Source organism: Microbacterium marinilacus (genome assembly GCF_019753765.1).
Classification (GTDB): domain Bacteria; phylum Actinomycetota; class Actinomycetes; order Actinomycetales; family Microbacteriaceae; genus Microbacterium; species Microbacterium marinilacus.
Genome location: NZ_JAIJZW010000009.1, coordinates 55,651 through 112,627 on the forward strand (window position 1 = coordinate 55,651; position 56,977 = coordinate 112,627).

Annotated in this window: 50 protein-coding genes and 1 pseudogene (2 of these 51 running past the window's edge); 31 read left to right on the forward strand and 20 right to left on the reverse strand. The window is 73.4% G+C overall.

Annotation, left to right across the window (positions count from 1 at the left end):
• The 3 genes from K5S26_RS14335 to K5S26_RS14345 all read right to left on the reverse strand — a co-directional run.
• A protein-coding gene (locus tag K5S26_RS14335) for an aminoglycoside 3'-phosphotransferase (RefSeq protein ID WP_221859386.1) crosses the window boundary here: on the reverse strand, positions 1-413 show its 5' portion. Its footprint begins 310 nt before the window's first position; only the first 413 of its 723 coding nucleotides appear in the window; it begins with the start codon at positions 411-413; its stop codon lies off the left edge, out of view.
• A 72-nt stretch (positions 414-485) separates the two neighbouring features.
• Positions 486-1,766 carry an Nramp family divalent metal transporter gene (locus K5S26_RS14340; protein ID WP_221859387.1) on the reverse strand — a complete coding sequence of 427 codons (1,281 nt, stop codon included), beginning with the start codon at positions 1,764-1,766 and terminating at the stop codon, positions 486-488.
• An 89-nt stretch (positions 1,767-1,855) separates the two neighbouring features.
• Positions 1,856-2,869, reverse strand: a complete 1,014-nt coding sequence (locus K5S26_RS14345) for a TIGR03617 family F420-dependent LLM class oxidoreductase (RefSeq protein ID WP_221859389.1) — start codon at positions 2,867-2,869, stop codon at positions 1,856-1,858.
• Between the two features lie 201 nt (positions 2,870-3,070).
• Here K5S26_RS14345 and K5S26_RS14350 point away from each other — a divergent pair, with 201 nt between their 5' ends.
• The 20 genes from K5S26_RS14350 (at position 3,071) to K5S26_RS14445 (ending at position 24,607) form a co-directional block, all read left to right on the forward strand.
• Complete coding sequence (locus tag K5S26_RS14350) at positions 3,071-3,955, forward strand: PhzF family phenazine biosynthesis protein (protein WP_221859391.1); 885 nt, start codon at positions 3,071-3,073, stop codon at positions 3,953-3,955.
• A gap of 55 nt (positions 3,956-4,010) precedes the next feature.
• Positions 4,011-5,276, forward strand: coding sequence for a dual-specificity RNA methyltransferase RlmN (gene rlmN, locus K5S26_RS14355; protein ID WP_221859393.1), 1,266 nt, complete (start codon positions 4,011-4,013; stop codon positions 5,274-5,276).
• A gap of 79 nt (positions 5,277-5,355) precedes the next feature.
• Positions 5,356-6,783 carry an amidase gene (locus K5S26_RS14360; protein ID WP_221859395.1) on the forward strand — a complete coding sequence of 476 codons (1,428 nt, stop codon included), beginning with the start codon at positions 5,356-5,358 and terminating at the stop codon, positions 6,781-6,783.
• A 97-nt stretch (positions 6,784-6,880) separates the two neighbouring features.
• Positions 6,881-7,981 (forward strand): ABC transporter substrate-binding protein, encoded by a 1,101-nt coding sequence (locus tag K5S26_RS14365; protein WP_221859397.1) that lies wholly within the window; start codon positions 6,881-6,883, stop codon positions 7,979-7,981.
• Positions 7,982-8,013: 32 nt separating this feature from the next.
• Positions 8,014-9,045 carry an ABC transporter ATP-binding protein gene (locus K5S26_RS14370; protein WP_308122993.1) on the forward strand — a complete coding sequence of 344 codons (1,032 nt, stop codon included), beginning with the start codon at positions 8,014-8,016 and terminating at the stop codon, positions 9,043-9,045.
• Entirely contained in the window at positions 9,045-9,941 is an 897-nt protein-coding gene (locus K5S26_RS14375; RefSeq protein ID WP_221859401.1) for an ABC transporter permease, read from the forward strand. The genes K5S26_RS14370 and K5S26_RS14375 overlap by 1 nt, the downstream gene beginning before the upstream one ends.
• The gene (locus tag K5S26_RS14380; protein ID WP_221859403.1) at positions 9,934-10,749 is read left to right on the forward strand and encodes an ABC transporter permease; all 816 of its coding nucleotides are present in this window, start codon (positions 9,934-9,936) and stop codon (positions 10,747-10,749) included. The genes K5S26_RS14375 and K5S26_RS14380 overlap by 8 nt, the downstream gene beginning before the upstream one ends.
• Positions 10,749-12,893 (forward strand): hydantoinase/oxoprolinase family protein, encoded by a 2,145-nt coding sequence (locus K5S26_RS14385; protein WP_221859405.1) that lies wholly within the window; start codon positions 10,749-10,751, stop codon positions 12,891-12,893. Before K5S26_RS14380 ends, K5S26_RS14385 begins: the two co-directional genes overlap by 1 nt.
• On the forward strand, positions 12,887-14,875 hold the full coding sequence (locus K5S26_RS14390; RefSeq protein ID WP_221859407.1) for a hydantoinase B/oxoprolinase family protein: 1,989 nt from the start codon (positions 12,887-12,889) through the stop codon (positions 14,873-14,875). Before K5S26_RS14385 ends, K5S26_RS14390 begins: the two co-directional genes overlap by 7 nt.
• Before the next feature lie 43 nt (positions 14,876-14,918).
• Positions 14,919-15,932 carry an aldo/keto reductase family protein gene (locus K5S26_RS14395; protein ID WP_221859409.1) on the forward strand — a complete coding sequence of 338 codons (1,014 nt, stop codon included), beginning with the start codon at positions 14,919-14,921 and terminating at the stop codon, positions 15,930-15,932.
• A 117-nt stretch (positions 15,933-16,049) separates the two neighbouring features.
• The gene (locus K5S26_RS14400) at positions 16,050-16,979 is read left to right on the forward strand and encodes a cytochrome b/b6 domain-containing protein (protein ID WP_308122995.1); all 930 of its coding nucleotides are present in this window, start codon (positions 16,050-16,052) and stop codon (positions 16,977-16,979) included.
• 236 nt (positions 16,980-17,215) lie between these two features.
• Positions 17,216-18,571 (forward strand): MFS transporter, encoded by a 1,356-nt coding sequence (locus tag K5S26_RS14405; protein WP_221859410.1) that lies wholly within the window; start codon positions 17,216-17,218, stop codon positions 18,569-18,571.
• Positions 18,568-19,359: an N-acyl homoserine lactonase family protein gene (locus K5S26_RS14410; RefSeq protein WP_221859412.1), complete on the forward strand. Its 792-nt coding sequence runs from the start codon at positions 18,568-18,570 to the stop codon at positions 19,357-19,359. Before K5S26_RS14405 ends, K5S26_RS14410 begins: the two co-directional genes overlap by 4 nt.
• A 39-nt stretch (positions 19,360-19,398) precedes the next feature.
• On the forward strand, positions 19,399-20,256 hold the full coding sequence (locus K5S26_RS14415) for an SDR family NAD(P)-dependent oxidoreductase (protein WP_221859414.1): 858 nt from the start codon (positions 19,399-19,401) through the stop codon (positions 20,254-20,256).
• The gene (locus K5S26_RS14420; protein WP_221859416.1) at positions 20,253-21,173 is read left to right on the forward strand and encodes an NAD(P)-dependent oxidoreductase; all 921 of its coding nucleotides are present in this window, start codon (positions 20,253-20,255) and stop codon (positions 21,171-21,173) included. The genes K5S26_RS14415 and K5S26_RS14420 overlap by 4 nt, the downstream gene beginning before the upstream one ends.
• Positions 21,170-21,592: a cupin domain-containing protein gene (locus K5S26_RS14425; protein ID WP_221859418.1), complete on the forward strand. Its 423-nt coding sequence runs from the start codon at positions 21,170-21,172 to the stop codon at positions 21,590-21,592. The genes K5S26_RS14420 and K5S26_RS14425 overlap by 4 nt, the downstream gene beginning before the upstream one ends.
• Positions 21,582-22,031 (forward strand): carboxymuconolactone decarboxylase family protein, encoded by a 450-nt coding sequence (locus tag K5S26_RS14430; RefSeq protein ID WP_221859420.1) that lies wholly within the window; start codon positions 21,582-21,584, stop codon positions 22,029-22,031. The genes K5S26_RS14425 and K5S26_RS14430 overlap by 11 nt, the downstream gene beginning before the upstream one ends.
• Entirely contained in the window at positions 22,028-22,918 is an 891-nt protein-coding gene (locus K5S26_RS14435; protein WP_221859422.1) for an NAD(P)-dependent oxidoreductase, read from the forward strand. Before K5S26_RS14430 ends, K5S26_RS14435 begins: the two co-directional genes overlap by 4 nt.
• A gap of 48 nt (positions 22,919-22,966) precedes the next feature.
• Complete coding sequence (locus K5S26_RS14440) at positions 22,967-23,773, forward strand: N-acyl homoserine lactonase family protein (RefSeq protein WP_221859424.1); 807 nt, start codon at positions 22,967-22,969, stop codon at positions 23,771-23,773.
• Positions 23,774-23,839: 66 nt separating this feature from the next.
• Positions 23,840-24,607, forward strand: coding sequence for a carboxymuconolactone decarboxylase family protein (locus K5S26_RS14445; protein ID WP_221859426.1), 768 nt, complete (start codon positions 23,840-23,842; stop codon positions 24,605-24,607).
• 52 nt (positions 24,608-24,659) lie between these two features.
• Here K5S26_RS14445 and K5S26_RS14450 read toward each other — a convergent pair whose 3' ends face one another.
• Positions 24,660-25,352, reverse strand: a complete 693-nt coding sequence (locus K5S26_RS14450) for a GntR family transcriptional regulator (protein ID WP_221859428.1) — start codon at positions 25,350-25,352, stop codon at positions 24,660-24,662.
• Between the two features lie 183 nt (positions 25,353-25,535).
• Positions 25,536-29,270, reverse strand: a complete 3,735-nt coding sequence (locus K5S26_RS14455) for a choice-of-anchor I family protein (protein ID WP_221859430.1) — start codon at positions 29,268-29,270, stop codon at positions 25,536-25,538.
• 147 nt (positions 29,271-29,417) lie between these two features.
• Between K5S26_RS14455 and K5S26_RS14460 the strand changes: the two genes are divergently transcribed.
• Positions 29,418-30,200 carry an enoyl-CoA hydratase-related protein gene (locus K5S26_RS14460; protein ID WP_221859432.1) on the forward strand — a complete coding sequence of 261 codons (783 nt, stop codon included), beginning with the start codon at positions 29,418-29,420 and terminating at the stop codon, positions 30,198-30,200.
• Between the two features lie 84 nt (positions 30,201-30,284).
• Here the strand turns inward: K5S26_RS14460 and cofE are convergent, their stop codons facing one another.
• Positions 30,285-31,073 carry a coenzyme F420-0:L-glutamate ligase gene (cofE, locus tag K5S26_RS14465; RefSeq protein ID WP_221859434.1) on the reverse strand — a complete coding sequence of 263 codons (789 nt, stop codon included), beginning with the start codon at positions 31,071-31,073 and terminating at the stop codon, positions 30,285-30,287.
• A 7-nt stretch (positions 31,074-31,080) separates the two neighbouring features.
• Positions 31,081-31,650: a GNAT family N-acetyltransferase gene (locus K5S26_RS14470; RefSeq protein ID WP_221859436.1), complete on the reverse strand. Its 570-nt coding sequence runs from the start codon at positions 31,648-31,650 to the stop codon at positions 31,081-31,083.
• Positions 31,651-31,826: 176 nt separating this feature from the next.
• Between K5S26_RS14470 and K5S26_RS14475 the strand changes: the two genes are divergently transcribed.
• Both K5S26_RS14475 and K5S26_RS14480 read left to right on the forward strand, forming a co-directional pair.
• The gene (locus K5S26_RS14475; protein WP_221859438.1) at positions 31,827-32,387 is read left to right on the forward strand and encodes a thioesterase family protein; all 561 of its coding nucleotides are present in this window, start codon (positions 31,827-31,829) and stop codon (positions 32,385-32,387) included.
• Between the two features lie 85 nt (positions 32,388-32,472).
• Positions 32,473-33,738 carry a hypothetical protein gene (locus tag K5S26_RS14480; RefSeq protein WP_221859440.1) on the forward strand — a complete coding sequence of 422 codons (1,266 nt, stop codon included), beginning with the start codon at positions 32,473-32,475 and terminating at the stop codon, positions 33,736-33,738.
• Here K5S26_RS14480 and K5S26_RS14485 read toward each other — a convergent pair.
• Genes K5S26_RS14485 through K5S26_RS14500 form a run of 4 tightly spaced genes read right to left on the reverse strand, consistent with a single transcriptional unit; the run spans position 33,625 to position 35,913 of the window.
• Positions 33,625-34,158: a hypothetical protein gene (locus K5S26_RS14485; protein WP_221859442.1), complete on the reverse strand. Its 534-nt coding sequence runs from the start codon at positions 34,156-34,158 to the stop codon at positions 33,625-33,627. The genes K5S26_RS14480 and K5S26_RS14485 overlap by 114 nt on opposite strands.
• Entirely contained in the window at positions 34,155-34,715 is a 561-nt protein-coding gene (locus tag K5S26_RS14490; RefSeq protein ID WP_221859444.1) for a DUF4352 domain-containing protein, read from the reverse strand. Before K5S26_RS14490 ends, K5S26_RS14485 begins: the two co-directional genes overlap by 4 nt.
• Positions 34,712-35,386: a hypothetical protein gene (locus tag K5S26_RS14495; protein ID WP_221859446.1), complete on the reverse strand. Its 675-nt coding sequence runs from the start codon at positions 35,384-35,386 to the stop codon at positions 34,712-34,714. Before K5S26_RS14495 ends, K5S26_RS14490 begins: the two co-directional genes overlap by 4 nt.
• Positions 35,383-35,913, reverse strand: a complete 531-nt coding sequence (locus tag K5S26_RS14500; RefSeq protein ID WP_221859448.1) for a DUF1990 domain-containing protein — start codon at positions 35,911-35,913, stop codon at positions 35,383-35,385. Before K5S26_RS14500 ends, K5S26_RS14495 begins: the two co-directional genes overlap by 4 nt.
• A 92-nt stretch (positions 35,914-36,005) precedes the next feature.
• Here K5S26_RS14500 and K5S26_RS14505 point away from each other — a divergent pair, with 92 nt between their 5' ends.
• Complete coding sequence (locus K5S26_RS14505) at positions 36,006-39,875, forward strand: proline dehydrogenase family protein (protein ID WP_221859449.1); 3,870 nt, start codon at positions 36,006-36,008, stop codon at positions 39,873-39,875.
• Positions 39,876-40,109: 234 nt separating this feature from the next.
• On the opposite strand, the gene K5S26_RS14510 is transcribed toward K5S26_RS14505, so the two are convergent.
• Positions 40,110-40,559, reverse strand: coding sequence for an ImmA/IrrE family metallo-endopeptidase (locus K5S26_RS14510; protein WP_221859451.1), 450 nt, complete (start codon positions 40,557-40,559; stop codon positions 40,110-40,112).
• Between the two features lie 6 nt (positions 40,560-40,565).
• On the reverse strand, positions 40,566-40,967 hold the full coding sequence (locus K5S26_RS14515) for a hypothetical protein (RefSeq protein WP_221859453.1): 402 nt from the start codon (positions 40,965-40,967) through the stop codon (positions 40,566-40,568).
• 93 nt (positions 40,968-41,060) lie between these two features.
• On the opposite strand from K5S26_RS14515, the gene K5S26_RS14520 reads away from it, so the two are divergent.
• From K5S26_RS14520 to rocD, 3 genes and pseudogenes are all read left to right on the forward strand, one after another.
• Positions 41,061-41,303, forward strand: coding sequence for a helix-turn-helix domain-containing protein (locus tag K5S26_RS14520; protein ID WP_221859455.1), 243 nt, complete (start codon positions 41,061-41,063; stop codon positions 41,301-41,303).
• A 226-nt stretch (positions 41,304-41,529) separates the two neighbouring features.
• Positions 41,530-42,399, forward strand: coding sequence for a dimethylargininase (ddaH, locus tag K5S26_RS14525; RefSeq protein WP_246604055.1), 870 nt, complete (start codon positions 41,530-41,532; stop codon positions 42,397-42,399).
• Positions 42,348-43,573, forward strand: a pseudogene (rocD, locus tag K5S26_RS14530) (ornithine--oxo-acid transaminase). The gene ddaH and the pseudogene rocD overlap by 52 nt, the downstream one beginning before the upstream one ends.
• 148 nt (positions 43,574-43,721) lie before the next feature.
• Here the strand turns inward: rocD and K5S26_RS14535 are convergent.
• Positions 43,722-45,257, reverse strand: coding sequence for a molybdopterin-dependent oxidoreductase (locus K5S26_RS14535; protein ID WP_221859459.1), 1,536 nt, complete (start codon positions 45,255-45,257; stop codon positions 43,722-43,724).
• Between the two features lie 158 nt (positions 45,258-45,415).
• Entirely contained in the window at positions 45,416-46,333 is a 918-nt protein-coding gene (locus K5S26_RS14540; protein WP_221859461.1) for an alpha/beta fold hydrolase, read from the reverse strand.
• Between the two features lie 143 nt (positions 46,334-46,476).
• On the opposite strand from K5S26_RS14540, the gene K5S26_RS14545 reads away from it, so the two are divergent.
• From K5S26_RS14545 to K5S26_RS14560, 4 genes are all read left to right on the forward strand, one after another.
• Positions 46,477-46,899 carry a MarR family winged helix-turn-helix transcriptional regulator gene (locus K5S26_RS14545; RefSeq protein ID WP_221859463.1) on the forward strand — a complete coding sequence of 141 codons (423 nt, stop codon included), beginning with the start codon at positions 46,477-46,479 and terminating at the stop codon, positions 46,897-46,899.
• A 5-nt stretch (positions 46,900-46,904) separates the two neighbouring features.
• Positions 46,905-48,281 (forward strand): MFS transporter, encoded by a 1,377-nt coding sequence (locus K5S26_RS14550; RefSeq protein ID WP_221859553.1) that lies wholly within the window; start codon positions 46,905-46,907, stop codon positions 48,279-48,281.
• Between the two features lie 113 nt (positions 48,282-48,394).
• Complete coding sequence (locus tag K5S26_RS14555) at positions 48,395-50,134, forward strand: dihydroxy-acid dehydratase (protein WP_221859464.1); 1,740 nt, start codon at positions 48,395-48,397, stop codon at positions 50,132-50,134.
• 95 nt (positions 50,135-50,229) lie between these two features.
• Complete coding sequence (locus K5S26_RS14560) at positions 50,230-51,603, forward strand: FAD-dependent oxidoreductase (protein ID WP_221859466.1); 1,374 nt, start codon at positions 50,230-50,232, stop codon at positions 51,601-51,603.
• A gap of 48 nt (positions 51,604-51,651) precedes the next feature.
• Here the strand turns inward: K5S26_RS14560 and K5S26_RS14565 are convergent, their stop codons facing one another.
• From K5S26_RS14565 to K5S26_RS14585, 5 genes are all read right to left on the reverse strand, one after another.
• Positions 51,652-53,379, reverse strand: coding sequence for a thiamine pyrophosphate-requiring protein (locus tag K5S26_RS14565; protein WP_221859468.1), 1,728 nt, complete (start codon positions 53,377-53,379; stop codon positions 51,652-51,654).
• Between the two features lie 15 nt (positions 53,380-53,394).
• Positions 53,395-54,804 (reverse strand): aldehyde dehydrogenase family protein, encoded by a 1,410-nt coding sequence (locus tag K5S26_RS14570; protein ID WP_221859470.1) that lies wholly within the window; start codon positions 54,802-54,804, stop codon positions 53,395-53,397.
• Positions 54,797-55,597 (reverse strand): ABC transporter permease, encoded by an 801-nt coding sequence (locus K5S26_RS14575; RefSeq protein ID WP_221859473.1) that lies wholly within the window; start codon positions 55,595-55,597, stop codon positions 54,797-54,799. The genes K5S26_RS14570 and K5S26_RS14575 overlap by 8 nt, the downstream gene beginning before the upstream one ends.
• 1 nt (position 55,598) lies before the next feature.
• Complete coding sequence (locus K5S26_RS14580) at positions 55,599-56,426, reverse strand: ABC transporter ATP-binding protein (protein ID WP_221859475.1); 828 nt, start codon at positions 56,424-56,426, stop codon at positions 55,599-55,601.
• Positions 56,427-56,572: 146 nt separating this feature from the next.
• Positions 56,573-56,977: the 3' portion of an IclR family transcriptional regulator gene (locus K5S26_RS14585; RefSeq protein WP_221859477.1), read on the reverse strand. The gene runs 405 nt beyond the window's last position; the window shows 405 of its 810 coding nt (coding positions 406-810); its start codon lies beyond the right edge, outside the window; its stop codon occupies positions 56,573-56,575.

Below are 56,977 nucleotides of genomic sequence, written 5' to 3' on the forward strand. Positions count from 1 at the left end.
ATGATGCGCGTCGGCACCGACCAGTCGAAGGGACAGGCGTCGACGGGCAGCGCGTCGTGCAGGGCGCGCAGGCCCTCGGCGACCGCTCGCACGGCGGTGGCCGGACGCTCTCGCCACCGCGGCGCCACCGCCGTCTCGCCGTCCATCGCCCGGGTGACGAGCCACTCCTCGTCGTCGGTCTCGCCCTGGTCGAGCACGCTCGGCACCGAGGCCCACTGCGCCGCCCAGGCGAGCCGCTCGGCCTCCTCGGCCATGGACGCCTCGCCGTGGCGCGGTCCGTGCTTGATGAACAGGGCGCCCGCGCGGAAGGTGACGCCGCCGAGCTCGTTGCGCCACACGGGCACGATCTCGGCGCCGCCCGCCAGGGCGCGCACGCGCTCGGGGACCTCGACGTCGCCTGCGGGGATCGACATGGTCCCATCCTGGCCCCGCCGCGCGCGGAGGGCTCCCGGCAGCGCCGAGAGCCCCGGCGATCCGCGGCGGACTCAGCCGGAGAACACGCCGATGATCGCCTGCGCCGCCTGGTACACGCCGAGCACGACGAACAGCAGCGCCGTGAGGCCGAGGGCCACGTTGAGGTACCACTTGTTGCGGTACTCGGGCGGCACGCGGTCGGTGTTCAGGATCGGCAGCAGCGTCAATGCCAGGAACGGCATGAACAGGGCGCCGAGGAAGCCGTACAGCAGCACGAGGAAGATCGGCTGGTCGAGCAGCAGGAGCAGCATCGGCGGGAACGTCAGCCACAGCAGGTACACCTTGAACCACTTGCCGCCCGCCTGCGAGTCGGGGTGGTCCGATCCCTTGCCGGTCACGTTCCCCATGAAGTCGGCGAACATCAGCGAGACGCCGTTCCAGACGCCGAGCACCGACGAGAAGCCCGCGGCCCAGAAGCCGACGAGGAACCACACGCCGATGAAGTCGCCGTATCGCTCGCGCAGCACGCCGTCGAGCTGCAGCAGGCTCTGGTCGCCCGACGACAGCGAGACCCCCGCGGCGCGCACGACCTCGGCTCCGACGATCAGCATCGCGATGACGAAGACGCCGGTCACGACGTACGCCATCGCGTTGTCGATGCGCATGACGCGCAGGAACCGCGGCTTGTCCCAGCCCTTCTCGCGCAGCCAGTAGCCGTAGGCGGCGAGCGTGATGGTGCCGCCCACGCCGCCCGCCAGGGCGAGGGTGTTGAACACGCCGCCCTCGGGGATGAGCGGCACGAGCCCCGTGATCGTGTCGAGGAAGTTCGGCGCCGCGATCACGGCCAGGATGACGATGGTGACGAACATCAGCCCGACCAGCGCGGCGCTGATCCTCTCGAACACGCGGTACTTGCTGAACCAGATCATCAGGAACGCGATGATGCCGGTCAGGACCGCCCACGGCCACACCTGGGCGCCGAAGGAGCCCTCGGGGAAGAGCGCGGCGATCGGCAGCGCCGTCGAGCTCATCGCCGACGCGGCGTACACGAAGCCCCAGATCACGACGTACGGCGCGAAGTACCAGACGGGCCAGCGGCCGAGCGAGCGCCAGCCCTCGAAGATCGTCCGGCCCGTCGCCACCGTGTACCGCCCGGCGCCCTCGACGAGCACGATCTTCAGCAGCACGCCCAGGATGACGGCCCACAGCAGCATGTAGCCGTAGTTCGATCCGGCGACCAGCGTCGCGACCATGTCGGCCGAGCCGACTCCCGTCGCCGCCACCACCAGCCCCGGTCCGATCACCCGCCAGCGCGGCGTCTCCGTCGTCTCCGATGTCTGCGGTGCGCTCATCCAGTCCTCCTCGATCCGGAACGTGCGTAGAGCCTATTGGCAGGCGTGGCGGCGGGCCGGGCGGGATGGGCAGAACTGCTCGCGCGCGCTCAGCGGGCGAGGGCGGCGACGTCCTCCGGGGCGGCGTCCTCGGGGGCGTTGATGCAGACGGTGTCGGCGATGCCGCCGAAGCGCTCGGCCAGCCCCGCGCGCACGGCGGCCGGCGTCCCCGACAGTGCGAACGCGTCGAGCATGTCGTCGGTGACGAGGCCCGCCATCTCGCGCCATTCGCCGCGGCGCGACGCCTCGTGCAGCCGGTCCGCGGTCTCCTCCCATCCGTGCAGCTCCAGCACCGATCGGTAGGACGGGGTCGACCCGTAGAACGCGATCTGCTGCCGCACGGCGGCCTCCTGCCTCGCGAGCGACGCGGCGTCCGATCCGACGATCACGAACGGCGGGACGACCACGCGCACCGCGTCGGCGCGCTCGCCGCGGGCGCGCCCCGCCGCGAGTGCGGGCAGGGTCACCTCCTCGAGGTAGCGGCGGGTGGTGAAGGCGTGGGCGACGAATCCCTCGGCCGCCTCGCCGGCCAGGCGCGTCATGGCGGGCCCGACGCCCGCGAGCCAGATGTCGGGGTTGCCGTACGGGTTCGGCCCCGGGCTGAACATGGGCGTCATGAGCGTGTGCTGGTAGAACTCGCCGCGGAACGCGAGTCGCTCGCCCGTCTCCCAGGCGCGCCAGATCGCCCGGACGGCCGCGATGAACTCCCGCATGCGCGGCGCGGGCGCCGACCACGGCATCGAGAAGCGCTTCTCGATGTGCGCCTGCACCTGCGATCCGAGGCCCAGCGCGAAGCGCCCCGAGGCCGCGAGCTGCACGTCGTTCGCGGCGACGGCGACCGTCATGGGGCTCCGCGCGAAGGCGACCGCGATCGACGTCGACACGCGGATGCCCTCCGCCGCCCGCGCCGCGAGCGCGCACGCCAGGAACGGGTCGTGCTGCAGCTCGGTCAGCTGCAGCCCCGCGAAGCCGGAGTCCGCGGCGAAGCGCGCCGCCCGCTCGGCGCCGGCCGGGCTCGCGTCGCGGGTGCCGATGTCGATGTGGAACCTCGTCGTCTCACTCACCCGGCCATCCTGCCCGAGGCGTCCGGGACGCGCGGCAGGGCTGTCGGATCCTGCCGATCCCGGGCCCCTCCCGCCTGCACGGATTCGGAGATATCCACGGAATCGGAGCTCAGCGCGTACAGATCTCCGTGGGCGTGCAGATCTCCTGAGGCGTGGACGTCCGGTCGCGAGGACGGAGGGGCGCGGCCGGATAATGGCGGGATGAGCGATGTGTCCGAGGTCGAGATCCTGCGGCTCTCCGCGTTCCCCGCCGCACCGGGCGGCGGGAACCCCGCCGGCGTCGTGCTGGACGCGCGCGGCCTCGACGAGGCGCGGATGCAGCGGATCGCGGCCGAGGTCGGCTACTCCGAGACGGTGTTCGCCGTCGACCCCGTGGTGCACGGCGACGCACGCCACGTGCGGGTGCGGTACTTCTCGCCGACCGCGGAGGTGCCGTTCTGCGGGCACGCGACGATCGCCCTGTCCGTGGCGCTGGCGGAGCGGCTCGGCACGGGCCCCTTCCGCTTCGCCACTCCGGCCGGTGAGGTCGAGATCGCTACCGCTCCGGGATCCGTCGCCCCCGAGGCGTCGTTCACCAGCGTCGAGCCGTCGGTGCGCGAGCTGCCCGCCGACGCCGCGCGCGAGCTGCTCGACCTGCTCGGCGTCGCCCGCGACGACCTCGACCCGCGCTGGCCGCTCCTCGAGGCGTTCGCCGGCAACGCCCATCCCGTCGTCGCCCTCCGCAGCGGCGACGTCTTCGACGGGCTCGCGTTCGACCCCGGCGCGCTCCGCGCGCTGATGGACCGCGCGGGGTGGCCCGGCACGGTGACCGTCGTGCGGTTCCCCGACGGCGACTCCGATGACTCCGGCGAGGCGCGCGTCGAGGCCCGCAACCTCTTCCCGGTGGGGGAGATCACCGAGGACCCGGCCACCGGCTCGGCGGCTGCGGCGCTCGGCGCGTACGTCCGCGAGCTGCGGGGAGCGTCGGCGCCCGCCCGCCTCGTGGTCGACCAGGGCCGTCATGTCGGGCGACCGAGCGTGCTGACTGTGGACATCCCGCCGCGGGGTGGCATCACCGTGTCGGGGACCGCGCTGCCGATCGGCTGATCCGCCGCGGAGAACGCATCAGCAAGGTCGCAGGCGCCTCCCGTAGCCTGGGGCCATGCCCGACACGCCCGCGCGCCCGCGCCCCGATGCGCCCGAGAACACCCCCGTGCGCTCCACCGGCACGCGGCAGGTCCGTCCCCAGACCGAGGGCTGGCAGCAGCAGAAGGACGCCACCGGTCGACCGCTGCTGCAGTTCGCGAGCCCGAAGCGCGGCAAGCCCCCGGTGCACCTCGCCGACCTCACGGCCGAGGCGCGCGTCGAGAAGATGAAGGAGCTCGGCCTGCCCGGGTTCCGCGCCAAGCAGATCGCGAAGCACTACTTCCAGCACTGGACGAGCGACCCCGCCGACATGACGGATCTTCCCGCGGCCGGGCGCGAGGAGCTGGTGGCCGGCATGCTGCCGAACCTGCTCACCGAGGTGCGTCGCCTCGAGACCGACAAGGGCGACACGATCAAGTTCCTCTGGCGCCTGCACGACGGCGCGCTGGTCGAGTCGGTGCTGATGCGCTACCCGGGCCGGATCACGCTGTGCGTGTCGTCGCAGGCGGGGTGCGGCATGAACTGCCCGTTCTGCGCCACCGGCCAGGCGGGCCTCACCCGCAACATGTCCACGGCCGAGATCATCGAGCAGATCGTGCGGGCGAACCGCGCGATCGCGAACGGCGAGCTCGGACGCCACGAGCACGCCGACGAGCGCGTCACCAACATCGTCTTCATGGGCATGGGCGAGCCGCTGGCGAACTACGCGCGGGTGATGCAGGCGGTGCGGATCATGGTGGACAAGAAGGACGGGCTCGGGATGAGCGCGCGCGGCATCACGGTGTCGACCGTGGGCCTCGTGCCGGCGATCCGCAAGCTCGCGGCCGAGGACATCCCGGTCACGTTCGCCCTGTCGCTGCACGCGCCCGACGACGAGCTGCGCGACGAGCTCATCCCCGTCAACTCCCGGTGGAAGGTGGACGAGGCGCTCGACGCGGCCCGCGAGTACTTCGACCGGACCGGCCGTCGCGTCTCCATCGAGTACGCCCTGATCCGCGACATGAACGACCACCCGTGGCGCGCCGATCTGCTCGCCGAGAAGCTCAACGCCCGCGGTCGCGGCTGGGTGCACGTCAATCCCATCCCGCTGAACCCGACGCCGGGCTCGGTGTGGGACGCGTCCGAGCGGTCGGTGCAGCGCGAGTTCGTGCGCCGCCTCAACGACGCCGGCGTGCCGACGACGATCCGCGACACCCGCGGCAAGGAGATCGACGGCGCCTGTGGCCAGCTCGTGGCCACCGAGGAGGACAAGGCGGAGGCGGCGGCCGCCGCCGGGTCCTGAGCCGGTCCGCCGAACGGCCGTGAGGCGGTCTGTTACCGCCCGGCCAGGCGGGGCCGCCGCGCCGGGATAGCATCGGGGCGTGCCGTCAGACCCCGCCCGCCCGACGTCCGTGGTGGAGATCGCGACCGCGGTGAGGTCGGGCCGGACGAGCGCCCGCGAGGCGCTGGAAGACGCGATCGCCCGGGCCGACGCGATCGATCCGGGCATCGGCTCCCTGGTCTGGCGCGACGACGACGCGTCCCGCCAGGCGGCGGACGGCTGGGACCGGCTGCGCGCGGGCGGCACCGAGCTGCCGGCGCTCGCCGGGGTGCCGGTGACGGTCAAGGACACGTTCGCCATCGCCGGGCAGCCCTGGCGACGCGGCTCCGCCGCCGTCGACGACGCGCCCGCCGCGACGACCGACCTGCTGCCCGCGGCCGCCTTCGCCGCGGGGTGCGTGCAGCTCGGCCGGTCGGCGACGCCCGAGCTCGCGATGACGACGTCGTGCGAGAGCCCCCTGTACGGCATCACGCGCAACACCTGGGACCCCGAGCGGTCGCCGGGCGGCTCGAGCGGCGGTTCCGCGGCGGCCGTCGCCGCGGGGATCGTGCCCGCGGCCCTGGCCAGCGACGGCGGCGGGTCGCTGCGCGTGCCGGCGGCGTTCTGCGGGCTGGTGGGCCTCAAGCCGGGCCGCGGCGTGCTGCCCCAGCGGGTGCAGGGCTGGGAGGGCGGATCGACCGAGGGCGTCGTCACGCGCACCGTGCGGGACACCGCGGTCGTGGTCGAGGCGCTCAGCGCCCCCGACCCCCTCGGCTGGGCGCAGGCGAACGCCGGCCCGCTCGACCTGGTCTCCGCGCTCGAGGCGGCGCCGGGGCCCCTGCGCGTCGGGCTGCTCGTCGAGTCCTTCGACCCGCGCATCCCCGTCGATCCCGAGTGCGCGGCAGCGGTGGAGGACACCGCCGAGGCGCTACGGTCGCTGGGCCACACCGTCGTCCCCGTCTTCGCCCCCGCCGACGCGGCCGAGCTGATGGACATCTACCCGCGCACGATCATCCCGGCGTGGCTGCAGCAGATCCCGCTGGCCCGTCCCGAGCTGCTGCAGCCGTACATCCGCCGGGTGATGGCGCAGGCCGACGGCGTCGGCGCCGCCGACTACGTGCGCGAGGCGGTCCTCATGCGAACCCTCGCCCGCCGCGTGACCGAGGCGCTGTTCGGCGAGCTGGACATCATGCTGACGCCGACGGCGGCGACCAGGGTGCCCCGCATCGGCGTCGTGCTCGCCGAGCTGACGGAGCGGTCGCCGTCGCGCGACTGCGCCGTCTACGAGCAGACGCTCGCGTTCACGACCGTGCCGAGCGTCGTGGGCCTCCCCGCGCTCACGGTCCCCACCGCCCTCGACTCGGACGGCCTGCCGCTCGGCAGCCAGCTGATCGGCCCGCAGCGCAGCGAGGCGCTCCTGCTCCGGCTGGGGCGTGCGCTCGAACGTCGCTACCGTTGGGACGAGCGCCGACCCGAGCCGCGCCGCTGATTCGCCGCGGCCCCGCCGCCTCCCCTTAGTCTGGTCACCGGTCCCGCGCCGCTGATCCACCCGACCTCAGGCCCCACCGATCTCGAAAGCGAACACCATGAACCGTTCCTCGACCACGTCCCGGCGCGCCCTCGCCGTGACGACCGCCGCCGCAGCGACCCTCCTGCTCGCCTCCTGCGCGAGCACCGGCGAGGGGAACGCCGACGGCGGCGAGGGCGGCACCCTCACCGTCGCCGTGTACGCCGGCTCCTGGGGCGAGTCGTTCGACGAGGCGTTCATCCAGCCGTTCGAGGAGGCCACCGGCGCGACCGTCGAGGTCGTGCCCGGCGGGCCCGCCGACTGGCTGACCGCCCTGCGCTCGAGCCAGGGCGGCACCCCGGCGTACGACGTCGTCGCCTTCACGCCGAACGTCATCCCGAACGCGGTGGCCGCCGGCGTCGTCGCCCCGCTCGACACCGACCGCATCGACGCGTTCGACGAGCTCAACACGACGCTCGCCGAGCAGAGCAACATCGACGGCACGCAGTACGGCCTGCCGCTGACGGTCGGCGCGACCGGCATCGCCTACCGCACCGACCAGGTCGACCCCGCGCCGACCGACTGGTCCGACCTGCTCGACCCGGAGCTGTGCGGTCACGTCGCGATCTCGCCGCTGACCTTCAACACCGGCGTCGAGTTCCTCGCGGGCCTCATCAACGAGAGCGGGGGCAGCATCTCGAACCCCGACGACGTCGACGCCGCGTTCGACCAGCTCGCCGAGATCGCCGACTGCGCCTCCGCCTTCCCCTCCGACGGCACCAGCGTGGAGACCGCGCTGTCGAACGGCGACGCGTGGATCGCCGCCCACTGGGACGGCCGCGCCTTCGTGCAGGCGAACGCGGGCGAGCCGATCGGCTTCGCCTACCCGGAGTCGGGCTCGGTCGGCGCGCTGACCTCGTTGTTCGTCACCGAGGGCACCGAGAACGAGGACCTCGCATACGAGTTCCTCCAGTACGTCGCCTCGAGCGACTACCAGCCGGTCTTCTCGGAGGGCACCTGGTACGCCGCGTCCAACGACGACAACGTGTACCCCGACCAGTTCGCCGAGCAGATCACGCACGGCGAGGGCGCGTACGACGACTTCGTCTGGATCGACTACGAGACGCTCGCGCCCCAGCTCGGCGACCTGCAGGCGCGCTGGCAGCAGATCTTCGAGTGATGGGCGCGGCTGAGCAGGCGGCTGAACAGGACGTGACCGCGCAGGGCCGGGTCGAGATCCGCGACCTGAGCGTCGGCTACGGCAGCAGCCCGGTGCTGCGGCTCGACGAGCTGACGATCGAGGCCGGGGAGTTCCTCTCGGTGCTCGGCCCGTCGGGCTGCGGCAAGTCGACGCTGCTGGGAGCGCTCGCGGGCTTCGTGCCCGTCGACTCGGGGTCGATCCGCATCGACGACCGCGACGTGACCGCGCTTCCCCCCAACCGTCGTGAGACGGGGCTCGTGTTCCAGAGCTACGCCCTGTTCCCGCACATGACGGTGCGCCGCAACCTGGAGTACGGGCTGCGGGTGCGCCGCGTGCCGCGGGCGGAGCGGGACGAGCGCGTGCGCGACGCCCTGCGCCTGGTCGACCTCGAGGAGTACGCCGACCGCTCGCCCCGCCAGCTCTCGGGCGGCCAGCAGCAGCGCGTCGCGATCGCCCGCGCGCTCGTGACCCGTCCGCGCGTGCTGCTGCTCGACGAGCCGCTGTCGAACCTCGACGCCAAGCTGCGCCGGCAGATGCGGCACGAGCTGCGCGAGCTGCAGCGCGAGGTCGGCACGACCACGGTGTTCGTCACGCACGACCAGGCCGAGGCGCTGGCCCTCTCCGACCGGGTGGTGCTGCTGGCCCAGGGCGGTCTCGAGCAGCTCGGCACGCCCGAGGAGCTCTACCGCTCGCCGCGCACGCGGTTCGCCGCGGACTTCGTCGGCGCCGCCAACGTCATCCCGGTCGCGGGCGACGCCCCGCGCACCGTGCTGGGGGCGCCGCTGGCCGGCCTGGCCGACGGAGTGGACGCCGTCGCGCTGCGCCCGGAGCACCTGCGTCTCGTCGAGGAGGGCGCCGGCCGGGTGGACGCCGTCGTGCTCTCGGTCGGCTTCGCGGGCGAGCGCTACGAGTACCGGCTGCGCGCCGCGGACGGCACCGAGCTGCTCGCCTCGCCGCCGGACGCGCAGCACCGGATCGCGCCCGGCAGCGCCGTCGGCGTGGCCTGGGACGAGGACGAGCCGATCGCCATCGGCGGCCGCTGATGGCGTCGCGGATCCGCCGCGCCGCGGACGGCCTGCCCGGCCTCATCCCGGCGCTCGTGCCGACGGCGTTCATCGTCGTCGCCTTCCTGGTGCCGCTCGCCGGCCTGTTCGTGCTGAGCCTGCGCCCCACGGACGGCCTCAACAACCCGCTGCCGGGCCTCACGTTCGACCAGTACGCGGAGGTCTTCGCGACCGACTACCTCTGGGGGTCGGTGGTGGAGAGCCTCTGGCTCGCGGTGCGGGTCAGCGTCACCTGTCTGGTGCTCGCCCTGCCCGTCGCCTGGTACCTGGCGCGGTCGACGTCGCGCGTCGGCAAGAGCATCGTGTTCATCGTCACCCTGTCGCCGCTGCTCACCAGCGAGGTCGTGCGCTCGTTCGGCTGGCGCGTGGTCATGGGCGGCGAGGGCCCGGTCAACGTCGTGCTGCAGGCGATCGGGGCGATCGGCGAGCCGCTGTCGCTGCTGCGCTCGCCGTGGACGGTGTTCCTGGCGGTCGTGCACGTCATGCTGCCGTTCGCGATCATCGCGCTGTCGGCGTCGCTCGGCGCGATCGACGTCGATGTCCTGCGGGCCTCCGCCGTGCTCGGCGCCTCGAAGGCACGCACGTTCCTGTCGGTGGTCGTGCCGATGGCGGCGCCCGGCATCGTCGCGGCGCTCGTGATCGTGTTCTCGCTGTCGATGGGGGTCTACGTCACGCCCATGCTGGTCGGCGGCGCCAACCAGCCCCTCGCGGGGCTGCGGATACAGACCGCCGCCATGACCACCTTCGACCAGCCGGGCGCCGCCGCGCTGAGCTTCGTGCTGCTGGTCGTGACGCTCGTGGTGTGCGCGCTGCTGGGCGGCCTGGGGCGCCTCGCCGAGCCCGGCCGGCTCGTCGGACGGAGGACGCATGGCTGAGCGTCGCTCGACGTCCCTGCGCGCGCCGTGGTGGAGCCGCGCGGCGTCGGCCGTGCCCGTGGTGCTGGTCTGCGCGTTCCTGCTGCTGCCGCTCGTCGTCGTCGCCGTGAGCTCGTTCAACGCGTCGAGCAACTTCCGCTTCCCGCCGTCCGGGTTCTCGCTGCGCTGGTACGCGGACGTCTTCGCGTCGCAGGCGTGGCTGTCGTCGCTCGGCAACTCGCTCGTGCTCGCCCTCGTCACCGCCCCCGTCGTGGTCGTGCTCGGCACGCTCGGCGGGTACGCGATCGGGGCCGGCAGGTTCCCCGGGCGCCGGGCGCTGTCGGTGCTGTTCCTGTCGCCGCTCGCGGTGCCCGGCATCATGATCGGTCTCGCCCTGCTCTATCAGTTCCAGTCGACCGGCATGCGCGGGGCGCCGACGGGCATCTGGATCGCGCACCTCGTGGTGACCTTCCCGTTCTGCGTGCGCGTCGCGGCCGTCAGCGCCGCGGCCCTCGACCGGCGCCTGGTGCACGCCGCGCGCGTGCTCGGGGCCTCGCGCCTGCGCGCCTTCCTGACCGTCACGGTGCCGCTGATGCGTCCCGGCATCATCGCGAGCGCGTTCCTGGCCGCCGTGATCTCGCTCGGCGAGGTCGCGGTGTCCGTGTTCGTCTCGGGCACCGGCACCACGACGGTCCCTGTCCGGATCTACTCCGCCGTCCAGGTGCAGCTCGAGCCCTCCGTGGCCGCCGTGTCGACCCTGCTCCTGCTGCTGAGCGTCGTCACGATCGCCGTGCTCGACCGCACCGTCCGCATCTCGAGGTTCCTGTGATGTCCCCGCACCCTCCCGCCACCGCGTGGCGGATCGGCATCGACGTCGGCGGCACGTTCACCGACCTGGTCGCCGTGCCCGGCGCGGGCGAGGTCTGGCGCCTCGACGAGGCGGTCACCCACAAGGTCGCCAGCACGCCCCACGACCCCTCCGAGGGGGTGGAGCGGGGCCTGGTCGAGCTGCTGGGACGCGGCGTCCCGGCCGAGTCCGTCGCCGCCATCACGCACGGCACGACCATCGGCCTGAACGCCATCCTGCAGGGCCGGGTGGCCGGCGCGGCGCTGGTCACGAGCGCCGGGCACCGGGACGTGCTGCAGATCGCTCGGGCGCGCATGCCCCGCAGCTTCGACCTGCACGCCCGGCCGGCCCCGCCGCTCATCCCCCGATCGCGGGTGTTCGAGCTCGACCGGCGCTACGGATCGTCCGGAGACCCCGTGCCGGCCGCGGACGACGACCTGGAGGCCCTCGCCGCGCGGCTGGCCGAGGCGCGCGCCGAGGTCGTCGTGGTCAGCCTCATCGGCGGCTACGCGGCGCGTGCGGACGAGCAGGGCGTCGCGCGCCGCCTCGGCGAGATCCTCGGGCTGCCGGTGCGCTCCGCGGCCGCGCTGTGGCCGCAGGCGGGCGAGTACGAGCGGGTGACGCTCGCGCTGCTGGACGCGCAGATCACGCCCTTGATGACCCGCTACTTCACGTCGCTGCAGGCCAGGCTCTCCGGGCTGCGCATCGACGTGCCGCTGTACATCTCCACCTCCAACGGCGGATCGGTCTCGCTCGAGGCGGCCATGGACCAGCCGATCCAGACCGTGCTGTCCGGGCCCGCGTCCGGGGTGTCGGCGGCGGCCGCGACGTGGCCCGAGCGCGACCTCGTGACGTTCGACATGGGCGGCACGAGCAGCGACATCGGCGTGCTCCACGCGGGCGCGCCGATGCTCACCACGGCGGCGACGGTGGGCCCGCATCCGCTCATCATGCCGGTGGTCGAGGTGTCGGCGATCGGTGCGGGCGGCGGGTCCGTCGTCTGGGCCGACGACGTGGGCGCCGAGCCGGTGCTGCGCGTGGGCCCCGAGAGCGTGGGGGCCGTGCCAGGCCCCGCCAGCTACGGGGCCGGCGGCGATCGGCCCGCCCTCACCGACGCGTACGTGCACGCCGGGGTGATCGATCCCGACCGGTTCCTGGACGGCACGTTCCCCCTGCGGTCCGACCTGGCGACCGCGGCGCTGGCGCGGGTCGCCGGCGACCTCGCGCAGACCGACGCGGAGGCGGGCGCTCCCGAGCCGTCCGACGCCCGGGCCGCCGCCGACGGCGTGGTCGACGCGTCGTTCCGCATCGCGTCCGTCGGCATGGCGGCGCGGCTGCGCCGCGTGCTCGCCGCGCGCGGCGAGGTGCCCGAGCGCTACCTCCTCGTCGCGTTCGGCGGCGCGGGCGCGACGCACGCCGCCCTCCTGGCCGAGGAGGTCGGCATCGGCGGGGTCCTCGTGCCCTCCGCCGCCGGCACGTTCTGCGCCCTCGGAGCCGCGATCGCCCCCATCCGCCGCGACTGGGCGCGCACGCTGCGCGTCGCCGTGGACGAGCGCTCGAGGGGCGAGCTCGAGGACGCGTGCGCGGCCCTGCGCGAGGAGGCGGACGCCTGGCTGCGGCAGGAGCAGCCCGACGCCCGCGCCGTGCTCGTCTTCACCGCCGACCTGCACTACGACGGGCAGTTCACGTCCATCGAGATCCCGCTGGGCGAGTCCTCGGACGCCGGGGCGGCGCCGGAGGTGGACGCGGGAGACGTCGTGCGCCGCTTCGCCGACCGGCACGAGCAGCTCTACGGCTTCGCCGACGCCACCGCGGGCGTGCGCACCAGCACCGTGCGCGCGAGCATGACGGTGCAGCTCGGTGAGGCCCGCCACGGCGCCGGATCCGAGCTCTTCCGCGAGGTCGGACGCCGCTCCGTGCGCTACGACGGGCAACGGCGCGACGCCGCCGTCTACGCGCTCGCGACCGACGGCGAGGACGCCTGGATCGACGGCCCGGCGGTCATCGACAGGCCAGACACCACCGTGCTCGTCCCGCAGGGATGGCGGGCCACCGGCGAGGCCGCCGGCATCCGGCTGGACCGTGTCACGGAGGGCGCTCGCGCCGACGGGGAGGACGCATGCTGAGCACGGTCGAGAAGGACGTCGCGCACACCAGGCTGCAGGCGACGGTCGAGGAGATGTGCCTGACGCTGCAGCGCGCCAGCCGCAGCCTCTACGTGCGCGACGCCGCCGACTTCGCCTGCGCCGTCGCCGACCTGTCGGGCCGGTTCGTGGCGTATCCGCAGCACGTGGGCGTGTCGGGCTTCCTCGGCCTCGATCTCGGCCCGGCCGTCGCCGCCGCGACCGCGGGAGAGCCGCTGGCGCCCGGCGACGTGCTGCTGACCAACGACCCCTACCTGTCGCACGGGCTGTCGACGCACCTGCCCGACGTGCACGCGATCGCACCGTACTTCGAGGGCGACGAGCTGATCGGCTACGGCTGGGCGTTCGTGCACGTGTCCGATATCGGCGGCCGCGTGCCCTCCTCGGTGAGCGTCGTCAACAGCTCGATCTACGCGGAGGGGCTGCGGCTCCCGCCGCTGCGATACGTGCGCGCCGGCCGCGTGGTGCCGGAGGTCGAGGCGATCCTGGCGGCGAACTCGCGCACCCCCGAGGCCAACCGGGGCGACCTGCACGCGATGCTCGCCGCGCTGAACACGGGGCGCCGTCGCGTGGCGGAGCTGTCTGCGGGGCTCGGGGCGGACGGCTTCGCGGACGTGGGCGCGTTCGCCCGGTCGCAGGCGGCGGCGCGGGCGCGCGCCGCGCTGCGCACGCTGCGCGACGGCACCTACCGCTTCGAGGACTACCTCGACAACGACGGCGTGGGCCACACGCCGCTGCGCATCGTGGTCACGGCCACCGTCTCGGACGGGCACGTGCACCTCGACGTGACGGGCACCGCCCCGCAGGTCGAGGCCGCGCTGAACATGGTGACGTGCGGCGAGGCGCACTCCTGGGTCGTGACGCGGCTGTTCGCGCTGATCGGCACGCTCGACCCGGCCATTCCGCTCGGCGGGGGCATCATGGACGCGATCGGCTTCCACTCGCCCGAGGGGACGCTGCTGAACGCCGTGGGCTCGGCCGCGACCGGCGTGCGCCACGCCACGACCTCGCGCGTGAACGACGTCGTCTCGGGCGCCCTCATCCAGGCGGCGCCCGACATCCTGCCCGCCGCGTCCAGCGGCCTCGTCGTGCCCGTCGTCTTCGCCGCCGTCGACGGGTCCCGCATCGACGTCGTCGAGCCCATGGTGGGCGGCACCGGCGCGCGGAACGGCTCGGACGGTGCCGACGGGCGCGACTCCGGCATCTCGAACCTGTCGAACAACAGCGTCGAGGTCGTCGAGGCGGACGTCGCGGTGCGCGTGCTGCGCTACGCGTCGCGACCCGACTCCGGAGGGGCGGGCCGGTGGCGCGGCGGCGCGGGCCTCGAGCTCGAGTTCGAGGCGCTGACCGACGGCTCCCTGCTGGCGCGCGGGCTGGAGCGCCTGCGGTTCCGGCCGTGGGGCTTCGCGGGCGGGCATCCGGGAGCGGCCACCGAGCTGATCGTCAACGAGGGCACGGCGCGCGAGGAGCGCCTGTCGATCGTCGACGTGCACCCGCTGAGCGCGGGCGACCGCGTCGTGCTGCGCACGGCGGGCGCCGGCGGCTACGGCGACCCGCTGCAGCGCGACCCGCGCGCCGTGCTCGACGACGTCGAGGCGGGCTTCGTGTCCGAGAGCCGGGCGCGCGAGGCGTACGGCGTCGCGATCGTCGACGGCGAGGTCGACGCGGACGCGACGGCCGCGTTGCGCGCCGCGGGGGTGGCCTCCGACGACATCCGCCCGGAGGGGCACCGGATGGGGGCCGAGCGGGACCGCTGGGACCGCGCGCTGCCGCCCCGCGTCGCGGACGCGCTGCAGGAGCGGCTGCAGCGGCTGCCCGTGGCCGCGCGGTCGCCCCGCCGGCGTGCGCTGGTCGGCGAGGTGCTCGGCCTGCTGCCGGACGGCTTCCCCGCCGCCCCGGCCGACGAGGCCGCCCTGGCGGCGGCCGCGCGCCGCTTCGCGGAGCTGGTCGACGAGCTGGCGTGACGCACGAGCGCCGGGGGTCGTCGTCGCCGCCTAGTGTGAAGGGATGGTCAACTATCGCTATCTCGGCAACAGCGGCTTCAAGGTCTCGGAGATCACCTACGGCAACTGGGTGACGCACGCCTCGCAGGTCGAGAACGACGCCGCGATCGCCACGGTGCACGCCGCGCTCGACGCCGGCATCACCACGTTCGACACCGCCGACACGTACGCCAACACCGCCGCCGAGGAGGTGCTCGCCGAGGCCCTGAAGGGCCAGCGCCGCGAGGGCCTCGAGATCTTCACGAAGGTCTACTTCCCGATCGGCCCCATGGGCCCGAACGACCACGGGCTGTCGCGCAAGCACATCCTCGACGGGATCCACGGCTCGCTGCGCCGCCTGAACCTCGACTACGTCGACCTCTATCAGGCGCACCGCTACGACTACGAGACGCCGCTCGAGGAGACGATGCAGGCGTTCGCCGACATCGTCCGCCAGGGCAAGGCGCTCTACATCGGCGTCTCGGAGTGGACGGCCGAGCAGCTGCGCGAGGGGCACGCGCTCGCCCGGCAGCTGGGCTTCCAGTTGGTGTCGAACCAGCCGCAGTACTCGATGCTGCACCGCGTCATCGAGGGCAAGGTGGTGCCCGCGAGCGAGGAGCTCGGGATCTCGCAGATCGTCTGGTCGCCGATGGCGCAGGGCGTGCTGAGCGGCAAGTACCTGCCGGGGCAGCCCGTGCCCGAGGGCAGCCGTGCGACCGACGAGAAGAGCGGCGCCACGTTCATCCAGCGCTTCATGAAGGACGACGTGCTGACGGCCGTCCAGAGGCTCAAGCCCCTCGCCGAGCAGGCGGGGCTGACGATGCCGCAGCTCGCGATCGCCTGGGTGCTGCAGAACCCCAACGTCGCCGCCGCGCTCGTCGGCGCCTCGCGGCCCGAGCAGCTCGCCGACACCGTCAAGGCGTCGGGAGTGACGCTCGAGCCCGACCTGCTGGCAGCGATCGACGACGCCCTCGCGGGCGTCGTGAACGACGACCCGGCCGGCACGTACGAGGTCTCGCCCCAGACGCGCCTGGTCTGACCGACCCTCCTGGCACGACGCAGGATCGTTGCGCCTCCGCGCATCCGGTCCTGCGTCGTGCGCGGGTCGGGCGTGCCCGCGTACCGAGTTCTCGGAGATCCTTGGCATGATTCTCTGGTGACCCGTGCTCCGCTCCCCGCGCCGCTGCGCGCGATCTACGGGATCCTCGGAGCGGCGACGCTCGCGCTGTGCGCGTTCAGCCTGGTGTTCTTCACCCGCTGGACGATGTCGCTCGAGCCGGTCGCCGCGTTCCTCGCCGCCTACCCCGGCGCCGCCCCGATGCCCGAGGGGCGCGGCATCGGCATCCCCGCGTGGCTGTCGTGGACGCACTTCCTGAACGGCTTCTTCCTGCTGCTCATCGTGCGATCCGGCATCCGGATCCGGGGCGAGAAGACCCCGAGCGGGCTGTGGACGTCGCGCCGCGTCAAGAAGCGCCGGATGAGCCTGACGATCTGGTTCCACATCGCGGTGGACGCGCTGTGGATGCTCAACGGGCTCGTGTTCGTCGTGCTGCTGTTCGCCACCGGCCACTGGGTGCGGATCGTGCCGACGAGCTGGGAGGTCTTCCCGAACGCGCTGTCGGCGCTGATCCAGTACGTCTCGCTCGACTGGCCGACCCACAGCGGCTGGACCGGCTACAACGGCCTCCAGCAGCTGATGTACTTCGCGATCGTCTTCGTCGCGTCCCCGCTCGCGGTGCTCACCGGCGCCCGGCTCAGCGCGTTCTGGCCGCGCGACGACCGCGGTCCCTGGGCGAAGCGGATCAACGCCGCGTATCCGCTGGACGTCGCCAAGGCGCTGCACTTCCCGACGATGCTGTTCTTCGTCGGCTTCGTGATCGTGCACGTCGGCCTCGTGCTGGCCACGGGCGCCCTGCGCAACCTCAACGCGATGTACGGCGGGCAGGACGCGGTGAACTGGACCGGCTTCTGGATCTTCGTGGTCTCTCTGCTCGCGATGGCCGGCGGCTGGATCGCCGCGCGCGACCGCGTGATCGCGCCGCTGGCGAAGCTGTTCGGCGACGTGCGCCTGCGCGGCGGTCGCTGACCCGCGCCACGAGACCGCACCCGCCGGGCGAGACCGGATCCGCCGGGCGAGACCGGCGCCGACGGTGTCGGTCTCGCCCACGTTCTGCGGTCTCGCTCCCGAGGTGACGGGGCAGGTTGTCGGACAATAGCTTGGGATGGGGCATGCGGCGCGCGGCATTCTTGACAGATTGTCGTACAGTCTGCCAATCTTTCCCGGGGGTTCGACTCGTCCCAGTCGCGTACAAGGAGGTACACGTGTCCACAGCAGCACCCGCGCCGAGCAAGATGCGCGTCGCCGTGGCGGTCGCCATCGGCAACTTCATGGAGTGGTTCGACTTCGCCGTGTACGGCTTCTTCGCCGTCATCATCGGACAGCTCTTCTTCCCCGAGGACACCGACCCCTTCGTCGCGATCCTGTCGTCGCTGGCCGTGTTCGCGGTCGGGTTCTTCATGCGCCCGCTCGGCGGCTTCATCCTCGGCCCCATCGGCGACCGCTACGGCCGGCGCACCGCGCTCGCCATCTCGGTGCTGGCGATGGGCATCGCCACGACGATCATCGGACTGCTGCCGGTCTACAGCGTCGCCGGCATCCTGGCCCCGATGCTGCTCGTGCTCTGCCGCTGCGTGCAGGGCCTCTCGGCGGGCGGCGAGTGGACCGGCTCGGCCGCGTACCTCATCGAGTCGACCCCGACCCCGCACCGCGGCAAGTTCGGCAGCGTCATCTCCGCGACCGCGGCGCTCGCCACCATCGTCGGCAGCCTCTTCGCGCTGACCCTCAACAACGTCCTGTCCGAGGAGGACCTGCTCGCCTGGGGCTGGCGCGTGCCGTTCCTGCTGGCGGCGCCGCTCGCGCTCATCGGCCTGTACATCCGGATGCGCCTCGGCGAGACGCCCGTCTACCAGCAGGTCGAGGCGCAGGGCGAGGTGCAGAAGTCGCCGATCCTGCGCAGCCTCCGCCAGAACATGCGGCCGATCCTGCTCACGCTCGCGATCGCCGCGGTGCAGGGCACGGGCTTCTACTACCTGGCGACGTACGTCGTGAACTACCTCACCACGACGGTCGGCCTCGAGCGCGGCTCCGCGCTGTCGCTCAGCGCGATCGGCCTGACGGTGTACATGATCCTGTGCCCCATCGCGGGCGCCCTGAGCGACCGGTTCGGTCGCCGCCGGCTCAACATCATCGGCACGATCGGCTACATCGTGCTGCCGATCCCGGTGTTCTGGATGATGTCCAGCGGCCAGGCGATGCCCGTCGTCATCGGCATCATCCTGCTGACGATGACCCAGTCGCTCGTGAGCGTCACGACCGTGGTCATGCTGGTCGAGCTGTTCCCCGCGTCGAACCGCTCGAGCGCGAGCGCGATCGGCTTCAACATCGCGCTCGCCTTCATCGCCGGCCCCGCCGCCTACATCGGCATGTGGCTCGCGGGCACGACGGGAGACCCGGTCTCGCCGTCCTGGTACATGGTGCTGCTGGCGGTGCTCGCGCTGCCGTTCCTCTGGCGCTGGCTGCCCGAGACCGCCGGCCGCGACATCACGAGCGAGCACGAGGCCGTCCGCGGGCACGAGCCCGTGACGGCGCCCGCGACGCGTGATGGGGTGGGTGCGTGACCAACCGCATCACCATCGTCCAGTACGGCACCCGTCAGGGCACGAAGTCGGACGTCTACCTGAACTGGCCGATCTACGGCAGGCCGGACGAGCCCATCGGGATGGACTACTTCTTCTGGCTCGTCGACACGGGCGAGCAGACGATCGTCGTAGACACCGGGTTCTCGGCGGCCGGCGGGGCGAATCGCGCCCGCACGTTCCTCGTGCAGCCGCGGGAGGCGTTCGCGGCGCTCGGCGTCGACCCCGCCTCGTCGCCGGAGGTGCTCGTGACCCACGCGCACTACGACCACATCGGCAACCTCGACCTGTTCCCGTCCTCGCGGGTGACCATGGCGCGGGCCGAGTGGGAGTTCTGGGCGAGCGGCATGGCCACGCGCCGGCAGTTCCACCACTCGGTCGAGGACGCCGAGCTCGCCGAGCTGCGCCGCATCGAGGGGCAGGGGCGGCTGCGCGTGTTCGACGACGAGGCCGAGATCGCGCCCGGCGTGCGGATGGTGCGGGTCGGCGGCCACACGCCGGGCCAGTCGGTCGTGCTGGTCGACACCGCGGACGGGCGTGTGGCGCTCGCGAGCGACGCCGTGCACTACTACGAGGAGTACGAGGACGACGTGCCGTTCGCCTTCGTGGCGGACCTGCCGGCGATGTACGCGGGGTTCGACCTGCTGCACCGCTGGGAGGAGGACGGCACGGTCAGGCACGTGGTGTCGGGGCACGACCCGTCCACGCTCGACCGCTTCGGACGCATCGCCGACGGGCCCCTGCCGGGGCTGACAGCGCGCATCGGCTGAGCACGTCGCCGAGGCGATCGCAGACACGAGAGGAGCACGATGAGATTCGACGGGCAGACGGTGGTCGTCACCGGCGCCGCGAGCGGCCTGGGCCGCGCGTCGGCGGAGCGGCTGGCGGGGGAGGGCGCGAACGTGGTCGCGGTCGACCGCGACAGCGCCGTCCACGAGGTCGCCGAGGCGCTTCCCGGCGACGCCCTGGCCGTGGTCGCGGACATCTCGGCCGAGGCCGACGTCGACGCGTACATGGCGGCGGGCATCGAGAGGTTCGGCCGGATCGACCTGTTCCACCTCAACGCGGGGATCTTCGGCGCCTTCGCCGCGCTGCCCGACCTGGAGGTCGACGACTTCGAGCGCGTCATGCGGGTGAACGTCACGGGCCAGTTCCTCGGCATCCGAGCGGCCTTCCGCCACTACCGCGACCGCCGCTCCGGCGGGGCGATCGCGGTCACCGCCTCGATCGCCAGCCTCACGGCGGCCGCGGACCTGCTGCCGTACCACACGTCCAAGCACGCCGTCGTGGGCCTCGTCCGCGGCGCCGCCGTCTACGGCGGACCCATCGGGGTGCGGGTCAACGGCGTCGCCCCCGGCATCGTGCCGACGCAGCTGTTCGCCGATGCGGCGACGACGCAGGGCGGCAAGAACGACATGGTCGTGCGGGCGGGCACCACGCCGCTGCGGCGGGCGGGAGCCGCGAGCGAGATCGCCGGTGCGGTCGCCTTCCTGCTCAGCGGCGACAGCTCGTACACGACGGGACAGATCCTGGCGGCGGACGGCGGCGCGTCGATCGTGAACACGGTCCGACCCGCGGGCGGCGCCGGCGCGTGGGACGCCGAGGCGCTGGACGCCGCGACGTACACGGCGGAGGAATGGGAAGCGGCGAAGGAGGCGCGACGATGAGCGGACAGCGCATCGGTTTCATCGGGCTCGGCAACATGGGAGGGCGCATGGCCCGCCGGATCACCGGCGCGGGGGTGGCGGTGCTCGGCTTCGACCCGCGCACCGCGTCGATCGGGGAGGCGGGGGCCGACGCCGCCGGCTCCGCCGCGGAGGCGATCGCGGGCAGCGACGTCGTCCTGCTCTCGCTGCCCGACAGCAGGGTCGTCGAGGCGGTGTTCTACGGCGAGGGCCGGGCGATCGACGCGGTCCGCGACGGGCAGGTGATCGTCGACCTGTCCACGGCGAGCCCCGACTCGACCCGGCGCATCGCGGCCGACCTGGCCGAGCGCGGCGCGAGCTACCTCGACGCGGGCATCTCCGGCGGCGCGGCGGCGGCCGAGAAAGGCACGCTGACGCTCATGGTCGGCGGCCCGGCGGACGCGCTCGACGGCGTGCGGGACGTGCTGGGGCACTTCGCCACGAAGATCGCCCACTGCGGCGGCTCCGGCGCCGGGCACACGGTCAAGCTGCTCAACAACTTCCTCAACGCCATCGCCCTCTCGGCGACGGCCGAGGTGATGGTCGCGGCGAAGAAGGCCGACCTCGACCTCGAGACCGTGCTCGAGGTGCTCAACGCATCGTCGGGCGTGAACTTCGCGACGATCAACCGGTTCCCCCACATCATCAAGGGCGACTACCTCGAGGGCGGCCTCACCAACACGCTCATGCTGAAGGACGTCTCGCTCTACCTCGAGCTGCTGGCCGGCCTCGGGGTGACGAGCCTGAACTCCGCGGGCCCCGTCGCGTCGTTCGGCCTGGCCCGCCAGCTCGGCTACGCCGACAGGATCAGCAACACCGTCGTCGACGCGATCGGCGACGTCTCGGGGGGCGTCCGCCTGCACGAGCCGCGACCGGACGCGACGGAGGACGCCCGATGAGGATCCAGCGCCCCGACCGGTTCGACGGCACCGCCGGGAAGCCGGGATCGCAGTTCACGGGCAGCGTCTTCCCGTACGTCACCATGGCGCAGACCGACGGCGTGACGATCAACACGGTGAACTTCACCCCGGGCGCCCGCACCTACTGGCACCACCACGAGCAGGGGCAGATCCTGCAGGTGCTCGCCGGTCGCGGCTACGTCTTCGCCGAGGGCGAGCTGCACGTCATCCGCGCCGGCGACACGGTCTGGTGCCCGCCCGGCGAGCGGCACTGGCACGGCGCGGCGCCCGACTCGTTCATGACGCACACGGCGATCTCGCTCGGCCAGACGGTGTGGGCCGATCCCGTGACCGACCAGGAGTACAGCGCGACGCCGATCGACGGCGCGCAGGAGGAGGAGACGGACGATGTTCGCTGACGGGACCCACATGGACACCTACGAGCTCGGCCTCGGCATCCGCAAGGAGGTGCTGGGCGAGGCGCACGTCGAGCGCTCCATGGCGAACGTCAGCGGGTTCTCCCGGGCCGCGCAGGACTACACGACCGAGTTCTGCTGGGGCGGCATCTGGGGGCGGCCCGGCCTCGACCGCACCGAGCGCAGCCTGCTGAACCTCGGCATCCTCACGGCGCTCAACCGGATGCACGAGTTCGGGGTGCACGTGCGCGGAGCGATCCGCAACGGCGTCACGGTGCAGCAGATCCACGAGGCGCTGCTGCAGGCGGCGATGTACGTGGGCATCCCGGCCGCCCTCGAGTCGTTCCGCGTGGCCGAGAAGGTCATCCGCGAGGAGCTCGGCGACGCGGCCGTCGACGAGTTCGAGCCGGCGGGCGCGTCGGACAGGACGGCCGCCGAATGAGCCGCATCGCGTTCGTCGGCCTCGGCAACATGGGCTCGCCCATGTCGCGTCGCCTGATCGAGGCCGGGCACGAGGTCGTCGGATCCGATCCGGCGGAGGCCGCTCGGGACCGCCTGATCGAGGCCGGGGGAGAGGTCGCGGGATCCGCGCCGGAGGCGGCGCGCGGCGCGTCCGCCGTCGTGCTGATGCTGCCCAACTCGGCGGTCGTGGCCGCCGTCGCGGACGAGCTGCTCGCGGCCGATGCGCTCGCCGCCGGCTCGATCGTGATCGACATGTCCTCGTCCGAGCCGCTGGCCACCCGCGCCCTGCGCGACCGGCTCGCCGAGCGCGACGTGCGGCTCGCCGACGCCCCCGTCTCGGGCGGGGTGAAGGGCGCGGTCGCCGGGTCGCTGACGATCATGCTCGGCTCCGACGCCGCCGACCGAGACGAGCTGCACGCGCTGCTCGCCCCGCTCGGCCGCGTGGTGGACTGCGGCGAGGTCGGCGCTGGTCACGCGCTCAAGGCGCTGAACAACCTCATGTCGGCCACGCACCTGTGGGCCACCAGCGAGGCGATGGAGGTCGGGCGCCGCTTCGGGCTCGACCCGCAGGTCGTCCTCGACGTGGTCAACGGCTCGAGCGGACGCAGCGGGTCGACCGACAACAAGTGGCCGAACTTCATCCTGCCCGGCACGTACGACAGCGGCTTCGGGCTGCGCCTGATGCTGAAGGACATGCGGATCGCCGCCGCTCTCGCCGACGACCTCGGCGCGCCGCTCGCGCTCGGCGCCGAGGCGATCGCCCGCTGGGCCGAGGCGGCCGAGTCGCTTCCGGCCGACGCCGATCACACGCGCGTGGCCGAATGGATCGCCGCGAACGCCGACGCCGGGCGGCCGGCGGAGGGCTGACGCGGCCGCGCCGCGCGGGCCCGCGGACACCGAAGGAGAGGAGATGTCGTGACCGGGCAGCAGAACGCCTCGATCTCGATCTGGCAGGTGAAGTACGGCGAGCGCGTCGTGCGGAAGAAGGACGTGTTCCACGACTACGGGTCGTACGGGCTTCCCGACGGGCCGCTCGACATGGACTACAACTACTGGCTGCTGCGGGCCGCCGACGGGTCCGTCGTGCTGGTCGACACCGGCTACGACATCTCCGAGCACGACTGGCTGGGCGAGATCAGCGTCGTGCCGACGCCGCAGTCGCTCGCGACGATGGGCGTCGACCCGATCGACGTCGACATGGTCGTCACGTCGCACTTCCACTACGACCACATCGGCTACCTCGGCCTGTTCGAGAACGCCCGCGTGGTCGCGGCGCGCGCCGAGCGCGACCACTGGTTCGGCAAGTGGGAGCGCGGCGAGCTGGAGGGGGAGTTCACCACCGCGGCCCACCTCGAGCCCGTGCGGCGCGCCGAGCGGGAGGGCCGGCTGCTGCTCGTGGACGGCGAGGCCGAGGTGCGCCCGGGCGTCACCGTCCATCCCGTGGGCGGGCACTGCCCCGGCGAGCTGGTGGTCCGCGTGGACACGGGGGAGCGGCCGGTGATCCTCGCCTCCGACGCCGCGCACTTCTACGAGCAGCTCGAGCACCAGTGGCCGTTCTTCGCCTTCACCGACCTGCAGGAGATGCGCGACGGGCTGGCCTTCCTCCGGCGGCTCGCGGCCGACACCGGCTCGACCGTCGTGCCCGGACACGACGCGCGCACCCGGGCGCGCTTCCCGGCGGCGCCGGGCGATGCGGGCGCCTTCGCGACCGTGATCGCCTGAGCCCGTGCCGGCCCGAGCGCACACACCGACGGACGCCTCCGTCCGACCCATCGAAGGAGATCGACAGTGAACCTGAACGAACGTCAGCAGGCGGCCAAGGACGCCTTCGTCGAGCAGCGCGGGACGTGGTCTCCGCTGTGGGAGAGCATCGCGAGGCTCGACCCCGAGTTCCTCGACGCGTACCGCGAGATGTCGATGGTGCCGTGGCGCAAGAACCACCTCGACGCCAAGACCAAGGAGCTCATCTACATCGCGGTCGACGCGAACGCCACCCACATGTACCTGCCGGGCGTGCGCCAGCACATCCAGGCAGCCTTCCGGGCCGGCGCGACCCCGCAGGAGATCATGGAGGTGCTCGAGCTGTCGTCGACGCTCGGCATCCACGCGATGAACATCGGCGTCCCTCTGCTGGTCCAGGTGCTCGAGGAGCAGGGACTGCGCACGGGCCCGGCCCCGCTCGACGACGAGCAGCAGGCGCTGAAGGACGAGTTCACCGAGAACCGCGGCTACTGGCACGCATTCTGGGACGAGATCCTCGAGCTCGACCCGGAGATGTTCCGCGCGTACACCGACTTCTCGTCCGTGCCGTGGAAGACCGGCACGCTCGAGCCGAAGGTGCGCGAGCTCGTCTACTGCGCGTTCGACGCGTCCGCCACGCACCTCTACGTCAAGGGCCTCAAGCTGCACTACGAGAACGCGCTGCGACTCGGAGCGAGCGTCGGGGAGATCCTCGAGGTGCTCGAGATCGCCAGCGTGATCGGCATCCACGCGGCCACGAGCGCCGTGCCGATCCTCGTCGAGGAGGCCGAGGCGGCGGGCGTCCCGATCGACTGACGCCGCACGCGAGGACGCGCCGGGCCCTGCGGGCTCCGGCGCGTCCTCGCGTTCAGGACAGGTGCGCGAGGGCGGTCTTCGCGGCGGCGCGGATGTGCGCGGCGCAGAGGCTCGCCGCCGCCAGCGCGTCCCGCCGGCGGACGGCGGCGAAGATCGCGTTCAGCTCCTCGACGGTCTCGTCCGCGCGTCCCTCGGTCGACAGGCTCGTCGCGCGCAGCACGTGCACGCGGGTCTGCAGCCGCTCGACCAGCTCGCGGTACACCTCGCTGCCCGCGCCGTCGAGCAGCACGGTGTAGAACTCGCCCTTCGCGTTCAGCACGTCGAAGACGTCCTCGTGCCGCGACACCTGCTCGGCGAAGCGGGCGACGGCCTCGCCCAGGGCGGCCACCTGGTCATCGGTGGCGCGCTCGACGAACCGCTCGACGATCAGCGACTCCAGCGCCGCCCGCACCTCGTACAGGTCCTGGGCCTCCTCGCGCGTGGGCGCGCTGACGACCGCGCCGCGCTGCGGCACGACCGTGATCAGGCCGCGCGAGGCGAGCTCCCTCAGCGCCTCGCGGATCGTGGTGCGGGAGACGCCGAGCGACTCCATGAGCTCACGCTCGACGAGCCGCTGACCGCCGGTGAGGCGGTTGTCGAGGATCGCCCGGGTGAGGGCGTCGATCACCTGCTCGCGCAGCGGGGCCGCCACGCGAGACACCTGCGCATCCGACCACGTGACCGAGAGCGAGTTCGTGGACGTCATGTCGTGAGTTTAGGGCGCGGCCGCCGGATTGTCCGACAAACCTGCCGCGAAGGGTGGTCCACGTCGGCACGGGAGGTCGTAGCCGCTCGACGACACCGCAGCCGCGCGACGAGACCGCGATCGCGGGGCGAGACCCCGGCCGACGGCCACGGTCTCGCCCGGTAATCGCGGTCTCGGCGGAGGTTATCGGTGTCGCACGGAGGCGCCCCGGCGTCGCAGCGCCAGCAGCAGACCGCCCGCGGCCATCAGCCCGGCCGCGCCGACGGCCAGGCCCCAGGGCGTCCCGCCACCGGTCGCGGCGAGCGGGGCGGCGGCGACCACCGTGAGCTCGGCGGTGACCGGATCGAGCTCCGCCGACGTGATCTCCAGCGTGTGGGGGCCCACCTCGAAGTCCGCCGGGATCCCGATCGAGAAGGCGATCTCGCCGTCCTCGTCGGCGGCCGGGAGGCCCTCCACGACGATCGGCTCGCTGTGGAGCGTGGCGCCGACGGCCTGGCCCGGCTGCAGCCCCGTGAGCACGACGTCCAGCGTGTCGCCCTGCTCGACCTCGGCACTGCCCAGGGAGATCTCCACCCACGGCCCGTCGTCCGTCGGGGTCGGGGTCGGGGTGGGCGACGGGGCCGGGGTCGGCTGCTCCTCGGACCACACGATCGCGCGACCCAGCGGAGCGGGATCGACGACCTCGCGCTCGGCGAAGTAGTCGACGGTCGCCGCCAGGTCGATCAGGCCGGAGTCGGCGGTGCCCGTCCCCTCGGCGAGGGTCGTGAAGCCGTCGCCGCCCGCGGCGAGGAACGAGTTCGTGACGATCAGCAGCTCGTCCTCCGCCTCGACCGGCTCGCCCAGGTACGACATGGAGACGATGTGCTCGCCGTCCGCCGCGTCCTCGACGTACTCGTACTCGAAGCCCTCCGAGACGCCCAGGTGCAGCTTCGGGCGCTCCGCGCCCGGCTGCCACTGCTCCTCCAGCACCTGCTCCAGCTGAGCGCCGGTGAGCGTCAGCGTGACGAGCGTGTTGCCGAACGGCTGCACGGCGGCGACGTCCGCGTACGTGACCGTTCCGTCGCCCTGGAACAGCAGGTCGTCGCGCAGGCCGCCGGGGTTCATGATCGCGACCTGGGCCGGGTCGGAGCCGCCGTAGCTGTCGTACTCCGACGCCGACCACAGGTAGACGTCGGCCACGAGGTTGCCCATGGTCGACTCCACGCCGCGGTCGTCGCCCGGAGGCGTGCCGCCGCGCAGGATGTCGGCCGAGATCCGGCCCACGGGCTCCGCGCCGAGCACCTCGGCCTCGGCCTCGGCGTCGGCGACGAGCTGGGCGACCCGCGGATCGGCGGGGAACAGCGGCAGCGGCTCGTCGCCCGAGTCGTCGACCAGGTCGACCGTCGAGCCCGCGATCGAGATCAGCTCGTTCGTCTCGGAGTCCGTCACGATGTCGAGGGCGCCGAGGGTCGTGCCGTACTGGTGCGCCTGGATGACCGGGCGGCCGTCGACCTCGCAGTCGTAGAGCTGGTGCGTGTGACCCGACACGATCGCGTCGATGTCGTCCGAGGCGCCGCGCACGAGGTCGCCGTACTCCGACTGTTCGGCCGCCAGCGCGTCGCAGTCCTCACCGGCCGACCCGGAGTGCGTCAGCAGCACCACGACGTCGGCCTCGCCGGACGCGGTCAGCTCGGCCGCGACCCGGTTCGCCGCCTCGAGCTGGTCGCCGAACTCGATGTCCGCGATGCCGGCCGGGCTCACGAGCGTCGCGGTGTCCGACGTGACGGTGCCGACGAAGCCGACCTTCACACCGCCGACCTCGCGGATCGCGTACTCCTGCAGCGCCGGGTCGGTCGTGCCCTTCCGGTACACGTTCGCCCCGAGGGCGAAGTCGCCGCCGTTCAGGCCGGTCTTGTCCGCGAAGCGGGGGATCACCCGGTCGGTCAGGTCATCGAAGCCCTGGTCGAACTCGTGGTTGCCCACGGCGCCGACGTCGAGCCCCGCCAGCGAGAGCGCGTCGATGGTCGGGTTGTCGTCGTCGATGAAGGACGTGAACGTCGAGGCGCCGATGTTGTCGCCCGCCGACGCGAAGACCGTGTTCGGGTTCGCGTCGCGGTACTGCGCGACGGCGCCGGCCAGCACCGCGGCGCCCGCCTCGTCGCCGCCCGCCGAGATCCGCCCGTGGAAGTCGTTGATCGTCAGCACCTGCACCTCGGTGGTGCCGTCGTCGATCGCCCAGAGCGTCGTCGTGCCCGTCACCTCGTTGCCGACCGCGAGCATCGGCTTGCCGGTGGGCGAGTCGGTGGCGGCGATGAAGTCGAGGCCCTCGGGGCCGAGGTCGCCCGCCGAGGCGATGACCTCCGCGATCTCCGCCTCGCTCGCTCCCGCCTCCTCCAGCGCCTCCACCTCGGCGCCGAGGTCGACGTCGAAGTCGCGGTTGTCGACGTACGCCACGTACGACGGCGCCGCCGGGTCGGTGATGTCGTACGTCATGATCCCGCTGAGGCGCTCGAGCCCGATGAACGCGTAGGTGCGGCCGTCGATCTCGCCGATCGCCAGGTTCTCCGGCTCGACGCCCTTCGCGTCGCTGCGGCTGTCGAACGCGTTGTCGTCGTGGCCGGCGTTGAAGTGGTCCGGCACCAGCTCGGCGGTGAGCTTCTCGAACTGCGAGCCCGAGTCGAACACGAGGTCGCCGTTCGCCGTCCAGATCGAGAAGGACCGGGCGCCGTACGCGTACAGCTCCTCGTAGCACTCGCCGTCGAAGCCGTCCTCGATCGAGACCTCCAGCCGGCCGAGCGTATCGTCCTGCGCGTAGGCGGCGATGTCGTCGCACAGGGGCCCCTGGCCGTCCTGCTCGAGGTCCGCCACGCGCGCGGCGTCGGTGTAGTCGCCCCACTCCCGCGCGTCGCCCTCGTTCGCGGTCACGAGGAAGGTCTGCCCGTTCGCCTCGTAGGCCTGGATGCCGTCGGGCATGTACATGCCGCGCAGGCCCGGGTACTCGGCGATGTCGATCGTGGGCGCGCCCTCGGGGTCGCGGTCGGACGCGTCGAGCCCGGTGGCGCCCCAGTTCTTCGTGCCCAGGGGCAGGATGTCGGTGACCGTCGCCGTGGGCAGGTCCACGACCGCCACCGAGTTCGCCTCCTGCAGGGCCGCATAGGCGGTGCTGCCCGCGACGGCGATGTACTCGGGCTCGAGGTTGCGCGACACGGGCAGGTCGTCGCCGTGCGGGCGAGGACCGGACACCCGCACCCCGGCCGGCAGGGCGTCGCCCTCGAAGGCGTGGAAGTCGGCGGTGGCGACGGCGCGCTGCGCGGGGGCGGCGACCGAGTCCGGAAGCTCGATCACGCTGACGGTGCCCTCGGGGTCGGTCGAGAAGTCGTCCGCGGGCTCGCCCTCGTCGGCCACCACCGCGTACGCGCCGTCCGGCGAGATGGTGACCATGTCCGGAAGGGACCCCACGGTGACCGTGCCGAGCACGGCGTCCTCCGCCGAGTCGGCGTCCGCGTCGAAGAACAGCACGCGGCCGGCGGCCGTTTTGTCGGCGGCGTCCTCGAGGGCGACGGCGCCCAGGCCGTCCTCGCGGATCGCCACCGAGTTGGCCACGGCGCCCTCCGCGCCGATCTGGAACAGCTCGGTGAGCTCCGCCGGGTCGGTCATGTCGACGACGAAGACCGTGCCCGCGGCGGCGTTGACCGAGAAGAGGCGGTCGCCGTGGGCCTGGACGATCTCCGAGGCGCCCTGGTCGAACAGCCCGGTCTCGAACGTGCCCGCCGGGTCGATCGTGAACGGCGCGTCGGCGGCGCTGTCGGACACGCGGTCGTCCACGATCGCGGCCTGGGCCGCCAGGGGCACGAGGGCCAGTGAGCAGGCGGTGGCCGTGGCGGCGGCGGCCGCGATCAGGCGACGAACGCGCGCGGCTCGGCGGGGGGAGGGAAGCATCACTGTCTCCAGGGGAAGGGGAGGGCGTGGCACGTCGGGCAGACGCTCCCTCCAGTCCTAGGCGTCGCAGGTTGCGACGGGGTGAACGGGCGGTCACGATCGCTCCGCCCCCTGCCATGCTGGAGGGGGATCACGCGAGGAGGCAAGATGACCGACACCGCTTACGACACCATCCTGGTCGAGACGCGGGGCCGCGTGGGGTGGATCACCCTGAACCGCCCCGAGGCGCTGAACGCGCTGAACGTGCAGCTGTCGCACGATCTCGCCGCGGCGATGACGGCGTTCGACGCCGACGAGGGCATCGGCGCGATCGTCCTGACCGGCTCCGAGCGCGCGTTCGCCGCCGGCGCCGACATCAAGGAGATGGAGGGTCTGCACGGCCGCGACATCGCGGTCGGGGGCCGGTTCGACGCCTGGCGCGCGGTGGCCGACGTGCGCACCCCGGTGATCGCCGCGGTCGCCGGCTATGCGCTCGGGGGCGGGTGCGAGCTGGCGATGATGTGCGACGTGATCCTGGCCGCCGACACCGCGCGGTTCGGTCAGCCGGAGATCACGCTCGGCGTCATCCCGGGGATGGGCGGCACGCAGCGCCTCGTGCGCGCGGTCGGCCCGTACAAGGCCGCCGAGCTGGTGCTGTCCGGCCGGCTGATCGCGGCCGACGAGGCCGAGCGCATCGGGATCGCGTCGCGGGTCGTGCCCGCGGCCGAGCTGCTGGACGAGGCCGCCGCGCTCGCCGCGGGCATCGCCGAGAAGCCGCTCCCCGCGCTGTACGCCGCCACGGCCGCGCTCGACGCGGCGGTCGAGACGCCCATGGCCGAGGGGCTGCGTCTCGAGAAGCACCTCTTCGCCTCGCTGTTCGACACCGCCGACCAGAAGGAGGGCATGGCCGCCTTCCGCGAGAAGCGTCCACCGCGGTTCACGCACCGCTAGGCCCCGCGCCCGGTCGGCCGGGCCCGCTCGCCGCCACGGCGTCGGAGGAATCCACGCCGTAGGAGGGATGCGAGCAATCGGCTCCTACGCGGTGGATTCCTCCGACGGCATGGATGCGGCCGAGCCGGCCGTGTAGCCCTCCGCGTACGCCTCGTCGTAGCCGAGGCGGAACATGTCGCGCTCGCCGGTTCGAGGGATGGTGCGCGCGCCCGGCAGGTCGAGGCCGCCGACGAGGTCGGCGCGGCCGCGCACGACGGCGACCGGCATGCCCGTCGCCTTGCGCTTGACGAGGTCGGCCGCCGCGCAGAGCTCGTCGGCGACGCACGGCAGGGTCACGTGCAGGGGGCGTCCCTGGGCGTCGGTGGTGCCCCGCAGGTCGTCGAACACCCGCACGCCCGCCGCGCCGATCGCCTGGTCGACCTGACCGTCCCGCCACGCCCTGCCGAGGGTGTCGGAGACGAGCACGCCGACCTCGGCCCCCAGCCGGCGCCGCAGGCCGTCGGCCAGCTCGCGCGCCGAGGCGTCCGGATCGACGGGGAGCAGCAGGATCGTCCCCTCGGGCGTGTTCGAGGCGTCGACGCCCGCGGCTGCGGACACGATGCCGAGCCGGTTCTCGACGATCCGCGTCACGTGCCCCGACTCGGACGTCCGGGTCGCCACGACGCGCACGGTCTCGGCGGTGATGGCGTCCTCGCGGTCGTCGGCGCGGACGAAGCGTCCCTCGGCCTTGGAGACGATCTTGCTGGTCACGACCAGGATGTCGCCGTCGGAGAGCGGATGACCGGACGCCTCGACGGCGGCGGCGATGAGCTCGACGAGGTCGGCGCCCGCCGTCACCTCGCCGATGCCGGCCAGGGGCCAGACCGTCAGCATCGGGCGCTCAGGGACGTACGTAGCGGACCTCGGTGAGGGTCTCACCGAGGAACTGCTCGTCGCGGCGGGCGCCGTCGAGGCGGAAGCCGCGCTTCTCGTAGAACGTGCGGGCGCCCGGGTAGTCCTCGGCCAGCCACAGGTAGAGCGGCTCGCCGTCGTCGACGACGGCCTCGAACAGGGCGCGTCCGATGCCCTTGCGGTGCCACGAGTCGAGCAGGTACACGAAGTACAGCTCGCGGGGCGCCGGCGCGTCCGCGTCGCGGGCGGGGCCGGCGGCGACGAAGCCGACGATCTCGCCGTCGACGAGCGCGGCGGCGTGACGGATCTCGTCGCTCTGCGAGGTGTAGTGCGTCCACAGCTCGGCGAGACGTCGGGGGGAGACGTTCTCGAGCGTCGCGCTGGAGATGAGGCCGTCATAGGTCTCGTGCCAGACCTTCGCGTGCACGCGGCCCATGGCCTCCGCGTCCACGTCGCGGATCGGCCGGATCAGCAGCTCGTCGCTGTCGATCCTCTTGTCGGTGCGGGGTGCCCGGGGGCCCGCTCCCTCGACGTCGGTGTGGGGGGATTCGGCTGCCATGGCCAGACTCTACGCACGGACGCGCGCCGTCGGGAAATCCGGCGTCTTGCGCGTGGCGGGTCGGTGGCCGCTCCCCGGGCGCGCGCGGTCGTGGTCCGGACCCGGGCCGCGGATCTTTGTCGGGAGAGGACAACGCTTCGGGCCTTCTCGTCTCGGATGTGCCAGCATCGCCCCTCGTGAACGTGATCTGGCGCACCCTTCTCGTGATGATCCGCGCCCGGCGGCGCCGCCGCCGTCAGGGCCTGCTGCCGATGACGGCGGTCGGCCGGGTGCGGCTGACCACGCTGCCGACCGACATCGACCTGCTGCGCCACATGAACAACGGCCGCTACCTGTCGCTGTTCGACCTCGGCCGGTGGGACCTGATGGTGCGCACGGGGCTGATGGACGTCGTGAGCGCGCGGGGCTGGTACGCCGTGGTCGGCAACGAGACGATCACGTTCCGGCGTTCGCTGAAGCTCTGGCAGCGGTTCGAGGTGCAGACCCGTTGGATCGGGCACGACGACCGCGCCCTGTACCTGGAGCATCGCGCGGTCGTGCGGGGCGAGGTCTATGCCAGCGCGATCATCCGCGCACGGATGCTGCGCCGCTCGGGCGGCACCGTGCCGCTCGACGAGCTGTTCGCGGCGCTCGACCTGCCGGCGGAGCTGCCGGAGGTGCCGGCCTGGATGCACGACTGGGCGGCCGCCGCGACGCTGCCGTCCACGCGCCGCCCCGCGCCCAGCGACTGGGACTGACCCCGCGGGGCCGCCGGATCGGGCGCGGCGCGCGTCGGGGCGGGCGCGGCGCGCGTCGGCGCCGGCGCGCCGCTATCCTCGGGCCATGATCGCCCTGCGCATCGCGGCCGACCTCGCGCGCGTCATCGCGCACCGCTGGCCGGTGCTGCTGGCGTGGTGGCTGGGCGGCGTCGTGATGCGCGACCTCGCGCTGCGCGCGGCGGCCGAGGTCGCCATGGTCTCGCCGTTCGGCGGCGCGCTGGCGCTCTCGCTGGCGATGCTCACGCGACTGCTGGTGTTCGTCGCGATGCTGCTGGTGGTGCGCGACGAGCTCGATCAGCTGCGCGGCGAGGAGGACGCCCCCGGGCGCGGCGCGTTCGCGCGCTCGCTGCTGACGGCCGCGCTGCCGTTCGCGGCGTTCTACCTCGCCAGCGGCCTGCTCGAGCAGGACTGGCGGGGGTACCTCGAGGTGGCGGGCGGGCGGTGGCTCGCGGAGCACCTCGGCGACGAGACGCCCGCGCCGGACCTCTGGGTCATCGGGCTCAACCTGCCGACGCTGATCGTCATCGCCGCGTGCCTCGTGGCGCGGATCGGCTGGCGCCGCCTGCAGGGCCGGGCGCCGTGGTGGATCGGCGCCGGTGCCGTCGTCGTCGAGGTGCTCTGGGTGTTCCTGACCGCCTTCGTGGTCGACGATGGTCTGGCAACCCTCTGGGAGTGGCTGCAGACGCGGCAGCTGTCGGTGTGGATCGAGGACGCGCGGTCCTGGCTGGCGGCGCTCGCCGCCCCCCTCGCGTGGGTGTGGGACGCGGCGGCGCCGGCGGTCACCATCGTGTTCGAGGCAGTGATCGTCCCGATCGCGTGGATGCTCACGGCGGCGACGGTGTACGGACGGTCGCTGGCGGACGCGGACGCGCCGGTCGGCAGCCTGCGGCGCCGCACGGCGACGGCCATGGCGGACGCGGCGAACGACCACGTCGCGACGGTCCGCGACGGAGCGCGGCTGGTCCGCCGCACCGGCCCCGTGCTCCTCGCGGCGTACTGCCTGCTGTTCGCGCTGATCGAGCTGGTCGAGCCGCTGACGTTCTTCCTCGTCACCCGCGCGATCGGGCCGCACGCCAAGGGCGACCTGATCGGCGCGATGCTGCCGGCGATCTCGCTGATCCCGTCGATGGTCGTCACGCCCATCCTCATCGCGCTCGTCGCGGCCGCCTGCAACGCCGCCGTCGCCCGGATCGCGACGGCGGGCCCGCCGGCCGGCTCAGAGCGTCCCGGAGAGCAGCAGGACGTCGACGGCGGCGTCGGCGGCCGTCACGCGCACGGTGACGACGAGGTCCTCGCGCGCGTCGCCCGGGACGAGGAAGACCGCGCGTAGCTCATCCTGCTCGCCGCACGTCGCGGACCTCTCCACCTCGTCGTCCAGCAGCGTGGCGACCTCGGGGGCCCAGGCGCGCTCGTCGTCCGGCGCGCCGCGCGTATGCAGGCGCTGCTCGGCGAGGCCGGTGATCGCGCAGCCGAGCGCGTCGTCCCCCGTCGCGTAGGGGATCGCCGCCTCCACGATCCGGGCGCCGTCGGGCAGGGGGTCGTCCGGGTCGTGCAGGCGGGTGACGTCGGTGAGCGTCAGCGGGCCCCACGTCGCCTCGGCCGCCCGGGCCTGGCCGCCCGGGGCGAGACGGAGCGGCACGAGGTCGTCGCCGTCGGCGTGCTCGAGCAGGTCGCCGCCGCCGAGCACCACGATCGCCGCCACCACGACGGCCCCCAGCGCGAACGCCTCGCGCACGCGCGACCGGCTCACGAGGCCCACCCCCAGGCCTCGACGACCTCGACGGCCGCCGGCGGCGCGTCGAGGTCGAGGTCGAGCACGAGCTGGTCGTCGAGGCGCACGTCGACCGACGGGCCCAGCGTCAGGCGGGCGCTGCCGTGAGCCGCGCCCGCGGGCACCTCGAAGACCAGGCTGCCGCGCACCGGCAGGCCCGCGCGCAGCGTCGCGTCCTCGGCGGTCCCGTCGACGCGGTCGCTGGGCGTGTAGGTCGCGCCGCCGAGCTCGAGCTCGACCTGCTCGAGACGGGCACCGGGCTCCGCCCCGGTGGCGTCGAGCACCACGTCGACGACCACCCACGTCCCGTCGAGCCTGCCGCCGTCGGTCTCGACCGCCTCCGCGACGCGCACGGCCTCGGGCGTGACGGCGAACGTCCGCCCGACCGCCTGCTCGCCCATCCGCATCGGGACGACGAAGGGCATCTCCACGGCGGCCACCGAGTAGACGAGGTGCGTCCGCGGCGTGACGGCGGTCACGACGCAGGCCGCCGCCGCGAGGGCCGCGGCCAGACCCCACGCCGCCCGCGGGCTCATCCGGTCCCTCCCGTGTCGTCGGCGATCGGCAGGGTCGCCTCGGCGGCGGGGACGTAGCCGCCCCACGCCCAGTCGTCGCCGAGCACGGTGAACTGTCGCAGCGTGCCGTCGAGCACCGTGATCCGCAGCTCGTCGCCGGCGGCGAGGGCCTCGGCCGGGACGTCCCAGCGCAGCGTCGTCGCGACCGGCACGCCCGGCTGCAGCGTCGACACGACCGAGCCGTCGTCCGTGCGCTCGATCCGCACGTCGGCGTCCTCGGGCAGGCCCGCGACGGTCACGGCGTCGGTGAAGACGTCGTGCGCGTTGAGTGGACGGTCCCAGCGGTTCTCTATCTCGAGGGACACCAGCAGCGCCGCCTCGCCGTCGTCGAGGAACAGCTCGGGGTCGTCCGTGAGCGACGCCGACGCGAAGCCCACCGCGAGCTGGTCGTTCTCGTGCACGTCGCCGGCCGCCAGACGCACCGGCGGTGCCGCCGCCCGGTCGGCAGGCGCGAGCCCGCCGACCAGCCACACGACGCCGACCGCCGCCGCGAGCGCGGCGAGGACGAGCCACGGGGCGGGGCCGAGCTCGGCGAGGGCGCCCCAAGCCCTGCGGGCGAGCGGGCGAACCCGCCCCTCTGCCGATGTCGCATCCGATGTCGGGCCCGGCGCCCCGGTGCCCGCCGCGCTCACGTCGCCCCCGACGGCACGAGCGCCCGCAGATAGCGCTGCGTGTAGGCGCGCTGCAGCAGCCGCACCAGCGGCCCGCCCGCGCGAAGCCACCAGGTGGCGGGGCGCGAGAACGCCCGGATGCGGACCCAGACGGATCCATCCGGGTCCTGCTCCACGAGGAAGGCCTCCTCGCCGCTCTCGGGGTGCCCCGGCAGGGTGCCGTAGGCGAAGCCCCGCACGAAGGGCTCGTCGACGACGTACACGACGCGACAGGGGACGTCGCGCGGCCAGAGGCCGATGCGCAGCACGGCGCGGTCCCCGGCGGCGATCGGACGGCGCTCGGCATCCCCCGGCGCGCTCACCCGGATGCCCGACCGGCGTTGGATGCCCCACCGCAGGATCTCGTCGCCCGCCTCCCGCCAGCCCGCGTCGTCGCCGAGCCTCGTGCGGACGTCGATGGCGCGGTAGCCGCGCGGGGGATGGCGCAGCAGGTCGTCGCGACGGGTGCCGCCGACCTCGCCGTAGGTGTACGCGTCCCCCTTGCGCATGCGCCCATCCTGGCAGGTCCGGCTGCCGGGCGGGGGATCGGCTCCCGGCGCCGTTCCGGCCGCAACCGAGGGGCGCGTCCTAGGCTGATCGCATGTCCGACGACCTCGACCCGCAGCAGCTCCCGGACGGCGACCTCGTCGAGGCCGCGATCGCGCTCGCGCGCCGATGGGTCGACGAGGCGGCGGACGTGAAGGCGGACGCGGCCGCGGAGCGGCTCGCCGGCGTGCTGAGGGATCCGAAGGGCCTGCCGTTCACGCTCGGCTTCGTCGACGGGGTGATGCGGCCCGAGAGCCTCGCCGCCGCGGCCGGCAACCTCGCCCGGGTCGCGCCCCTGGCCCCGGGGTTCCTGCCCTGGTACCTGCGCGGCGCCGTCCGCGCGGGCGGCCTCGTCGCGCCGGTGCTGCCCGCCCCGGTCGTCCCGATCGCGCGCCGCGTGCTGCGCGAGATGGTCGGCCACCTCATCGTCGACGCCCGCCCCGAGAAGCTCGGCCCCGCGCTCGCCGCGCTGCGGGAGGACGGGGCGCGCCTGAACCTCAACCTGCTCGGCGAGGCGGTCCTCGGCGAGCAGGAGGCGGGACGACGCCTCGCGGGCATCCGCGAGCTGGTGGAGCGGCCCGACGTCGACTACGTGTCCGTCAAGGTGTCGGCCATCGCGAGCCGCCTGTCGATGTGGGCGTTCGACGAGACCGTCGAGCACGTGGTGGAGCGGCTGCGCCCCCTGTACCTGTCGGCGGCGTCGCACGGCACGTTCCTCAACCTGGACATGGAGGAGTACCGCGACCTCGACCTGACGATCGCGGTCTTCGAGCGGCTGCTCGACGACCCCGAGCTGACGACGTACCGCGCGGGGATCGTCCTGCAGGCCTACCTGCCCGACGCGTTGCCCGCCCTCGAGCGCCTCACCGACTGGGCGACGGCGCGGGTGGACGGCGGCGGGGCCCCGGTCAAGGTGCGGCTCGTCAAGGGCGCGAACCTCGCGATGGAGCGCGTGGACGCCGCCGTCCACGGCTGGCCGCTCGCCACCCACGGCTCGAAGCTCGACACCGACGCCGCCTACCTGCGGTGTCTCGACCACGCGCTGCGCCCCGAGCGCACTCGCGCCGTGACGGTGGGCGTCGCGGGGCACAACCTGTTCGACATCGCCTATGCGTGGCTGCTCGCCGGCGAGCGGGGCCTGCGCGGCACGGGAGCCGGCGCGACGTCGGCCCTGGAGTTCGAGATGCTGCTGGGCATGGCCCAGGGGCAGGTGGCGGCGGTCTCCCGCGAGGTCGGGCCCGTGCTGCTCTACGTGCCGGTGGTGGCCCCGTCCGAGTTCGATGTCGCGATCAGCTACCTCGCGCGTCGCCTGGAGGAGAACGCGTCGGGTGAGAACTTCCTCTCGGCGGCGTTCGGGATGCACGAGGACGACGCGCTGTTCGCGCGGGAGCGCGACCGGTTCGTCGCGTCGGTCGCGCGTGCCGCGGACCCCTCGCTGCCCGCGGGCCCGAACCGTGAGCAGGACCGCGCGGACGTGCCGTCGCCCGAGGAGATCGCGGCGGCGGGCGACGACGACATGACCCAGGTCGCGCTGGACATCGCCCGGGGGTCCGGCTCGTCCGCCGTCGCGACGGCGGACGACACCGTGGCGCTCGAGCCCGCCGACGAGTTCCGCGCGGTCGCGGAGGCGGACGTCGTCGAGACCGCGGTGTTCGCTCAGCGCGAGGTGGGCGCGGCGGCGGGCGCCCCGGGCTTCCGGAACGCGCCGGACACCGATCCCGCCCTGCCGGACAACCGTGAGTGGGCTCGTCAGATCCTCGCCCGGATCCCGTCGTCGACCGCCGGCGACGCGACGGTCGCCGCGGCCCTGGTCTCCGACGCGGACGCCCTCGAGGAGATCGTCGCCCGCGTCCGGGCCGCCGGGGAGGAGTGGGGCCGCCGGCCGGCCGCCGAGCGCGGCGGCATGCTGCAGCGCGCCGCGCGCTCGCTCGAGGCGCGCCGGGCCGAGCTGATCGAGGTGGCCGGGTCGGAGACGGGCAAGGTCTTCGCCGAGGCCGACGTCGAGGTGAGTGAGGCCGTCGACTTCGCGAACTACTACGGCGCCACCGCCCGCGAGCTCGACCGCGTCGCGGGCGCCGTGTTCGAGCCGTCGCGGCTGACGGTGGTGGCACCGCCGTGGAACTTCCCCGTGGCGATCCCGGCCGGCGGGGTGCTGGCGGCGCTCGCCGCGGGCTCCGGAGTGGTGTTCAAGCCCGCGCCCCAGGCGCGCCGCTGCGCGGCGGTGGTCGCCGAGGCGCTGTGGGATGCGGGCATCCCGCGCGACCTGCTCGCCCTCGTCGACATCGCCGAGGGCGACGGCGGGCCGGACGACCTGGGCCGGCGGCTGATCGCGCACGAGACCGTCGACCGGGTGATCCTGACCGGATCGTTCGAGACCGCGCGGCTGTTCCGCGGCTGGCGGCCCGACCTGCCGCTGCTCGCCGAGACCAGCGGCAAGAACGCGATGATCGTCACCCCGTCCGCCGACCTCGACCTCGCGGCGGCCGACCTGGTGCGCAGCGCGTTCGGACACGCCGGCCAGAAGTGCTCGGCGGCGTCGCTGGCCATCCTCGTCGGCCCGGTCGGCCGCTCCCGGCGCTTCGCGAGACAGCTCGTCGACGCGACCCGCTCGCTGCGCGTCGGCCCTCCCTCCGACCCGCTGTCGGAGATCGGGCCCGTGATCGAGGTGCCCTCGGGCAAGCTCGAGTGGGCGCTGACCACCCTGGACGACGGCGAGCAGTGGCTCGTGCAGCCCCGGCCGCTGCGCGACACCGGCTGGGACGCGGCGGAGGGCGACGGCAGGTTCTGGACGCCCGGCATCCGCACGGGCGTGCAGCCCGGATCGCGCTTCCACCGCGAGGAGTTCTTCGGCCCCGTGCTCGGCGTGATGCACGCCCCCTCGCTGGCGCGGGCGATCGAGCTGCAGAACGCCGTCGAGTACGGGCTGACGGCCGGTCTCTACACGCAGGACCCCGACGACCTCGAGGAGTGGCTCGAGACGGTCGAGGCCGGCAACCTCTACGTCAACCGCGGCATCACCGGCGCGATCGTGCAGCGCCAGCCCTTCGGCGGCTGGAAGCGGTCGTCGGTCGGCGCCGGCGCCAAGGCGGGCGGGCCGAACCACCTGATCGGGCTCGGGTCGTGGCGGCCCTCGTCGGGAGGCCCGTCCGGCAAGGCGCTGCAGCTGCGGGGTCTCGACACCCGCATCGTCGCGCTGATCGAGGCGGCCCAGCCCTCGCTGAGCCACGACGAGCACGACTGGCTGCGCCGCGCCGCGCTGTCGGACGCGATCGCGTGGGATCGCGAGTTCGGCAAGGTCAAGGACGTCTCGCAGCTGGGTGTGGAGCGCAACCTGTTCCGCTACCGCCCCGCCGACGTGGCGGTGCGGGCGACCGCCGACGCCACCTGGCAGTCGGTGCTGCGCGTCGCGATCGCGGGCGTCCGCGTCGACGGCGGGTTCACGCTCTCGGCGCCGGTGGGGCTGCCGCAGGCCGTGCGCCGCGTGCTGGGTCAGCTGGGGGTGCCGGTGCACGTCGAGACCGACGAGCAGTGGATCCAGCGCATGCGCGGGCCGGTGGACGCGGCCGCGGCGAGCGGCCCCGACGGCGCGCCGGCTCCGGAGGCGGACGCCGCCGGGGACCGTCCGACCGAGGGCGCGCCGCCCGCCGAGCCCGCGCCGGTGACCGGCACGATCTCCGTGGGACAGCTGATCGGCGACCAGTCGCGGCCGGGGCGGGCGCGCCTGATCGGATCGCGCGAGTCCGTCGCCGCACTGCACGGCGCCCTCGCGGCGGCGATCGGCGGCGACCCCGACCTGGCGGTGTACGCGGGTGACGTGACCACGGCCGGCCGCGTCGAGCTGCTGCCCTTCCTGCGCGAGCAGTCGATCTCGATCACCGCCCACCGGTTCGGCAACCCCGACGCGTGGAGCGCCGAGGTCATCTGACGTCGCCGGACGGGGACGCCGCGTCGCCGGAGCGATCGCGGCGCGTCCGCGCCGCTGCACGATCCAGATGGATCGGCCTCGCGCTGGGAGGGGGCTCCTTCCCGCGCTCGAACGCCCCGATCTGGCCCCGCATCTCCCCGCCCGCGTGGTTCGGACGGAGATCCCGTGTCCTCCGGGGCGTCTCGATGGCATCGCTCCGGTGAAGGCGACATCTCCGTGGGAAGCGCGCGCAGCTCACGATGGGGGCCCCGCGTCGCCCGGGCGGGCGGGCTCCGCGTGCGTCGCCGGGCGCGGCGGCCCGCGGTCGAGCCACTGGCGATAGGCGTCGATCAGGTCGGCGGTGACCTCCAGCTCGTCGGCGAGGAACTCCGCGCCGGAGCCCAGGCGCTCGGCGCGCTCGTACGCGTCGGCGGAGATCAGCAGGCGGGCGGCGTACAGATCGGCCTGCCGCTCCTGCGCGGCCGTCGCCGCGGAGAGCGCCCCGGGCGCTCCGACGTGGCGGTGCCCGTAGTGCGCGTGCCCCAGCTCGTGGGCGAGGACGCATCGTCGTTCGACCGGGGTCAGCCGCGCGTCGAGCAGGATGCGCCGCTGCTCGGGCAGATAGGCGCCCAAGAGGTCGCCGGGCAGGTGGGCCGTGGACACCTCGAGCCCGGACTCGGCTGCGAGTCGGGTGAGGTCGTCCATGGCGGGCTACTCCGCGTGAGGGGGATCGTCGACGCGTCGACGGCCGCGCTTCGCGGCGTGGGGGAGGTCCGTCACGGAGAGGCCGTCGACAGCGTCATTCTGCTCCTCGTCGACCACCGGCGCGTCGCCGCGGTGCGCGGGCTGTGGAGAACCGTGCTCGGCGAGGAGACGGTCGTACGCGTTCTGGACGATGACGGCGGGGTTCGCCCCGATCACCTCGCAGGCCTCGCAGACGACGGCGAGCGGGATGCCCACCCTGCCGTTGAGCCACCGGTTGAAGTTGGCCTCCGCGCGGCCCATGAGCACGGCCACCTGCTTCGCCGTGAACGCGCGGGCGGTGATCGCCCCCTTCAGCTCGAGACCGACGAAGCGTGCGAAGGCGGCACTGCGCTGTGGGTTGGTCGTCATGCGCGCAATTATTGCAACGGGCATTCCGATTGCCCATATGGGCAAAGGGCCTTGCGCTTGACAACTGACTGTGCGGTCATCAAAAGTGTCTATATGGACAGTCCTCCCGCGGCGCTGGTAGGCGGCAGGGTGCGGCACCTGCTCCGGGAGGCGGGGTGGTCCCAGCGCGCGCTCTCGCGCGCGACGGGCATCGCCTACGCCACGCTCGGACGGAAGATCGCCGGCCGCTCGGAGTTCACGATGGGCGAGCTGCTCGCGGTCGCGGAGGCGCTGGCCGTCTCGCCCGCCGTGCTCGTCGACTCGGGCGCGCGGAGGTCCTCCGACACGACCGGCTGAGCCGCCGGGCAGACGGCCGCGACGGGTCGAGCCGCGGCCCCGCGCCCGCGCCGACGAAGCCGCGGGCGCGGGGTTCGAACCGGGCACTCGTCCTCCGCGTCGCGCGCCATGCCGCGTGAGAGAATGTGACCGGCGTGCCCGTGCCGCTGGCGTCTCATCGCTCCGCCGGGCCCCTGGACAGCGTCCGCCGCACGTTCACCTGAGCATGAAGCCGCAGAGGAGCACGATGTCCGACATCGCACCCGCCCGCATCCCGCACAAGCGTCGCTACCTGATGTGCCGTCCCGAGCACTACACCGTCAGCTACTCCATCAACCCCTGGATGGAGCCCGCCAACCCCACCGACACCGCCAAGGCCATCGCGCAGTGGCAGCGGCTCTACGACACCTACGTCGAGCTGGGGCACGAGGTCGAGCTGATCGACCCGCTCGAGGGCTACCCCGACATGGTCTACACCGCCAACGGCGGCTTCCTGATCGACGGCATCGCCTACGGCCCGGAGTTCCGCTACGTCGAGCGCCAGGGCGAGGCGCCCGCCTTCATCGACTGGTTCCGCGCGAACGGCTACGACACGCGGGCACCCGAGGAGGTCAACGAGGGGGAGGGCGACTTCCTGCTGGCGGGCGACGTCGTCCTGGCCGGCACGGGCTTCCGCTCGACCGGCGACAGCCACGGCGAGGTCGCCCGCATATTCGGCCGGGAGGTCGTGAGCCTGACGCTCGTCGACCCCCGCTTCTACCACCTCGACACGGCGCTCGCCGTGCTCGACCCCGTCGTCGAGCCCGGCGCGGAGCCGGGCGTCGCGTACCTGCCGCACGCGTTCGACGAGGCCAGCCGCGCCGAGCTCGAGCGCCGGTTCCCGAACGCGATTCTGGTCTCGGACGAGGACGGCGCCGTGTTCGGCCTGAACTCGGCCAGCGACGGGTACAACGTGATCATCTCGCCGCGGGCGAAGGGCTTCGAGGTGCAGCTGCGCGAGCGCGGCTACAACCCGATCCTGGTGGACCTGTCGGAGCTGCTGCTCGGCGGCGGCGGCATCAAGTGCTGCACGCTGGAGCTGCGTGGCGCGGCGGGCGCGGGCGAGGAGACCGCGTGACGGCCGCGCACGAGGCGCACGTCGCCCACAACTACCACCCGCTGCCCGTCACCGTCGCCGAGGGCGAGGGGCGTGGGTCACCGACGCCGACGGTCGGCGCTACCTCGACATGCTGTCGGGCTACTCGGCGCTCAACTTCGGACACCTGCACCCCGAGGTGGTGCAGGCGGCGCAGGAGCAGCTCGGCCGGCTCACGCTGACGAGCCGCGCCTTCTTCAACGACCGGCTCGGCCCGTTCACGGACGCGCTCGCCGCCCTGTGCGGCAAGGACCTCGTGCTGCCGATGAACACGGGCGCGGAGGCCGTCGAGACCGGCATCAAGGTCGCCCGCGCCTGGGGCTACCGCGTCAAGGGCATCGCGGACGGCCGGGCGAAGATCGTCGTCGCCCTCGGCAACTTCCACGGCCGCACCACGACGATCGTCGGCTTCAGCGACGACCCGCAGGCGCACGACGACTTCGGGCCGTACGCGCCGGGGTTCGTCGCCGTGCCGTACGGCGACGCCGACGCCCTCGAGGCCGCCATCGACGACGACACCGTCGCCGTGCTGATCGAGCCCATCCAGGGCGAGGGCGGCGTCGTGATCCCGCCGGACGGGTACCTGCGCCGGATCCGCGAGGTCACGACCGCGCGCGACGTGCTGTTCATCGCCGACGAGATCCAGTCGGGGCTGGGCCGCGTCGGCGAGACGTTCGCCTGCGACCGCGAGGGCGTCGTGCCGGACGTGTACCTGCTCGGCAAGGCGCTGGGCGGCGGCATCCTGCCGGTCTCCGCGGTGGTCGCCGACGAGGACGTGCTCGGGGTCATCCGGCCCGGCGAGCACGGCTCGACCTTCGGCGGAAACCCGCTGGCCGCGGCCGTCGGCCTGAAGGTCGTCGAACTGCTGCAGACGGGGCGCTTCCAGGAGCGCTCGCGTCAGCTCGGCGAGCACCTGCGGGCCGGCCTCGAGAGGATCGAGGGACTCACCGCCATCCGCACCGCCGGACTCTGGGCCGGCGTCGACATCGATCCCGCGCTGGGCACCGGCCGGGAGGTCGCCGAGCGGCTGCTCGCCCGCGGCGTGCTGGCCAAGGACACGCACGGCCAGACCCTCCGCATCGCGCCGCCGCTGGTGATCCGCGCCACCGAGATCGACTGGGCGCTCGAGCAGCTCTCCGTGGCGCTGAAGGGCTGAGGCGGCCTCCCGCCGCGGCCTCCCGCCGCGCCGCGTCGGCATGAGCGACGGAGATCTGCACGGATTCGGATGGATCCGCGCGATCCGGTCCGAATCCGTGGATATCTCCGCGTGCGCGGCGGCCGGCGGGGCGGCTCGGGGCCGGTGGTCAGCCGACCGTGACCGTGCGCTCGTGCCAGCCGGTCGCTCCGTCGGGCGCGGGCGGCGCCTGGTCGGGCGTCTGCGTCTCGCCGTCCGCGCCGATCGCCCGGCAGCGGATGACGTGCTGCCCGGGCTCCGCGGTCCACGGCAGGCTCCACTGCACCCACGTGTCGTCCGAGATCGCCGGCGCGAGATCGGCGGACCGCCAGGCCCCGTCGTCGATCTGCACCTCCACGCCGTCGACGCCCACGTGCTGCTGCCAGGCGACCCCGGCGACCACGGCGTCCCCCGCCTCGACGCGGTCGCCGCGGCGCGGCACGTCGATGCGCGACTGCAGCTTGATCGGCCCGCGCTCCGACCAGCCGCGGGTCGTCCAGTACGCGGTCTGGGCATCGAAGCGCGTCACCTCGAGCTCGACGACCCACTTCGTCGCCGACACGTAGCCGTACAGTCCCGGCACCACCATCCGCACCGGGAACCCGTGCTCGGGCGGCAGCGGCTCGCCGTTCATGCCGACCGCGAGGAGCGCGTCGCGCCCGTCGGTGAGCGCCTCCAGCGGGGTCGAGGCGGTGAAGCCGTCGGTCGACCGCGACAGCACCATGTCGGCGTCGGCGGCGGGCGCCGCGCGGGCCAGCAGCTCCCGGGTGGGGTAGCCCAGCCAGAGCGCGGTGCCGATCAGGTCGCCGCCGACCTCGTTGGAGACGCACGCGAGGGTCGTGCGGCTCTCCTCGAGGGGCAGCGCGAGCAGCTCGTCCCACGTGAGGGTCACCTCGCGCTCGACGAGGCCGTGGATGCGCAGGCTCCAGTCGGCCGGGTCGACCTGCGGGACGACGAGGGCGGTGTCGATCCGGTAGAACTCGTCGTTCGGGGTGATGAGCGGCGCGATGCCCGGGACGTCGAGCGCGGCGCCCGCCGGGATCGCGGGGGCCGCGGAGGCGGGGGCCGGCAGGCGCAGCGCGTCGCGCACGACGGTGACGGCGGCCGCGCCGGCGCGCGAGAGCTGCGCACCGGCCGCGGCGAGCAGGCCGAGGGCCGTGGCGCCGCCGGCCCAGACGAGGAAGCGACGACGGTCGATGCCGCCCTGCACCGGCTCGTGGCCGCGCGGCCGCCCGGCGATCCGGACGAGGGCGCGCAGCACCCATGCCGCCGTCACGCCGGCCACCGCCGACGGCAGCCAGGCCATCGCCGTGGCGTCGGCCCGGGTGACCGCCGTGGCCAGGCCGACGCCGCCGAGAGCTGCGGCCAGCACCGCGCCGAGCGGAGGGCGCCGCGCCTCCAGCAGCCCCGCGCCCGCCGCGATCGCCAGCAGCACGACCGCGATCAGGACGAGCAGCGCCGCCTTGTCCGCGGTGCCGAACAGCGCGATCGCCGCGTCCTTCACGGCGGGCGGCGCGAGGTCGATGAGGGCCCCGCCGATCGTCCCGAACGGGCTCGAGGCGGAGGCGAACAGCGCCGCGGCGAGCTCGCCGAGCCCGGCGCCCGACACGGCGGCGGCCACGCCCGCGGCGGCGGCCCGGGTCCTGCTGCCGTGCTGGTCGTCCATGGGCCGAGGGTACGCCGCCGTGGGCCGCGGGATCTGTTCCCTCCGTCGCGAGCCGTGTCCCACTTCGCGCCGCTATGCGCCATCCCGTGTCCCAGTTGTGGCCCGAGTCGCGGGTGGATAACGGCCGCAACTGGGACGCGGGCTCGTGCGGCCGGGGATCAGCGGGGCGGGAAGCGCGCGTCGAGCCACGCCAGCAGGTCGGCGCGGACCTCGGCCTGGGCGACCTCGTTGAAGAGCTCGTGACGCGCATCCGGGTAGACGAGGGTCGTCACGTCGTCGAGGCCGCCCCGCTCGCGGTAGGCCCGGGCGAGGCGGTGCACCGAGAGGGGGCCGCCGACCGGGTCGTCCCGCCCCACCATCAGCAGCACGGGCACGTCGTGCCCGGCGGCCGCGCGCAGGCCCCGCCGGGGGCGGCCGTAGAGGCGCGCGGCGTCGACCGGGCCGAACAGGCGCAGGAGCGGTGTGGTCGTCGTGAGGGGGTCGTCGAGGAACGCCCGCCCGACGGCGGGGTCGGTCGACAGCCACTCCGTGCCCAGCGCGTCCGGTCCCTTCCACCGCGCGTTGAGCGGTGCGGCGTTCAACGACAGGGGCGTGCGCAGCGCCGACCCGGTGAGGATCGCCGCGTCGTAGGCGTCGGGATGGCGGTCGAGCAGCATCTGCGCGAGGAAGGACCCCCACGAGTGCCCGAGCAGGATCAGCGGGACGCCCGGGTGATCGTCCCGGATGACGCGGGTGAGGCGCCAGCAGGCCTCGACCGCCGCGGGGAGGCCGCCGACGCCCAGGCGACCGAGCCGCGACGCGTCGCCGCCGTGCTGCCGCATGCCCGTGCGGCCGTGGCCGCGGTGGTCGTCGGCGTACACTGTGAAGCCGGCCGCCGTGAGCGCCCCGATCACGGCGGCGTAGCGGCCGGCGTGGTCGCCGACGCCGTGCAGCAGCTGCACGACCCCGCGCGGCGCGTCCGTCGTGGGGGCCGAGGCCGGGTGCACGTCGTAGACGATCTCGACGCCGTGGTCGTCGGCGAAGGTCCGCTCCTCCGAGCGGGAGCGCGCGTCCGGGTGATCGTGGTCGGAGGGCATGGCCCGATCCTGTCACCCTCCCCGCCGAACGAGGTCGAGCGGGCGGGGCCCACGTCGTCCTCCGAGGTGCGTCCGCCCCCACGACGTGGTCGGGAGACGGCCGACAGATCCTTACCAGAACTAATGAGTTAGGATAAGGATATATGCCTGACCTCTCCTCCGACGCCTCCGAGATCCGCTCGGCCACGTTCCGCCTGGCGCGACGCCTGCGCCAGCAGCGCGCGGTGAAGACCATGTCGGACGGGCAGTTCGCCGTGCTCGTGGCGCTGAAGCTGCACGGCCCGCACACGCTCACGACGCTCGCCGAGCGCGAGGGCGTGACGGCCCCGTCCATGAACAGGACCGTCAACCACCTCGAGGAGGAGGGCTACCTCACGCGCCGGCCGGACGAGGCGGATCGCCGCAAGGTCAACATCGAGATCACCGAGTCGGGCCGCTCCGTGATCGACGAGACCGTGCACCGTCCCGACGAGTGGCTGGCCCGCCTCCTCGCCGAGGTGCCCGCCGAGGACCGCGCCACGCTGCGCGACGCCGCGCGGATCATCCTGGAGGTCATCGAGCGATGAGCGCGATGTTCCGGTCCTTCTCGTCGTTCAACTTCCGCGTCTGGTTCATCGGCGCGCTCGTCTCCAACATCGGCTCGTGGATGCAGTCCACCGCGCAGAGCTGGGTCGTGCTCACGCAGCTGACCGACAACGACGCCGGCGCGATGGGCGTCACGATGGCGCTGCAGTTCGGGCCGCCGCTCGTGCTCGTCGGCTGGTCGGGCTGGGTGACCGACCGGTTCGACCGCCGGCGCATCCTGATCGTCACGCAGGTCGCGCTGCTCGCCCTGTCGATCGGCATCGGCACGCTCCTGCTGCTCGACGTCATGACGCTGCCGCTGATGTACTGCTTCGCGCTCGCGATGGGCCTGGTGGTGGCCTTCGACAACCCGGCCCGGCAGGCGTTCGTGTCCGACCTCGTGGCGCGCGAGAACGCCTCCAACGCGGTGGCGTTGAACGCCGCCTCGTTCAACGGCGCCCGGATGTTCGGCCCCGCCGTCGCCGGCCTGCTCATCGTCGCGGTCGGCACCGGCTGGGTCTTCCTCATCAACGCCCTCACGTACCTCGGCATGATCGTCGCGCTCCTCGCGCTGCGCACCGGCGAGCTCATCCCGCGCACGATGGACACGGCCTCGACCCGCCTCGCCGACGGCTTCCGCTACGTCGCGCGGCGCCCCGACCTGCTGGTCGTCTTCGCGATGGTGTTCCTGATGGGCGCGCTCGCGATGAACTTCCCGATCTTCGCGTCCACCATGGCGCTCGAGTTCGGCGAGGAGGCCGACGGCTTCGGCCTGCTCAGCTCGATCCTCGCGATCGGATCTCTCGCCGGGGCGCTGCTGGCCGCGCGGCGGGCCCGCGCGCGCCTGCGCGTGGTGATCGTCGCGACGGGGGCCTTCGGCGTCGTCACGATCATCTCGTCGACGATGCCCGTCTACTGGGCGTACGCGATCTGCCTCGTGTTCGTCGGGTTCACCACGGTCACCACGCTGACCACCGCGAACGGCTACGTGCAGACCACCACCGACGCGAGCCTGCGCGGTCGCGTCATGGCGCTCTACGTGGCGATCCTGATGGGCGGCACGCCCCTGGGGGCGCCGGTGGTCGGCTGGGTCGCCTCCGAGTTCGGCCCGCGCACCGCCCTCCTCGTGGGAGCGGCCGGCGGCCTGGCGGCGTGCGCCATCGGCCTCATCTGGGTCACCGCGTCCGGCCGCCTGCACCGGCGCGACGAGACCCGGTTCCGGTTCGAGCTCGACGAGACGCGCCCGATCTCGATCATCACGCGCGCGCAGCCCATCGTCACCCCCGAGGAGTTCAGCGACCAGGCGGCCGAGACCACGCCGATCCGCCTGGTCGACGACGAGGACGACGACCTCGACGACGACCGGGTCGCCGCCCGCCGCTGAGCCCGGCCCGCTTCCGCTGACCGGAAACGGCGCCTCGACGTCGGCGACGGGACGGGAAGGATGGGTCCACCGTCGCGTGCACGCGGCGGCCTCGACGAAGAGGGAGGGCACACGTGCCGGGATTCACAGGGCGCGACATGCGCAGCAACCTGCCGCCGACCTCGGCGCTCGGCATCGCCCGCCGCGCGCACTGGCGATCGCTGGGCATCCCGGTGGAGGACCTCACGCTGCCGAAGGTCGCGATCGTCAACACCTCGAGCGACCTGGCCGCCTGCTACGCGCACCTCGACGACATCGTTCCCGTCCTCAAGCGGGAGCTGCGCGAGCTCGGCGTCATCCCGTTCGAGATCCGCACCATCGCGCCGTCCGACTTCGTCACGAGCGCGGGACGCGCGGGACGGTACATCCTGCCCAGCCGCGACCTGATCGTCGACGACATCGAGGCGGCGGTCGAGGGCGCCAAGCTCGACGCGATGATCTGCCTGTCGTCGTGCGACAAGACCACGCCCGGGCACCTCATGGCCGCCGGGCGGCTGGACATCCCGACCGTGGTGATCCCGTGCGGCTACCAGCACTCGGGCCTCGCCGAGGGGCGCGAGGCGGACGTCGAGGAGGTCTTCCTGCTCGCCTCGAAGGCGGCGGTCACGGGCGGGCCGACCGCCGACCTGGAGGAGCTGGCCGACGACGCGATCCTCGGCCCCGGCGTCTGCGCGGGCCTCGCGACCGCCAACTCGATGCACATCATCGCCGAGACGATCGGCCTGGCGGTCGCCGGTTCCGCGCCCGTGCGCGCCAACGGGGAGCGCATGTGGGACAGCGTGCGCCGCTCGGCCGCGGCCCTCGTGAACGCGCTCCAGGAGGACATCCGGCCGCGGAGCATCATCACGGCCGGGTCGATCCGCAACGCCGTCCGCGCAATGCTCGCGGTGGGCGGGTCGATCAACACGATCAAGCACCTGCAGGCCATCGCGATCGAGGCGCACGTCGAGGTCGACGTCTGGGAGGAGTTCCGCACGCTCGGACGGGAGACGCCGCTTCTCGCATCGGTGCGACCGAACGGCCCGGCGCTCACCGAGCAGTTCGAGGACGCCGGCGGCGCCGCCACCGTGCTGCGCGAGCTGCTGCCCCTGCTCGACGGCGACCAGCTCACCGTGACGGGCGACACGATCGCCGAGCGGGCGGCGGCGGCGCCGTCCGCCGACGGCGAGGTGATCCGCTCGCTCGACGACCCGTTCGGCACCGACCCGGCCATCACCGTGCTGCGCGGCACCCTGGCGCCCGGCGGTGCGGTGGCCAAGCGGCCCGTGCCCGATCCCGGCCCCCGCCGCTTCACCGGCCCCGCGCGCGTGTTCGGCAACCGCGAGGAGGCCATCGCGGGCATCTCGAGCGGACGCCTGCGCGAGGGCGACGTCGCCGTCATCCGCGGCATCGGCGTGCAGGGCGCGCCGGGCATGGGTATGACCAGCGCGTTCATCTTCGCGCTGCACGCCCGCGGGCTGCAGCACAGCGTCGCGCTCGTCACCGACGGGCAGTTCAGCGGCCTCGTGAACCAGGGCGTCACGGTCGGGGAGGTCTCGCCCGAGGCGGCGGCCGGCGGCCCCCTCGGCAAGGTGCGCGACGACGACCCCATCGAGATCGACCTCGCCCGCGGCACCCTCGACCTGCTGGTCGACCCCGCGGAGCTGGCGGCGCGAGCTCCCTTCGAGCCCCCGGAGGACCGCGACACGGGCGGCGGCCTGCTCGACCAGTACGAGGAGCTCGTGCAGCCCCTCAGCTGCGGCGCCGTGCTCTGCGCCCGCCGCGACGCGGGCCTCTGCGAGCGCGAGGGCGACCCGGCGCTCGCGGCCGGATAGCCCGCATCCATGTCTCACGTCGGCCGGGAACGCGGCCGTCTCGCCCGACCGACGGGAGACATCGTCCCCGACCTGAACCGAACGAAGGAGGTGCCATGACCGGCACGATCCACCTGCCCGCCGCCGAGGTCCCCGTCATCGGCGAGTACGACGTCGTCGTGATCGGCGGCGGCCCCGCGGGCCTGTTCGCCGCGATCGCCGCCGCGCGACAGGGGCTGTCCACGCTGATCGTCGAACGCTACGGGTTCTTCGGCGGCGCCGGCACCATGGGCGGCCTGTCCACCTTCTGCGGCCTGCACGCGCGCGTGCACGGCGAGGATCTGCGGGTCGTGCGCGGCTACACCGACGAGCTCGTCGAGAGGCTCGAGGCGATCGACGGCATCAACGAGCCCCACCTGACGATCGAGGACCGCATCATGGCGGTGTCCTTCGACATCTCGGCCTACAAGATCGTGGCCGACGAGATGGTCGTCGACGCGGGCGCCGACATCCTGTTCCACGCGTCCGCGGTCGACGTCGTCATGGCCGACGAGAGGCGGATCGGCGCCGTCGTCCTCGAGTCGAAGTCGGGTCGCCAGGCCGTGCGCGGGCGCATCTTCGTCGACGGCTCCGGCGACGGAGACGTCGCCGCCTGGGCGGGGGCGCCCTACGAGCGGGCCGAGCGGCTGCTCTACCCGTCGATCATGTTCCGCATCAACGGCGTCGACCCGGCAGCGGCCGGCCCCGCCTGGCGGACGGTGCGCGAGCGGATGGAGGCGGCCGAGGCCGCCGGCACCCACACCTTCCCGCGCAAGAAGCCGATCGTGCGGCCGCAGCGCAATCCGATCGAGTGGCGCTCGAACGTCACGCAGCTCAGCAACGAGGACGGCACCGCCGTCGACGGCGTCGACGTGCACCAGCTCACCCGCGGCGAGCTGCAGGGTCGCCAGCAGGTGAAGGACGTCTTCGCGTTCATCCGGCAGAACACCCCCGGGTTCGAAGGCTCGTACGTGGTCGACATCGCGCCGCAGATCGGCATCCGCGAGACGCGGCGGATCGTGGGGGAGTACCAGCTGACCCAGGACGACGTGCTCGACTGCGTGGACTTCCCCGACACCATCGGCGTGAACGGGTGGCCGACCGAGGCCCACGTGCAGGGCGACGTGCAGTTCCTCTTCCCCCGCGCCGAGGACAGCCGAGGCTTCCACCAGCTGCCGTACCGGATGATCGTGCCGCAGAAGGTCGAGAACCTCTTCGTGGTGGGGCGCTGCGCGTCGATGACGCAGGGCGGGCAGTCGTCCGGCCGCGTCACCGGACCGTGCTTCGCGATGGGCCAGGCGGCCGGCACCGCCGCCGCGATCGCGCTCGCCGCGGGCGTGGCGGTCGGCGACGTGGACATCGCCGAGCTGCAGGCGCGACTGCGCGCCGACGGGGTCTATCTCGGCACCGATCTCGCCGCCGACGCGCCCGTCGCTGTCGCGCACGCGTAGGGCGGGGCCCGGGCCCGACGCCGGCCCCGGGCGGGCGCGCGGACGGTCTCAGTCGGCCTGGGCGGTGATCGCCGGCATGCGCACGTCGATCACCGCCGCGCGGCCCCGCTCGACCTGGGCGAGCGCCTCGCGCAGCGCCGGGGCCAGCTGCTCGACCTCGGTGACGACGGCGCCCCATGCGCCGCCCGCCGCGCTCGCGATGCCCGCGAGGTCGGTGTGCTGGCCGAGGTTCACCCAGTAGCGGTCCGACGTGTCGGCGACGCCCCCGGCGAACTGCCCCTGCAGGCTCTGCTTCGTGGCGTTCCATCCGCCGTTGTCGAGGATCACCGTCACGAACGGCGTCCGGTAGCGCTGCGCGACCCAGTACGTGGACGACGGCACGGACAGCTGGTAGGTGCCGTCGCCGACCAGGGCGACGATGCGGCGACCGGGATGCGCGAGGGCGATCCCGATCGCGCCGCCGCCGATCCAGCCGAGCGACGTGCCGCGGTTGCCGTAACGCGTTCCCGGATGGATGCGCGGCACGTGGACGTGGACGGTGTCGTTCGCGGTGATGGTCTCGTTGAGCACGATCACGTCGTCGTCGAGCTCGTCGGACACGATCGCCGCCACCCGGGCGGGGGTGAGACCGGGCGCGGCGTCGAGGGCGGCTCGCGCGTCCGCATCCCGGCGCGCACGCAGCCGGGCCGCCCGCTGCTCGCGCCGCTCCCGCTCGGGGAACGCGAGCGGCCGGGCCGCGGTGGCGTCGAGCAGCTGCCGCAGCACCGTCGCGCCGTCGGCGCCGACCACGTGCTGCGCGGGCATGTTCCAGAACGGCAGCTGCGACTTCAGGGGGTCGGCGTCGACGTAGTGCACGCGCGCGTCGTCCGCCGGGCGGTGGCGGGTGTGCACCCACGGCACGTCCGAGTCGAGCACCAGCACGACGTCGGCATCCGCGACGACGTCGTCGAACGCGTACCCCGCGTGCAGCGGGTGCGTCGCGGGGAAGCTCAGGTTCGAGCTCGACGGCTCGACCACCGGCAGCACCAGCCGCTCGGCGAGCTCGACGAGCAGCCGCACCGCGTCGGTGTCGCGCCCCAGGTGCGAGGTCACCACGAGCGGCCGCTCGGCGGACAGCAGGTCGGCGACGATCCGCTCGAGCGACGCCGCGTCGGCGGCGGAGGGGGCGACGGGCGCCCAGTGCCCCGGGTCGAGCGCGCGATACGGCGCCGTCTCGGCCAGCACCTCGCGCGCCCCCGTGACGTACACGGGCCCCGCGGGCGCGCTGCGGGCGATCTGCAGCGCGCGGTGCACCACCCTCTCCGTGTGCTGCGCCGTGCGCAGGTCGTACATCCACTTCGCGTACGGGCGCACGAGCGCGTGCTGGTCGGGCACGTCCTGCTTGAAGTTGACCGGCGCGTTGCGGCTGCCGGGCAGCTCCCCGTCGGTCGTGTACGGCGTGAGCCCGGCGAAGATCAGCACGGGCACCTCGGCGCGGGCCGCGTTGTGCACGCTGCCGCCGAGGTTCGCCGTGCCGACGTCGTTGTGCACGAGCACCGCCTGCGGGGCGCCGGTGGCGAGCGCCATGCCGTGCGCCGCCGACAGGGCGGTGAACTCGTGCGGGCAGAGGATGACCGCCGGCCGCGTCACCCCCGCCTCGTGTCGTGCTGCCAGCGCCTCGATGAACGCCGGATGGTCGCTGCCGAGGTTGGCGAACAGGTGCGTCACGCCGTGCGCCTCGAGCGCGCGCAGGAACAGCTCGGCCGCGTTCAGCCGGTCGTCGTCTACCGGTGCCATGAGGGCGGGCGTCTCCTAACGGGCAGGGGGCACGGGGTGCACGTCGATGCTGTGGAACTCGAGGTACTCGTCGAGGCCCGCGGGGGAGTTCTCCCACCCGATGCCCGACTGCTTCACGCCGCCGAACGGCACGAGCCGGAACGCGTCGGGCGAGAGCACGTGGCCGTTGACGAACGTCACGCCGGCCTCGATCCGCGACGCCACGGCGAACGCGTGGTCGGGGTCGGCGGACCAGACCGACGAGCCGAGGCCGTACTCGCTGTCGTTGGCCATCGCGATCGCGTCGTCCTCCGACCGGTAGGACACGACCGGCAGCAGCGGCCCGAACTGCTCGACCGTGACCAGCTCGTCGCCGTGGTCGGCGTCGGGCACGAGAGCCGGCCGCAGGTACCAGCCGTCCTCCCAGGGCGTCTCGTCGACGGGCGCGCCGAGCTCCAGCACGCTGCGTCCCGCCCGCCGGGTGCGCTCCGCCAGCGCCGAGACGCTCTCGAACTGCCGCGCGTTGTTCACCGGCCCCATCGTGGTGCGGGGGTCGACGGCGTCGCCGATCGCGAGCGCGTCGACGCGCGCGCGCAGCCGGTCGGTGAAGTCGGTGGCCGCGCGCTCGGGCACGTAGACCCGCTTCACGGCGTAGCAGATCTGGCCGGCCCGCCGGAACGCCGTCTGCGCGATGCGTTCGGCGGCGAGGTCGAGGTCGGCGTCGTCGAGCACGACCGCGGGGTCGTTGCCGCCGAGCTCGAAGTGCACCCTCGTGAGCCGGTCGGCCGCGGCGCGCATGATGTGCCGAGCGGTCTCGCCGCCGCCGGTGAACGACACCTTCCGCACCACCGGATGCGCGATGAGGGCCGACCCGGTCTCGCCCGCGCCGTTGACCACCGACAGGAGGTCCTCGGGCAGCTCCCCGGCCAGCAGGCCGAGCAGCCGGGTGACGGCGAGCGGCGCGAGCGGCGACGGCTTGACGATCACGGCGTTGCCCGCCACGAGGGCCGGCCCCACCTTCTGCGCCGCGAGGCCGAGCGGCGCGTTCCACGGCACGATGCCCGCGACCACGCCGAGGGGACGCCGTCCCACCCGGATGCGGCCGCCCCCGGCCGTGTCGTGCTCGTCCGCGTGGTCCAGCGTCGCTGCCAGCTCGGCCGCCGCGCGCAGGAGGTGGGCCGCTCCGCCCGCCTCGCGCGTCGCCTCCGCGACCGGCACGCCGGCCTCGCGGGCGAGCAGGACGCCCAGCTCGTCGGCGGAGGCCTCGATGCGCGCGGCGGCCCGTACGAGGGCGTCCGCCCGCGCCGCGGCGGGCTCGGCGGCCCACCCGCGCTGCGCGGCGGCGGCGGCGCGGGCGGCGGCGTCGACGTCGGCCGCCGACGCCTCCCGTACCGTGCCGACGACCTCCGAGCGGCGGCTCGGGTTGCGCACCTCCAGGTCAGGCAACCGCCAGCTCCCGCTGCGTGTACACCGACTCGTGCCACGGGATGAAGAACCTCTTCGACTCGTTCACGATCAGGTACAGGCCGAGGCCGATCACCGACAGCAGGCCGATGATCGCGAACATGCGCGGCGAGTCGAGCGCGTTCATCGCCGTGACGACCATGGCCCCGAGGCCGCGGTTGCCGCCGATGTACTCGCCCACGATCGCGCCGATGGTGGCCAGCACGATCGCGACCTCCATGCCGGCGAACAGGTACGGCATGATGCCGCGCATCTCGAGCTGGCTGAACGTCTGGATGCGGTTGGCGTTGAGGCTCTGCATCACTTCGCGCTGGCCGCGCTCGATCGAGCGCACGCCCAGCAGCACGTTCAGCATCACGGGGAAGAACGCCAGCAGCGTGGCGAGGACGATCTTGGAGGTGATGCCGAAGCCGAACCAGATCACGAACAGGGGCACGAAGGCGACCTTCGGCACGACCTGGCTGATCACGATCAGGGGCCGCAGGCTCACCTCGAGCCACGGGATCTTGCCGAGGACCACGCCGACCAGGACGCCGGTGACGACCGCGATCAGGAAGCCGGTGACGATGGCCGTCACGGTCAGGCCGACGTTCTCCCACGTGTCCGGCTCGCCGAGCATCTGGACGCCCGCGACGGACACGTCGAGCGGCGAGGGGAAGATCAGCGAGTTGACGCCGCCGATCGTGACGGCCAGCTGCCAGGCGACCAGCAGCAGCACGACGAGGCCGGGGGTCGTGACCCACGGCAGGATCCGCATGAGCTTGCGACGGTTCATCTCAGTATTCCTCGTCGATGTCGCTGCGCAGCTTGCGGACGATGTCGTTGAACGCCGGCTCGGTCTGCAGGTGGATGGAACGCGGCTTGTCGAACGGCACGTCGACGATCTGCCGGATGCGTCCGGGGCGGGGCGTGAGGTGCACGACCCGGTCGGCGAGGAAGACGGCCTCGGGGATGTCGTGCGTGACGAACACCACGGTCGCCTGCGTCTCGAGCGCGATGCGCTGCAGCTCGAGGTTCATCTTCTCGCGGGTGAGGGCGTCGAGCGCGCCGAACGGCTCGTCCATCAGCAGCATGTCGGGCTCCACGCTGAGCGCGCGGGCGATCGAGGCGCGCTGGCGCATGCCGCCGGACAGCTCGCGCGGGTACGACTTCTCGAAGCCGGCGAGGCCGACCAGCTCGGCGAGCTCCGCCGCGCGGGCGCGGCGGGTCCTCTTGTCGACGCCGCGCAGCTTGAGCGGCAGCGCGATGTTGTCGAGCACCGAGAACCAGGGGAACAGGTTGCTCTCCTGGAACACGAAGCCGAGCTTGGTGATGACCGAGGAGTCGACGAAGCCGTCGCGCCACAGGCCGTTGCCGTCCACCTCGATGGATCCGGCGGTCGGCGCGAGCAGGCCGCCGATCATGCGCAGGATGGTCGTCTTGCCGCAGCCCGATCGACCGATCAGCGCGACGAACTCTCCGCGCTGGATCTCGAGGTCGACGCCCGAGACCGCGTGCGTCGTGCCGGAACGGGTGTGGAAGTCTCTGCCGAGGCCGCGGATCCGCAGCCGCGGCGTGGCGGTCGCCGCGGCGGACGGCACGTCCGCGTTCTGGGTGATGCTCATCGTCGAGGGTCGCCCTTCTGGTGTGAGCCGCCGTCGGCGGCGTCTCGTTCGCCGGGGCGTCGGTGCCGCCGGCTTTGTCAGTGAATCGGGGTGGGAGAGGGGATGCGCCCGCCTTTTCGACGAGCGGAAAGGGTCTGGGCGACCGGTCAGCGCCGCCCGGCGAGGGCGCGGCTGATGCCGCCGGCCGCGACGCGCACGAGGTGCACGGCGTCCCGCTCGGCGGTGTCCTCGTAGCGGACCACGAGCGACAGCGACGCGATCACCGCGCCGCCCGGGGCGATGATCGGGGCCGCGACCGCCCGGTACTCGGGGTTGAGCTCGGGGCCGCTGGTCGCGAACCCCTGCGCGTGCACCTGCGCGAGCTCGTGGTGCACCTCGTCGAGCGACGGCAGCGCGTCGTCGGCGTCGGCGAGCGCGCGGATGGTCTCCTCGCGCTCGGCCGGCGGCGCATAGGCGAGCAGCACCTTTCCGGTGGCCGACATGTACATCGGCAGCCGCCCGCCCACGCGTCCGCGGTGCAGCACCTGCTTCGGGCTGTGGAAGCGCTCCAC

Coding starts and splice junctions, on each gene's coding strand:
- K5S26_RS14340 (WP_221859387.1), bottom strand. CDS start 1,766: ATGAGCGCACCGCAGACATCGGAGACGACGGAGACGCCGCGCTGGCGG.
- K5S26_RS14350 (WP_221859391.1), top strand. CDS start 3,071: ATGAGCGATGTGTCCGAGGTCGAGATCCTGCGGCTCTCCGCGTTCCCC.
- rlmN (WP_221859393.1), top strand. CDS start 4,011: ATGCCCGACACGCCCGCGCGCCCGCGCCCCGATGCGCCCGAGAACACC.
- K5S26_RS14365 (WP_221859397.1), top strand. CDS start 6,881: ATGAACCGTTCCTCGACCACGTCCCGGCGCGCCCTCGCCGTGACGACC.
- K5S26_RS14375 (WP_221859401.1), top strand. CDS start 9,045: ATGGCGTCGCGGATCCGCCGCGCCGCGGACGGCCTGCCCGGCCTCATC.
- K5S26_RS14380 (WP_221859403.1), top strand. CDS start 9,934: ATGGCTGAGCGTCGCTCGACGTCCCTGCGCGCGCCGTGGTGGAGCCGC.
- K5S26_RS14385 (WP_221859405.1), top strand. CDS start 10,749: ATGTCCCCGCACCCTCCCGCCACCGCGTGGCGGATCGGCATCGACGTC.
- K5S26_RS14390 (WP_221859407.1), top strand. CDS start 12,887: ATGCTGAGCACGGTCGAGAAGGACGTCGCGCACACCAGGCTGCAGGCG.
- K5S26_RS14395 (WP_221859409.1), top strand. CDS start 14,919: ATGGTCAACTATCGCTATCTCGGCAACAGCGGCTTCAAGGTCTCGGAG.
- K5S26_RS14415 (WP_221859414.1), top strand. CDS start 19,399: ATGAGATTCGACGGGCAGACGGTGGTCGTCACCGGCGCCGCGAGCGGC.
- K5S26_RS14420 (WP_221859416.1), top strand. CDS start 20,253: ATGAGCGGACAGCGCATCGGTTTCATCGGGCTCGGCAACATGGGAGGG.
- K5S26_RS14425 (WP_221859418.1), top strand. CDS start 21,170: ATGAGGATCCAGCGCCCCGACCGGTTCGACGGCACCGCCGGGAAGCCG.
- K5S26_RS14430 (WP_221859420.1), top strand. CDS start 21,582: ATGTTCGCTGACGGGACCCACATGGACACCTACGAGCTCGGCCTCGGC.
- K5S26_RS14435 (WP_221859422.1), top strand. CDS start 22,028: ATGAGCCGCATCGCGTTCGTCGGCCTCGGCAACATGGGCTCGCCCATG.
- K5S26_RS14450 (WP_221859428.1), bottom strand. CDS start 25,352: ATGACGTCCACGAACTCGCTCTCGGTCACGTGGTCGGATGCGCAGGTG.
- K5S26_RS14455 (WP_221859430.1), bottom strand. CDS start 29,270: ATGCTTCCCTCCCCCCGCCGAGCCGCGCGCGTTCGTCGCCTGATCGCG.
- K5S26_RS14460 (WP_221859432.1), top strand. CDS start 29,418: ATGACCGACACCGCTTACGACACCATCCTGGTCGAGACGCGGGGCCGC.
- cofE (WP_221859434.1), bottom strand. CDS start 31,073: ATGCTGACGGTCTGGCCCCTGGCCGGCATCGGCGAGGTGACGGCGGGC.
- K5S26_RS14470 (WP_221859436.1), bottom strand. CDS start 31,650: ATGGCAGCCGAATCCCCCCACACCGACGTCGAGGGAGCGGGCCCCCGG.
- K5S26_RS14480 (WP_221859440.1), top strand. CDS start 32,473: ATGATCGCCCTGCGCATCGCGGCCGACCTCGCGCGCGTCATCGCGCAC.
- K5S26_RS14490 (WP_221859444.1), bottom strand. CDS start 34,715: ATGAGCCCGCGGGCGGCGTGGGGTCTGGCCGCGGCCCTCGCGGCGGCG.
- K5S26_RS14500 (WP_221859448.1), bottom strand. CDS start 35,913: ATGCGCAAGGGGGACGCGTACACCTACGGCGAGGTCGGCGGCACCCGT.
- K5S26_RS14505 (WP_221859449.1), top strand. CDS start 36,006: ATGTCCGACGACCTCGACCCGCAGCAGCTCCCGGACGGCGACCTCGTC.
- K5S26_RS14510 (WP_221859451.1), bottom strand. CDS start 40,559: ATGGACGACCTCACCCGACTCGCAGCCGAGTCCGGGCTCGAGGTGTCC.
- K5S26_RS14515 (WP_221859453.1), bottom strand. CDS start 40,967: ATGACGACCAACCCACAGCGCAGTGCCGCCTTCGCACGCTTCGTCGGT.
- K5S26_RS14520 (WP_221859455.1), top strand. CDS start 41,061: ATGGACAGTCCTCCCGCGGCGCTGGTAGGCGGCAGGGTGCGGCACCTG.
- ddaH (WP_246604055.1), top strand. CDS start 41,530: ATGTCCGACATCGCACCCGCCCGCATCCCGCACAAGCGTCGCTACCTG.
- K5S26_RS14535 (WP_221859459.1), bottom strand. CDS start 45,257: ATGGACGACCAGCACGGCAGCAGGACCCGGGCCGCCGCCGCGGGCGTG.
- K5S26_RS14540 (WP_221859461.1), bottom strand. CDS start 46,333: ATGCCCTCCGACCACGATCACCCGGACGCGCGCTCCCGCTCGGAGGAG.
- K5S26_RS14545 (WP_221859463.1), top strand. CDS start 46,477: ATGCCTGACCTCTCCTCCGACGCCTCCGAGATCCGCTCGGCCACGTTC.
- K5S26_RS14550 (WP_221859553.1), top strand. CDS start 46,905: ATGTTCCGGTCCTTCTCGTCGTTCAACTTCCGCGTCTGGTTCATCGGC.
- K5S26_RS14560 (WP_221859466.1), top strand. CDS start 50,230: ATGACCGGCACGATCCACCTGCCCGCCGCCGAGGTCCCCGTCATCGGC.
- K5S26_RS14565 (WP_221859468.1), bottom strand. CDS start 53,379: ATGGCACCGGTAGACGACGACCGGCTGAACGCGGCCGAGCTGTTCCTG.
- K5S26_RS14575 (WP_221859473.1), bottom strand. CDS start 55,597: ATGAACCGTCGCAAGCTCATGCGGATCCTGCCGTGGGTCACGACCCCC.
- K5S26_RS14580 (WP_221859475.1), bottom strand. CDS start 56,426: ATGAGCATCACCCAGAACGCGGACGTGCCGTCCGCCGCGGCGACCGCC.